The sequence below is a fragment of the Rhizobium sp. 01N424 genome (assembly GCF_056399485.1).
Genome location: NZ_JBFTRK010000001.1, coordinates 1 through 55,126, shown reverse-complemented (window position 1 = coordinate 55,126; position 55,126 = coordinate 1). Strand labels below are relative to the sequence as shown.

General features: G+C 61.1%; 61 protein-coding genes and 1 other RNA gene (1 of these 62 cut by a window edge). 28 read left to right on the top strand and 34 right to left on the bottom strand.

The genetic code is table 11. The features are described from left to right. Positions 1-1,065 carry the 3' portion of a dipeptidase gene (locus AC1DNK_RS00310; protein WP_477938742.1) on the top strand. It extends 321 nt beyond the left edge of the window, so the window shows 1,065 of its 1,386 coding nt (coding positions 322-1,386); the start codon falls outside the window, past its left edge; the stop codon is at positions 1,063-1,065. A gap of 464 nt (positions 1,066-1,529) precedes the next feature. After that, entirely contained in the window at positions 1,530-2,327 is a 798-nt protein-coding gene (locus AC1DNK_RS00305) for an SH3 domain-containing protein (protein WP_477938740.1), read from the top strand. 191 nt (positions 2,328-2,518) lie between these two features. Here the strand turns inward: AC1DNK_RS00305 and AC1DNK_RS00300 are convergent, their stop codons facing one another. After that, positions 2,519-2,698, bottom strand: a complete 180-nt coding sequence (locus AC1DNK_RS00300; protein ID WP_112385039.1) for a hypothetical protein — start codon at positions 2,696-2,698, stop codon at positions 2,519-2,521. Positions 2,699-2,938: 240 nt separating this feature from the next. Here AC1DNK_RS00300 and AC1DNK_RS00295 point away from each other — a divergent pair, with 240 nt between their 5' ends. From AC1DNK_RS00295 to dnaJ, 3 genes are all read left to right on the top strand, one after another. After that, the gene (locus AC1DNK_RS00295; protein WP_477938738.1) at positions 2,939-5,263 is read left to right on the top strand and encodes a transglycosylase domain-containing protein; all 2,325 of its coding nucleotides are present in this window, start codon (positions 2,939-2,941) and stop codon (positions 5,261-5,263) included. A 270-nt stretch (positions 5,264-5,533) separates the two neighbouring features. Then, on the top strand, positions 5,534-7,444 hold the full coding sequence (gene dnaK, locus AC1DNK_RS00290; RefSeq protein ID WP_477938737.1) for a molecular chaperone DnaK: 1,911 nt from the start codon (positions 5,534-5,536) through the stop codon (positions 7,442-7,444). A 78-nt stretch (positions 7,445-7,522) separates the two neighbouring features. Beyond that, positions 7,523-8,659 (top strand): molecular chaperone DnaJ, encoded by a 1,137-nt coding sequence (gene dnaJ / locus AC1DNK_RS00285; protein ID WP_112385036.1) that lies wholly within the window; start codon positions 7,523-7,525, stop codon positions 8,657-8,659. Positions 8,660-8,717: 58 nt separating this feature from the next. On the opposite strand, the gene AC1DNK_RS00280 is transcribed toward dnaJ, so the two are convergent. Further along, positions 8,718-9,638 (bottom strand): AraC family transcriptional regulator, encoded by a 921-nt coding sequence (locus AC1DNK_RS00280; RefSeq protein ID WP_477938736.1) that lies wholly within the window; start codon positions 9,636-9,638, stop codon positions 8,718-8,720. Between the two features lie 94 nt (positions 9,639-9,732). On the opposite strand from AC1DNK_RS00280, the gene AC1DNK_RS00275 reads away from it, so the two are divergent. Continuing rightward, positions 9,733-10,716, top strand: a complete 984-nt coding sequence (locus AC1DNK_RS00275) for an oxidoreductase (RefSeq protein ID WP_477938734.1) — start codon at positions 9,733-9,735, stop codon at positions 10,714-10,716. A gap of 197 nt (positions 10,717-10,913) precedes the next feature. Then, positions 10,914-11,120: a hypothetical protein gene (locus tag AC1DNK_RS00270; RefSeq protein WP_112385033.1), complete on the top strand. Its 207-nt coding sequence runs from the start codon at positions 10,914-10,916 to the stop codon at positions 11,118-11,120. A 78-nt stretch (positions 11,121-11,198) separates the two neighbouring features. Here AC1DNK_RS00270 and AC1DNK_RS00265 read toward each other — a convergent pair whose 3' ends face one another. Both AC1DNK_RS00265 and AC1DNK_RS00260 read right to left on the bottom strand, forming a co-directional pair. Then, a complete protein-coding gene (locus AC1DNK_RS00265; protein ID WP_112385032.1) occupies positions 11,199-11,552 on the bottom strand; it encodes a helix-turn-helix domain-containing protein in 354 nt (117 codons plus the stop codon). Between the two features lie 104 nt (positions 11,553-11,656). Further along, positions 11,657-12,700, bottom strand: coding sequence for a SagB/ThcOx family dehydrogenase (locus AC1DNK_RS00260; RefSeq protein WP_477938733.1), 1,044 nt, complete (start codon positions 12,698-12,700; stop codon positions 11,657-11,659). A gap of 397 nt (positions 12,701-13,097) precedes the next feature. Here AC1DNK_RS00260 and AC1DNK_RS00255 point away from each other — a divergent pair, with 397 nt between their 5' ends. Beyond that, entirely contained in the window at positions 13,098-13,316 is a 219-nt protein-coding gene (locus AC1DNK_RS00255) for a hypothetical protein (protein WP_112385030.1), read from the top strand. Here the strand turns inward: AC1DNK_RS00255 and AC1DNK_RS00250 are convergent. After that, on the bottom strand, positions 13,313-14,116 hold the full coding sequence (locus AC1DNK_RS00250) for a helix-turn-helix domain-containing protein (protein WP_112385029.1): 804 nt from the start codon (positions 14,114-14,116) through the stop codon (positions 13,313-13,315). The two genes, AC1DNK_RS00255 and AC1DNK_RS00250, sit on opposite strands and share 4 nt — an antisense overlap. 179 nt (positions 14,117-14,295) lie before the next feature. Between AC1DNK_RS00250 and AC1DNK_RS00245 the strand changes: the two genes are divergently transcribed. Both AC1DNK_RS00245 and AC1DNK_RS00240 read left to right on the top strand, forming a co-directional pair. Further along, positions 14,296-14,496 (top strand): hypothetical protein, encoded by a 201-nt coding sequence (locus AC1DNK_RS00245; protein WP_477938732.1) that lies wholly within the window; start codon positions 14,296-14,298, stop codon positions 14,494-14,496. 123 nt (positions 14,497-14,619) lie between these two features. Further along, positions 14,620-15,408, top strand: a complete 789-nt coding sequence (locus AC1DNK_RS00240; protein WP_477938730.1) for a YdcF family protein — start codon at positions 14,620-14,622, stop codon at positions 15,406-15,408. Positions 15,409-15,411: 3 nt separating this feature from the next. Here AC1DNK_RS00240 and AC1DNK_RS00235 read toward each other — a convergent pair whose 3' ends face one another. Continuing rightward, positions 15,412-15,882 (bottom strand): hypothetical protein, encoded by a 471-nt coding sequence (locus AC1DNK_RS00235; protein WP_112385026.1) that lies wholly within the window; start codon positions 15,880-15,882, stop codon positions 15,412-15,414. Positions 15,883-16,002: 120 nt separating this feature from the next. Here AC1DNK_RS00235 and AC1DNK_RS00230 point away from each other — a divergent pair, with 120 nt between their 5' ends. After that, positions 16,003-16,638: a trimeric intracellular cation channel family protein gene (locus AC1DNK_RS00230; protein WP_112514278.1), complete on the top strand. Its 636-nt coding sequence runs from the start codon at positions 16,003-16,005 to the stop codon at positions 16,636-16,638. Between the two features lie 2 nt (positions 16,639-16,640). Here AC1DNK_RS00230 and irrA read toward each other — a convergent pair whose 3' ends face one another. Continuing rightward, positions 16,641-17,060 carry an iron response transcriptional regulator IrrA gene (gene irrA / locus AC1DNK_RS00225; RefSeq protein WP_477938728.1) on the bottom strand — a complete coding sequence of 140 codons (420 nt, stop codon included), beginning with the start codon at positions 17,058-17,060 and terminating at the stop codon, positions 16,641-16,643. 299 nt (positions 17,061-17,359) lie between these two features. Here irrA and fabA point away from each other — a divergent pair, with 299 nt between their 5' ends. The 5 genes from fabA to AC1DNK_RS00200 all read left to right on the top strand — a co-directional run bounded on the left by fabA (position 17,360) and on the right by AC1DNK_RS00200 (position 20,645). After that, positions 17,360-17,866, top strand: coding sequence for a 3-hydroxyacyl-[acyl-carrier-protein] dehydratase FabA (fabA, locus tag AC1DNK_RS00220; protein WP_112385023.1), 507 nt, complete (start codon positions 17,360-17,362; stop codon positions 17,864-17,866). Positions 17,867-17,918: 52 nt separating this feature from the next. Further along, positions 17,919-19,142 (top strand): beta-ketoacyl-ACP synthase I, encoded by a 1,224-nt coding sequence (gene fabB / locus AC1DNK_RS00215; protein WP_112385022.1) that lies wholly within the window; start codon positions 17,919-17,921, stop codon positions 19,140-19,142. A 4-nt stretch (positions 19,143-19,146) separates the two neighbouring features. After that, entirely contained in the window at positions 19,147-19,953 is an 807-nt protein-coding gene (gene fabI, locus AC1DNK_RS00210) for an enoyl-ACP reductase FabI (RefSeq protein ID WP_112514281.1), read from the top strand. A 103-nt stretch (positions 19,954-20,056) separates the two neighbouring features. Further along, a complete protein-coding gene (locus AC1DNK_RS00205; RefSeq protein WP_477938727.1) occupies positions 20,057-20,239 on the top strand; it encodes a type II toxin-antitoxin system HicA family toxin in 183 nt (60 codons plus the stop codon). 10 nt (positions 20,240-20,249) lie between these two features. Then, a complete protein-coding gene (locus AC1DNK_RS00200; RefSeq protein WP_477938725.1) occupies positions 20,250-20,645 on the top strand; it encodes a type II toxin-antitoxin system HicB family antitoxin in 396 nt (131 codons plus the stop codon). 6 nt (positions 20,646-20,651) lie between these two features. Here AC1DNK_RS00200 and AC1DNK_RS00195 read toward each other — a convergent pair whose 3' ends face one another. The 9 genes from AC1DNK_RS00195 to rimP form a co-directional block, all read right to left on the bottom strand. Further along, positions 20,652-21,668 (bottom strand): class I SAM-dependent methyltransferase, encoded by a 1,017-nt coding sequence (locus AC1DNK_RS00195; protein WP_477938724.1) that lies wholly within the window; start codon positions 21,666-21,668, stop codon positions 20,652-20,654. Between the two features lie 75 nt (positions 21,669-21,743). After that, a complete protein-coding gene (gene pnp / locus AC1DNK_RS00190; RefSeq protein ID WP_112385019.1) occupies positions 21,744-23,882 on the bottom strand; it encodes a polyribonucleotide nucleotidyltransferase in 2,139 nt (712 codons plus the stop codon). A gap of 334 nt (positions 23,883-24,216) precedes the next feature. After that, complete coding sequence (rpsO, locus tag AC1DNK_RS00185) at positions 24,217-24,486, bottom strand: 30S ribosomal protein S15 (protein WP_026283114.1); 270 nt, start codon at positions 24,484-24,486, stop codon at positions 24,217-24,219. 169 nt (positions 24,487-24,655) lie between these two features. Further along, positions 24,656-25,588 (bottom strand): tRNA pseudouridine(55) synthase TruB, encoded by a 933-nt coding sequence (gene truB / locus AC1DNK_RS00180; RefSeq protein WP_477938723.1) that lies wholly within the window; start codon positions 25,586-25,588, stop codon positions 24,656-24,658. A gap of 12 nt (positions 25,589-25,600) precedes the next feature. Continuing rightward, positions 25,601-26,008 (bottom strand): 30S ribosome-binding factor RbfA, encoded by a 408-nt coding sequence (rbfA, locus tag AC1DNK_RS00175; protein ID WP_112385017.1) that lies wholly within the window; start codon positions 26,006-26,008, stop codon positions 25,601-25,603. A 74-nt stretch (positions 26,009-26,082) separates the two neighbouring features. Further along, complete coding sequence (gene infB, locus AC1DNK_RS00170) at positions 26,083-28,788, bottom strand: translation initiation factor IF-2 (protein WP_477938722.1); 2,706 nt, start codon at positions 28,786-28,788, stop codon at positions 26,083-26,085. A gap of 99 nt (positions 28,789-28,887) precedes the next feature. Next, positions 28,888-29,574: an RNA-binding protein gene (locus AC1DNK_RS00165; protein ID WP_477938721.1), complete on the bottom strand. Its 687-nt coding sequence runs from the start codon at positions 29,572-29,574 to the stop codon at positions 28,888-28,890. Further along, positions 29,574-31,178, bottom strand: a complete 1,605-nt coding sequence (gene nusA, locus AC1DNK_RS00160; RefSeq protein WP_112514285.1) for a transcription termination factor NusA — start codon at positions 31,176-31,178, stop codon at positions 29,574-29,576. The genes AC1DNK_RS00165 and nusA overlap by 1 nt, the downstream gene beginning before the upstream one ends. A gap of 60 nt (positions 31,179-31,238) precedes the next feature. Further along, positions 31,239-31,844, bottom strand: a complete 606-nt coding sequence (gene rimP / locus AC1DNK_RS00155) for a ribosome maturation factor RimP (RefSeq protein WP_112385013.1) — start codon at positions 31,842-31,844, stop codon at positions 31,239-31,241. Between the two features lie 249 nt (positions 31,845-32,093). On the opposite strand from rimP, the gene AC1DNK_RS00150 reads away from it, so the two are divergent. Both AC1DNK_RS00150 and AC1DNK_RS00145 read left to right on the top strand, forming a co-directional pair. Further along, positions 32,094-33,725, top strand: a complete 1,632-nt coding sequence (locus AC1DNK_RS00150) for an MFS transporter (RefSeq protein ID WP_477938719.1) — start codon at positions 32,094-32,096, stop codon at positions 33,723-33,725. A 10-nt stretch (positions 33,726-33,735) separates the two neighbouring features. Then, positions 33,736-34,185, top strand: coding sequence for an N-acetyltransferase family protein (locus tag AC1DNK_RS00145; RefSeq protein ID WP_477938717.1), 450 nt, complete (start codon positions 33,736-33,738; stop codon positions 34,183-34,185). 3 nt (positions 34,186-34,188) lie between these two features. On the opposite strand, the gene AC1DNK_RS00140 is transcribed toward AC1DNK_RS00145, so the two are convergent. Next, positions 34,189-35,403, bottom strand: coding sequence for a lytic murein transglycosylase (locus tag AC1DNK_RS00140; protein ID WP_477939822.1), 1,215 nt, complete (start codon positions 35,401-35,403; stop codon positions 34,189-34,191). Between the two features lie 51 nt (positions 35,404-35,454). After that, positions 35,455-36,060 (bottom strand): recombination mediator RecR, encoded by a 606-nt coding sequence (gene recR, locus AC1DNK_RS00135; protein WP_112385009.1) that lies wholly within the window; start codon positions 36,058-36,060, stop codon positions 35,455-35,457. A 57-nt stretch (positions 36,061-36,117) separates the two neighbouring features. On the opposite strand from recR, the gene AC1DNK_RS00130 reads away from it, so the two are divergent. Further along, a complete protein-coding gene (locus AC1DNK_RS00130) occupies positions 36,118-36,735 on the top strand; it encodes an MOSC domain-containing protein (RefSeq protein ID WP_477938715.1) in 618 nt (205 codons plus the stop codon). Positions 36,736-36,737: 2 nt separating this feature from the next. Here AC1DNK_RS00130 and AC1DNK_RS00125 read toward each other — a convergent pair whose 3' ends face one another. The 4 genes from AC1DNK_RS00125 to ffs form a co-directional block, all read right to left on the bottom strand. Next, on the bottom strand, positions 36,738-37,349 hold the full coding sequence (locus AC1DNK_RS00125; protein WP_477939820.1) for a LysE family translocator: 612 nt from the start codon (positions 37,347-37,349) through the stop codon (positions 36,738-36,740). A gap of 30 nt (positions 37,350-37,379) precedes the next feature. Further along, the gene (locus AC1DNK_RS00120; protein ID WP_477938713.1) at positions 37,380-37,703 is read right to left on the bottom strand and encodes a YbaB/EbfC family nucleoid-associated protein; all 324 of its coding nucleotides are present in this window, start codon (positions 37,701-37,703) and stop codon (positions 37,380-37,382) included. Positions 37,704-37,726: 23 nt separating this feature from the next. Next, complete coding sequence (locus AC1DNK_RS00115) at positions 37,727-39,598, bottom strand: DNA polymerase III subunit gamma/tau (RefSeq protein ID WP_477938711.1); 1,872 nt, start codon at positions 39,596-39,598, stop codon at positions 37,727-37,729. A 46-nt stretch (positions 39,599-39,644) separates the two neighbouring features. Next, positions 39,645-39,741: signal recognition particle sRNA small type (ffs, locus tag AC1DNK_RS00110), an RNA gene on the bottom strand. Between the two features lie 89 nt (positions 39,742-39,830). Here ffs and AC1DNK_RS00105 point away from each other — a divergent pair. The 5 genes from AC1DNK_RS00105 to AC1DNK_RS00085 all read left to right on the top strand — a co-directional run bounded on the left by AC1DNK_RS00105 (position 39,831) and on the right by AC1DNK_RS00085 (position 42,668). After that, on the top strand, positions 39,831-40,241 hold the full coding sequence (locus tag AC1DNK_RS00105) for an HIT domain-containing protein (RefSeq protein WP_310293664.1): 411 nt from the start codon (positions 39,831-39,833) through the stop codon (positions 40,239-40,241). Then, positions 40,238-41,197, top strand: a complete 960-nt coding sequence (gene nudC / locus AC1DNK_RS00100; protein ID WP_477938709.1) for an NAD(+) diphosphatase — start codon at positions 40,238-40,240, stop codon at positions 41,195-41,197. Before AC1DNK_RS00105 ends, nudC begins: the two co-directional genes overlap by 4 nt. Before the next feature lie 3 nt (positions 41,198-41,200). Continuing rightward, a complete protein-coding gene (locus AC1DNK_RS00095; RefSeq protein ID WP_112385002.1) occupies positions 41,201-41,896 on the top strand; it encodes a helix-turn-helix transcriptional regulator in 696 nt (231 codons plus the stop codon). 65 nt (positions 41,897-41,961) lie between these two features. Continuing rightward, positions 41,962-42,189 carry a hypothetical protein gene (locus AC1DNK_RS00090; protein WP_477938708.1) on the top strand — a complete coding sequence of 76 codons (228 nt, stop codon included), beginning with the start codon at positions 41,962-41,964 and terminating at the stop codon, positions 42,187-42,189. Between the two features lie 110 nt (positions 42,190-42,299). Beyond that, on the top strand, positions 42,300-42,668 hold the full coding sequence (locus AC1DNK_RS00085; RefSeq protein WP_112385000.1) for a VOC family protein: 369 nt from the start codon (positions 42,300-42,302) through the stop codon (positions 42,666-42,668). A gap of 35 nt (positions 42,669-42,703) precedes the next feature. Here AC1DNK_RS00085 and AC1DNK_RS00080 read toward each other — a convergent pair whose 3' ends face one another. Together AC1DNK_RS00080 and AC1DNK_RS00075 are read right to left on the bottom strand one after the other, a co-directional pair. Then, positions 42,704-43,564: a prephenate dehydratase gene (locus AC1DNK_RS00080; protein WP_477938707.1), complete on the bottom strand. Its 861-nt coding sequence runs from the start codon at positions 43,562-43,564 to the stop codon at positions 42,704-42,706. A 10-nt stretch (positions 43,565-43,574) separates the two neighbouring features. Beyond that, positions 43,575-44,330, bottom strand: a complete 756-nt coding sequence (locus AC1DNK_RS00075; protein ID WP_112514296.1) for a 3-deoxy-manno-octulosonate cytidylyltransferase — start codon at positions 44,328-44,330, stop codon at positions 43,575-43,577. A gap of 155 nt (positions 44,331-44,485) precedes the next feature. On the opposite strand from AC1DNK_RS00075, the gene AC1DNK_RS00070 reads away from it, so the two are divergent. Further along, positions 44,486-45,061: a c-type cytochrome gene (locus AC1DNK_RS00070; RefSeq protein ID WP_112384997.1), complete on the top strand. Its 576-nt coding sequence runs from the start codon at positions 44,486-44,488 to the stop codon at positions 45,059-45,061. A 75-nt stretch (positions 45,062-45,136) separates the two neighbouring features. On the opposite strand, the gene AC1DNK_RS00065 is transcribed toward AC1DNK_RS00070, so the two are convergent. Then, on the bottom strand, positions 45,137-46,084 hold the full coding sequence (locus AC1DNK_RS00065) for an AEC family transporter (protein ID WP_112385375.1): 948 nt from the start codon (positions 46,082-46,084) through the stop codon (positions 45,137-45,139). Here AC1DNK_RS00065 and AC1DNK_RS00060 point away from each other — a divergent pair. After that, positions 46,083-46,367 (top strand): hypothetical protein, encoded by a 285-nt coding sequence (locus AC1DNK_RS00060; protein WP_477938706.1) that lies wholly within the window; start codon positions 46,083-46,085, stop codon positions 46,365-46,367. The two genes, AC1DNK_RS00065 and AC1DNK_RS00060, sit on opposite strands and share 2 nt — an antisense overlap. A gap of 59 nt (positions 46,368-46,426) precedes the next feature. On the opposite strand, the gene AC1DNK_RS00055 is transcribed toward AC1DNK_RS00060, so the two are convergent. Both AC1DNK_RS00055 and AC1DNK_RS00050 read right to left on the bottom strand, forming a co-directional pair. Continuing rightward, positions 46,427-46,828 carry a DUF1398 family protein gene (locus AC1DNK_RS00055; protein WP_477938705.1) on the bottom strand — a complete coding sequence of 134 codons (402 nt, stop codon included), beginning with the start codon at positions 46,826-46,828 and terminating at the stop codon, positions 46,427-46,429. 36 nt (positions 46,829-46,864) lie between these two features. Beyond that, positions 46,865-47,326, bottom strand: coding sequence for a MarR family winged helix-turn-helix transcriptional regulator (locus AC1DNK_RS00050; RefSeq protein ID WP_477938703.1), 462 nt, complete (start codon positions 47,324-47,326; stop codon positions 46,865-46,867). Between the two features lie 169 nt (positions 47,327-47,495). Here AC1DNK_RS00050 and AC1DNK_RS00045 point away from each other — a divergent pair, with 169 nt between their 5' ends. Then, entirely contained in the window at positions 47,496-48,488 is a 993-nt protein-coding gene (locus tag AC1DNK_RS00045; protein WP_112384994.1) for an adenosine kinase, read from the top strand. Here AC1DNK_RS00045 and AC1DNK_RS00040 read toward each other — a convergent pair. Next, positions 48,481-49,020, bottom strand: coding sequence for an SH3 domain-containing protein (locus AC1DNK_RS00040; RefSeq protein ID WP_112514299.1), 540 nt, complete (start codon positions 49,018-49,020; stop codon positions 48,481-48,483). The genes AC1DNK_RS00045 and AC1DNK_RS00040 overlap by 8 nt on opposite strands. 188 nt (positions 49,021-49,208) lie before the next feature. Between AC1DNK_RS00040 and AC1DNK_RS00035 the strand changes: the two genes are divergently transcribed. Then, entirely contained in the window at positions 49,209-50,210 is a 1,002-nt protein-coding gene (locus AC1DNK_RS00035) for a 2-hydroxyacid dehydrogenase (protein ID WP_477938701.1), read from the top strand. On the opposite strand, the gene AC1DNK_RS00030 is transcribed toward AC1DNK_RS00035, so the two are convergent. From AC1DNK_RS00030 to AC1DNK_RS00005, 6 genes are all read right to left on the bottom strand, one after another. After that, positions 50,207-50,680 (bottom strand): GNAT family N-acetyltransferase, encoded by a 474-nt coding sequence (locus AC1DNK_RS00030; RefSeq protein ID WP_477938700.1) that lies wholly within the window; start codon positions 50,678-50,680, stop codon positions 50,207-50,209. The genes AC1DNK_RS00035 and AC1DNK_RS00030 overlap by 4 nt on opposite strands. Continuing rightward, on the bottom strand, positions 50,677-51,483 hold the full coding sequence (locus AC1DNK_RS00025) for a molybdopterin-synthase adenylyltransferase MoeB (protein ID WP_477938699.1): 807 nt from the start codon (positions 51,481-51,483) through the stop codon (positions 50,677-50,679). Before AC1DNK_RS00025 ends, AC1DNK_RS00030 begins: the two co-directional genes overlap by 4 nt. Next, a complete protein-coding gene (gene recF, locus AC1DNK_RS00020) occupies positions 51,480-52,604 on the bottom strand; it encodes a DNA replication/repair protein RecF (RefSeq protein WP_477938698.1) in 1,125 nt (374 codons plus the stop codon). The genes AC1DNK_RS00025 and recF overlap by 4 nt, the downstream gene beginning before the upstream one ends. A 30-nt stretch (positions 52,605-52,634) precedes the next feature. Then, complete coding sequence (locus AC1DNK_RS00015) at positions 52,635-53,417, bottom strand: hypothetical protein (RefSeq protein WP_477938697.1); 783 nt, start codon at positions 53,415-53,417, stop codon at positions 52,635-52,637. Between the two features lie 621 nt (positions 53,418-54,038). After that, entirely contained in the window at positions 54,039-54,599 is a 561-nt protein-coding gene (locus AC1DNK_RS00010) for a hypothetical protein (RefSeq protein ID WP_477938696.1), read from the bottom strand. Continuing rightward, positions 54,599-55,000: a Panacea domain-containing protein gene (locus AC1DNK_RS00005; protein WP_477939818.1), complete on the bottom strand. Its 402-nt coding sequence runs from the start codon at positions 54,998-55,000 to the stop codon at positions 54,599-54,601. The genes AC1DNK_RS00010 and AC1DNK_RS00005 overlap by 1 nt, the downstream gene beginning before the upstream one ends. Positions 55,001-55,126 lie beyond the last annotated feature (126 nt).

Below are 55,126 nucleotides of genomic sequence, written 5' to 3'. Positions count from 1 at the left end.
CCGGCGATCAAGGATGCCGGCAACGGCCGCAAGATCCTGACTGGCCGCGGTACCGCCGACGACAAGGGTCAGCTGATGACCTTCGTCGAGGCCTGCCGCGCCTATAAGGAAATCAACGGTGCGCTGCCCTGCCGCGTCACTATCCTGTTCGAAGGCGAAGAAGAGTCTGGTTCGCCGTCGCTGAAGCCGTTCCTGGAAGCCAATGCCGCCGAGCTGAAGGCCGACTATGCGCTGGTCTGCGACACCAGCATGTGGGACCACGAGACACCGGCGATCGCCGCTGCCCTGCGCGGCCTCGTCGGCGAGGAAGTCGTCATCACGGCTGCCGACCGCGACCTGCATTCGGGCCTGTTCGGCGGTGCTGCCGCCAACCCGATCCATATCCTGACGGAAGCGCTGGCGGGTCTGCATGACCAGACCGGCCGCATCACGCTCGAGAATTTCTACGAGGGCGTCGAGGAAACACCTGAGAACATCAAGTCGTCATGGGACAAGCTCGGACAGACGTCCGAGAGCTTCCTCGGTCAGGTCGGCCTTTCCGTACCATCAGGTGAAAAAGGCCGTTCGGTTCTGGAGCTTACCTGGGCGCGGCCGACGGCTGAGGTCAATGGCATCTGGGGCGGCTACACCGGCGAAGGCTTCAAGACCGTCATCGCTGCCAAGGCCTCGGCCAAGATCTCCTTCCGGCTTGTCGGCAAACAGGATCCGGCCGCCATTCGCGAGACGTTCCGCGCCTATATCCGCTCGAAGATCCCGGCCGACTGCTCGGTCGAGTTTCACCCGCACGGCGCCTCTCCGGCAATCCACCTGTCCTACGATTCGCCTGTCATCACCAAGGCGAAGAACGCGCTGTCCGACGAGTGGCCGAAGCCGGCTGTCGTCATCGGCATGGGCGGGTCGATCCCGATCGTCGGCGATTTCCAGAAGATGCTCGGGATGGAATCGCTGCTAGTCGGCTTCGGCCTTGCCGATGACCGCATCCACTCGCCGAACGAGAAGTACGAGCTTGCCTCCTACCACAAGGGCATCCGCTCTTGGGTGCGCATCCTGGAAGCACTGGCTTAAGACAGAAAAGGCGCGCAGCTCGAAAGAGCGCGCGCCATCCAGACAGACAAAAAGGCCGGCAAAAACCGGCCTTTCGTCATCTGCTTCACTTCGGTGCCAGTACATCCGTGGTCAAGGAGGAAGCAGATATTGCAGCCAGACTGATCCGGAAAGGTTAACAAACCATTAAGGCGTTTCACCCTCGCATCAGAACGCGTCAGGCATCTCGTGCCTTCGCCGCGTCCGGGCTGCGATCTCTTGAACTTTATATCGGTATCCGTACACCGCTTTTCAAGACACCGCGATTTTGCGCCGCCGTTCAAGCTGCATTCATCGGAAACACATTACAAGCCTTTGAAAGACAACGTGAATGCACGCCGCCTCATAAAAGCCGGCAAGCGCTCTAGCTTTGTCTGATGCCGGCCCCAAGCCGGCTGGAGAACATATAGGCGTCGGCTTTGCCGCGCCCAATAGGGAGTTGAAACGTGCGAAACACGCTTCTCAGGATCGCGGCAACGGGGCTGCTTCTGCTTGCCCCGGCAATCGCGCAAGCCGCCGAAGGCTATGCGACTGCCAACGTCAACATGCGGGCCGGGCCGAGCACCGGCTATCCGGCAGTCGTCGTCATCCCTGCTGGCGAATCCGTTGAAATTCATGGCTGCCTTGCCGATGTCCCGTGGTGCGACGTCGAGTTCTACGGCGGACGCGGCTGGGTCGCTGGACGCTATGTCCAGGCGCTCTATCAGAGCCGCCGCGTCTATGTGGGGCCGGAATATTACCGACCGCTCGGCATTCCGACCGTGGTCTTCAGCGTCGGCAACTATTGGGACCGGTACTATCGCAACCGCGATTTCTATCGCGATCGTGACCGTTGGCGCCGCGGCCCGGAATTCTACCGCCCGCCACCGCCCCGCGACTTTGACCGCCGCCCGGATTTCGACAGGCGCCCCGATTTCGATCGCCGTCCGGATTTTGACCGGCGCCCTGATTTCGACCGGAGGCCAGATTTCGATCGCCGCCCGGACTTTGATCGCGGCGGGGACCCGCGCCCGGATTTCAACCGCGGCCCCGACCGCAGACGGGATGACGGCGATCAGAACCGCCGCCCGCAATCCGACCGTCAACCGGACGCCCGCGAAAACAACAATGATGCCGCCCGCCAGCGTCTGCGCGACAATCTAAGGGGCATCATGCAGCACGGCGACGTCAATAACAATGACAACGACCGCCGCAGACCGCCGCGCGGGGCGTGCCAGCCTGACGATCCGAGCTGCAACAATTAATTCCAAGGGCGGCAGCGATGCCGCCCTTTCTGTTTGCCGAAGAGGCTGAACGAAAAAAGCCCGGCGCTCCGAAGGAGACACCGGGCCTGATTTCGATCGGCACGTATTGAGGGGGGACGGCCGACCTTAAGCGGAACGTGAGGGGCTGTCCCGCTGCAGAAGAAACAGCCGGGACGCCTAAAGGTTCCCAATTACCAGATGACGACACTCTTATGCGCCGCGACGAGATCCTGCATCGCTGCAAAAGGGCCGTGAAGCATCTTCAGCCGGCTCTCTTCCATCTTGGTGAGACGGTACTGCCGGGCAAAATCGTGGACGCTCCAGATTTCCCGCAGACGGGTTTCTTCAATTCTATTGAGATCGATGCTCATGACAAATGCCTATGCATTACGCTTATTGCTTTTTTCTTGGGCGCAACATGGCGGCATATATGTCAGTTTCATGACATTCGCAACGAATGGCAGCTATGCGCAAAAGCGAGAGCTCGAACCGCGTCAAATGGCTTCATCCAATAATGTTAACGCCCCCTTAAATCGCCGTATTTACAATTCAATCGGGTAGCTCCGCGTGACGAATGAAATGCGGGCGGCAAAGGGTACGACCGGTCCGGAATGGCAGGCAAAAGCAGATCACGCGACAGAATTGAACCGTCCTTCAGCGGCCGCGACCGCCGTGAGGACGACGAAGACGATTTTGCGCTCGATGACGAAGACCGTATCGACGGCCGCCGCGGCGCAAAACGCAGCTCCGCTCCATCCCCCAAACCATCGCGCAGCCGCGCGCCCGAACGTAAGCGTCGCGACAGGCGCGAGCCGCCTGAGCGTGAGGGCGGCGGGCTTTTCGCATTGCTGCGCCGGCTGATCTACTGGTGCATCGTGCTCGGCATCTGGGCCAGTATCGGCGTGGCCGGACTGGTCTTCTATTATGGCTCACGCATGCCGAGCGCCAGCACCTGGTCGATCCCGGACCGCCCGCCAAACGTCAAGATCACCTCGGTCGATGGCAGCGTGATTGCCAATCGTGGCGCGACCGGCGGCGAAGCGCTGCCGCTGGAGCAGATGTCGCCCTACATTCCGCAGGCGATCGTGGCGATTGAGGACCGGCGCTTCTATTCGCATTTCGGCGTCGACCCGATGGGCCTTGCCCGCGCCTTCGTGAACAATCTGACCGGACAGCCGATCCAGGGCGGCTCGACACTGACGCAGCAGCTTGCCAAGAACCTCTTCCTGTCGCCAGACCGGACGCTGGAACGCAAGGTGCAGGAAGTGCTGCTCTCCTTCTGGCTGGAGCAGAAATACACCAAGGACCAGATCCTTGCGATGTATCTGAACCGCGTCTATTTCGGCTCGAACGCCTATGGCGTCGAGGCCGCTGCCCGCCGTTACTTCAACAAGTCGGCCCGTGACGTCAACCTTGGTGAAGCGGCGCTGCTCGCCGGCCTGGTGAAGGCGCCGACGCGACTTTCTCCGGCACGCGATCCGGAAGCCGCCAATGCCCGCGCCCAGGTGGTGCTGCAGGCGATGCGCGACCAGGGCTATATTACCGACGACGAAGTCAAGACGGCGATGTCGCAGACCCCCGCCAAGGCCAAGAGCTACTGGTCGGGCGCCGGCCAGTATGTCGCCGACATGGTTATGGACGAGCTGCCCGGATTGATCGGCGGCGCGGTCAAGGAAGACGTGATCGTCGACACGACGATCGACAAGGGGCTGGAGAAGAAGGCAGACGAGGCGCTGAACGACATCCTGTCGAAGCAGGGTGTCAAGCTCGATGCCTCGCAGGCCGCCCTCGTTTCTATCGACGGCACCGGCGCAATTCGGGCGCTGGTCGGCGGCAAGGACTATGCCGAAAGCCAGTTCAACCGCGCGGTCAAGGCCAAGCGCCAGCCCGGCTCTTCCTTCAAGCCATTCGTTTATGCGGCGGCGCTCGAGAAGGGCCTGACACCAGCTTCCGTCTTCAACGACGCGCCGATCCGCATCGGCAACTGGACGCCCGAGAATTACGAGAAGAAATATAACGGCGAAGTGACTCTGGCGACGGCGCTCGCGAAGTCGCTAAACACCGTTGCAGCCCAGCTCGTGATGTATGATGGCCCCGACCAGGTGATCAAGCTGGCACACCGGCTGGGTGTCGAAACCGAACTTCAGTCCAATGCGTCGATAGCGCTCGGAACATCCGAAGTGACACTGGAAGAACTGACCGCATCCTATGCCGCCTTCATGAACGGCGGTTACAAGGCGACGCCGCATGTGATCCGCCGGGTGACGACGGCCGAAGGCAAGGTGCTCTACGAAAACACTTACGACAATCCGCCACGTGTGCTTTCCGAGGCCATCGCTGCCAATATGAACGCGATGATGATGGGCACGATCGAGTTCGGCACCGGTCGCAGCGCAAAAATTCCCGGCTGGCAGGCGGCCGGCAAGACGGGAACGACGCAGAATTCGCGCGATGCGCTGTTCGTCGGCTTTACCAGCAACCTGACGACGGGCGTCTGGTTCGGCAATGACGACGGCACGCCGATGAAGAAGGTGACGGGCGGCGGGCTCCCGGCCAAGGCCTGGCAGGAATTCATGATCGCGGCGCATAAGGGGCTGTCGCCGGCACCGCTGTTCGGCAGCGGCCAGTTCGTTGCCGACCCGAACGCGACCGCCAACCAGCCGATGGCGCAGGGCGAACCGCAGCCGATGCAGGAGCAGCCTTCGACGATCGGCGGCATCATTTCCGGTGTGTTCGGTGGCGGCTCGTCCGAGCAATATCCGCCGGCGCCCGTGCAGCAGCAACAAGCCTCTGGCGGCCCTCTTCCTCCCGGCGATATCGGGCCCGACGACGGCTATGACGGCGCGGTTCCGCCTGGCGATATCGGTCAAGGGCAGCCGGTGCATCAGGGCCAGCCGCGGCGCACAACGCTGCTTGATCTGATCATGGGACAGTAGAGGCAGAAAGGGACGACCTGCAACGCGCAGTTACGCTGCCGTGCAGCCGAAAACCTTTGTTTTCCGGCTACTGTAAAAATTGAAGACAACACGCTCGTTTTGCTGGATTTCGGGCTATTTCTCGCCTTGCAGTCCCGAAAACCGCTCCTTATATACGCCGCATCACCGCAATCACGATTGCGTTAGTTCGAAGACCCCCATCCCCCAAGGGGCTGTCAGGGAAATGCCTTAACCAAGGGTTCCGACAGCTTGCTTCAAGGAGTAAATGACATGGCAAAAGTAATCGGTATCGACCTCGGAACGACAAATTCCTGCGTCGCTGTCATGGACGGCAAGGACGCGAAGGTCATTGAAAATGCGGAAGGCGCGCGTACGACCCCTTCCATGGTGGCATTCTCCGATGATGGCGAACGCCTCGTCGGCCAGCCGGCAAAGCGCCAGGCCGTCACCAACCCTACGAACACCCTCTTCGCAGTGAAGCGCCTGATCGGCCGCCGCTACGACGATCCGACCGTCGAAAAGGACAAGGGTCTCGTTCCGTTCAATATCGCCAAGGGCGATAACGGCGACGCCTGGGTCGAAGCTCAGGGCAAGGGCTATTCGCCCGCACAGATTTCCGCGATGATCCTTCAGAAGATGAAGGAAACCGCCGAATCATACCTCGGTGAAAAGGTCGAAAAGGCCGTCATCACCGTTCCGGCCTACTTCAACGACGCCCAGCGCCAGGCAACCAAGGATGCCGGCCGCATCGCCGGTCTTGAAGTACTGCGCATCATCAACGAGCCGACGGCAGCAGCGCTCGCCTACGGTCTCGACAAGAAGGACGGTAAGACGATTGCCGTTTACGACTTGGGTGGCGGTACCTTCGATATCTCGGTTCTCGAAATCGGCGACGGCGTCTTCGAAGTGAAGTCGACCAACGGCGACACCTTCCTCGGTGGTGAAGACTTCGACATGCGTCTCGTCGAATATCTTGCCAATGAGTTCAAGAAGGATCAGGGCATCGACCTGAAGAACGACAAGCTTGCCCTGCAGCGCCTCAAGGAAGCTGCGGAAAAGGCGAAGATCGAACTGTCGTCCTCGCAGCAGACCGAAATCAACCTGCCGTTCATCACGGCAGACGCTTCCGGCCCGAAGCACCTGACGCTGAAGCTGACCCGCGCCAAGTTCGAAAGCCTGGTCGACGATCTCGTTCAGCGCACGATCGCACCGTGCAAGGCCGCCCTCAAGGATGCCGGCGTCACCCCTGCCGAGATCGATGAAGTCGTCCTCGTCGGCGGCATGAGCCGCATGCCGAAGGTGCAGGAAGTCGTCAAGCAGCTGTTCGGCAAGGAGCCGCACAAGGGCGTCAACCCGGATGAAGTCGTCGCACTCGGCGCTGCCATCCAGGCCGGCGTTCTGCAGGGCGACGTCAAGGACGTTCTGCTTCTCGACGTGACCCCGCTGTCTCTCGGCATCGAAACTCTCGGCGGCGTCTTCACCCGTCTGATCGAGCGTAACACCACGATCCCGACCAAGAAGAGCCAGACCTTCTCGACCGCTGACGACAACCAGCAGGCCGTCACCATCCGCGTTTCGCAGGGCGAGCGCGAAATGGCGCAGGACAACAAGCTGCTCGGTCAGTTCGACCTCGTTGGCCTGCCGCCGGCACCGCGTGGCGTTCCGCAGATCGAAGTCACCTTCGACATCGACGCGAACGGCATCGTGCAGGTTTCAGCCAAGGACAAGGGCACCGGCAAGGAACAGCAGATCCGCATCCAGGCCTCTGGTGGTCTCTCCGACGCCGACATCGAGAAGATGGTCAAGGACGCTGAAGCCAATGCCGAAGCCGACAAGAAGCGCCGCGAAGCCGTAGAAGCCAAGAACCAGGCCGAAAGCCTCGTTCACTCCAGCGAGAAGTCGCTGAAAGACTACGGTGACAAGGTTTCGGAAGCCGACCGCACCGCGATCTCCGACGCGATTGCCGCGCTGAAGTCTTCGATCGAAGCCACCGAGCCGGACGCCGAAGACATCAAGGCGAAGACCCAGACGCTCATGGAAGTTTCCATGAAGCTCGGCCAGGCGATTTACGAATCGCAGCAGGCTGAAGCGGGCACGGCTAATGCTTCCGCGGGTGATGACAACGTCGTCGATGCCGACTACGAAGAAGTCAAAGACGACGACCGCAAGAAGTCCGCGTAATTCGCGACAAAGCGGTTATGCTAAACACTGTGATCCGGCTGCCTGACGGCAGCCGGAAATCCATTTCCGGGGTTTAAATTGGCAAAAGCGGACTTTTACGAAACTCTGGGCGTCGCCAAAACGGCGGATGAGAAAGAGCTGAAAAGCGCCTTCCGCAAGCTGGCCATGAAGTATCATCCGGACAAGAACCCGGACGATAAGAGCGCCGAAGTCAAGTTCAAGGAAATCAACGAAGCCTACGAGACGCTCAAGGACCCGCAGAAACGCGCGGCCTACGATCGCTATGGCCATGCAGCCTTCGAACACGGCGGCATGGGGCCTGGCGGCGGCGGTGGCGGCTTTGCCGGCGGCGGCGGTTTTTCCGATATCTTCGAGGATATTTTCGGCGAGATGATGGGCGGCGGCCGCGGACGGCAACGCTCTTCGGGTGGCCGCGAGCGTGGCGCAGACCTTCGCTACAACATGGAAATCACGCTGGAAGAATCCTTCTCCGGCAAGACGGCGCAGATCCGCGTTCCAACGTCGATCACCTGCGATGTCTGTTCGGGTTCGGGCGCCAAGCCGGGTACGCAGCCGAAGACCTGCGGCACCTGCCAGGGTTCGGGCCGTGTGCGCGCGGCTCAAGGCTTCTTCTCGATCGAGCGCACCTGCCCGACCTGCCATGGCCGCGGCACGATCATTCCCGACCCATGCACCAAATGCCATGGCCAGGGCCGTGTGACGGAAGAGCGTTCGCTCTCGGTGAACATCCCGGCCGGGATCGAGGACGGCACCCGCATCCGCCTGCAGGGCGAAGGCGAGGCAGGCACGCGTGGCGGGCCTGCGGGCGACCTCTACATCTTCCTGTCGGTCAAGCCGCATGAGTTCTATCAGCGCGATGGAGCCGATCTCTATTGCGCCGTACCGATCTCGATGACGACGGCAGCACTTGGCGGCACTTTCGATGTGGCGACGCTCGACGGCACCAAGTCGCGCGTTACCGTTCCTGAAGGTACGCAGGCGGGTAAACAGTTCCGCTTGAAGGCCAAGGGCATGCCGGTGCTGCGCTCCAGCCAGACGGGTGATCTCTACATCCAGATCCAGATCGAGACGCCGCAGAAGCTCTCCAAGCGCCAGCGCGAGCTGCTGCAGGAATTCGAGCAGCTCTCCTCGAAGGAGAACAATCCTGAATCGACGGGCTTTTTTGCCCGGATGAAGGAATTTTTCGAGGGCTGAGCAAGCACTTCGCGAAGACAAAGAAAAGCCGGTGGTAGCTCCACCGGCTTTTTTCGTACTACGCAGGTTGTTTCGCCCTACCCTGATAGTGCTTCGGCGCGCAGCCCATGGCGCGCTTGAAAGCCGCGCTGAAGGCGCTTTCCGACTCATAGCCGACAGATAGTGCGATATCGGACAAGCGGTTGCGCTCCGGCGACAGCAGCGCGCGGGCCGCCAGCCGCATGCGCCAGCGGAGAAGATAATCGAGCGGCGGCCAGCCGACCAGGGCTTTGAAATGCAGAGCAAAGGCGGTTCTCGACATGCCGGCCTCTTTAGCCAGAACCTCCAGCGTCCAGCGCCTTGCCGGTTCGGCATGCACCGCCCGCAACGCCCTGCCGATCCGCGGATCGTTCAACCCCTTCAGCCAACCCGGCGCCACCTCACCCTCTGCCGCCATATGCAGACGCAACGCATTGACGAAGAGGATATGGCCGAGATGCTCTGACATCAGCAGACCGCCCGGCCGCAGCTCCGTCAGTTCCTTCGCCAATTGTTTCAGCGTCCAGCGCAGCACGGCGGCTTCATCAGCGGCTGCCGGAATATGCATCACTGCGGGAAGTGCGCCGGTCAGCAATATCTGATGACTGGCATCGAACATCAGGCGGCCACCGACCAGGAACGTATCGTCATGAGGGCCATGCCGGGCAACACGCATCTTCAGATCGACAAAGATCGTGCGGGCATCGATCCCCGCGAGCGAGAGATGGCTGCCCAGCCAATAGGGCTGCCCGGTCAGGAGGTAGCAATCGCCCTCCTCCAGCCGGAATGGCGCCGGTTCGCCGGAGACCCTTAGAAAACATCCGCCGCGGGCCACTGCGCCGAACTTGATGCCTTCATAGCTGCGCGGAAAGTCGAGCGCCCATTCACCGCCGGACATGACGCCATAGGTCTCGACGCTTTTTGGCTGCAACAGCGCAAGGATATCGGAAAGGGGATCCATCTCTGAACGATCCAGCAAGAAATCGGAACTTTCTTACATGGATCATCCCATTTCGGCAATTTATACCGGGCTGTGGTTCAAAAGGAGTTCGTCAATGACGACAGAGCAAAAGCCTATCCATTCTGGTTTCGGTAGCAAGACGACAGCGCGAGACGCCTTGGCCGGGATCGACCTCGGCGGCAAGATCGCCATCGTCACCGGCGGCTATTCCGGCATCGGTGTCGAGACGACGCGGGCACTCAGCGAAGCCGGTGCAACGGTCGTCGTCCCGGTCAGGTCGCTGTCCAAGGCCGAAGCCAACCTCGCCGGTATCGCAGGGGGCGAGCTTGCGCCGCTCGACCTGCTCGATCCGGCTTCGATCGACCGTTTCGCTGCTGGCTTCCTGGCGAGCGGCAGACCGCTGCATATGCTGATCAACAGCGCCGGCGTCATGGCCTCTCCGCTGACGCGCGACAGCCGTGGCTACGAGGTTCAGTTCTCCGCCAACCATCTTGGACATTTCCAGCTCACCGCGCGCCTCTGGCCGGCGCTCGCGAAGGCGAACGGCGCACGGGTCGTGGCGGTCTCCTCACGCGGGCACCGCTTTGCACCTGTCGATTTCACGGATCCGAACTTCGAGACCGGCGAATACGACAAGTGGAAAGCCTATGGGCAGTCGAAGACCGCCAACGCGCTCTTTGCCCTTGGCCTCGACAGGCGGGGCGAGGTGTCGGGCGTCCGTGCGTTCTCGCTTCACCCCGGCGCCATCATCACGGATCTCGTGCGCCATCTGACTGACGACGATTTCAAGGCTTTCGGCATAACCCGCCATGCCGACGGCGGGATGGACGTCAGCGAAGAGAGCCAGCGCAGTTTCAAGACTGTCGAAGAGGGTGCGGCCACCTCGGTATGGTGCGCAACCAGCCCGAAGCTCGCCGGTCTGGGCGGCGTCTATTGTGAGGACTGCGACATATCTCCACTGGTCGGGGAAGGCCACACGGGACCTGTCGGGGTCTGGCCGTGGGCCTGCGATGCCGAGGCAGCCGAAAGGCTCTGGACGCTCAGCGAGCAGCTGACAAGCTGCAGCTTTTCGGCGTAGAGGCACGCTCGCTACACGTCCTATAATCGGCCAAAGGCGTTCTATAGCGGCACGGATGCCATTTCCGTGCCGTTTTGGGACGGCATGAAACGCCCATATGTCGAGCATTAACGCAGGCCCCCAAACGGACTTGCAAGTTCTCTAAATCACTTCAATCTTCTGCACAGAATTGGGGAACGAACCAAAGGGCATTTCACATGACCGCAGCACTTTCCATGTCCGCTCCGGCGGATGATGTCGATGTCCTCGCCGGCGCGCTTTACTCGTGGTGCGCAGAGCGAAACATCAAGCTCCGCAGCCAGCAGGGACTGTCGATCGCCAGCATCGCGATCGATCTCTATCACGCCGGCCACCATACGCAGGACGAGCTGCTGACAGCGCTGCATGAATGCGAGCGGCACTAGAAAAAGAAAGCCCGCCGTGAGGCGGGCTAAAGTACCGGGAAACGGTGTGACCCATATCCGCCGGTCGATTGGGGCGGATTACGCCGCCGTCTCATTGCTCATCAAAGTCAGGATAGTCTTCACCGCTTCCTTGCCTGCCGGCGAGTGGAGCTTGTCGTAATGCAGCGCCAGCTGGTAGGCCTCCGGGCTCAGCTCGATCTTCTCGGGCTGGCTGGTTTCGGCACCTTCGAAAAGTGCTGAGATTTCGACCCCCAGAAACTGGGCGATCTGATGCAGCTTACTCGCGGAAACGCGGTTCGTGCCTTTCTCATATTTCTGAATCTGCTGGAAGGTCAGGCCGAGGGCCTCACCCAATTCCAGCTGTGAAACGCGGCGTCTGGCACGCAATTGTCTTACGTTGCGACCGACTAGGATATCGACTGGATCCGGCACGTGAGCGATCCCTCATTTAGAAACGATTTGCTCACCATAATATGCCGGGTATTTCAAATATCGCAACCCGCGAGTTGCAAAATTCAACCGACTTTTTTTGGTCTTTACGTTGCGTCAGGCCAACCCAGAGTAAGGGCATAGATCGGCGCATGGGCCGGATTGCTAATTTCGAGCAATTCGCAGATCGCGCTATGGCTGAGTGCTGCTGTCGGGCAGGCCGTCATGCCATGCGCGGTCGCCGCGAGCATGATGTTCTGGCCGATATGTCCCGCCTCGATCATCACCACCCTGTAGGCGTTCGCATCGCTGTATTTCCACATGGTCCGGTCCATATGCGCGACGAGAACGATCATGCAGGGCATGGTATCGGCCCATTCCTGGCCGCCGACCAGATCCGACAATGCGGGCGTCACGGCCGAGACGCGCGCCAGCGAATGCTCCAGCGCTGAATAGTGATAGATGCCGGGCTTGAGCCCTTCGACATTCCGGGCAAACACATAGGCTTCATAGGGATTGCGGGCGCCGCCTGACGGGGTCATGCCCAGCGGCAATTCGACGACGGCATTGCGCGCCTTGCCGGTAATGCCGAGACCGGCGAACAGCGCTTCGGAGAGCACACCGATGCCGACGGCCTGCGGCAGGCCCCGGCGCTGCGTCCGGCGGCGCGACATCAACTGCAGCAAAGTGTTGCCACCAAGCGCTGGCGGCAGCGCGATGACGTCGCTCTTGTCTGCGTTCAGGCTGTAGAGCGCGATCTCGCCCTCAGTGGCAAGCGTCGTGCGCTGCAGATCCTCCGCCTCGTTCAGCGACATGTATTCAGGGTCCTGAACGCAGAAATGCAGCAGCGCCGACGGCACACCCCATTTCCAGTTTTCGGAGAAGGCTTCTTCGCGCGCGTGGAGGGCGGAACCCTCCTCGATGAGCGCCGACATCTCAACCAGCGAGGCGAGGGTCTCGTCCAGTTCTTCGTCGCTATAACCAGGCGCCTGCTCGCGGATCGCAGCGCGATCGCTCCAGGAGGCGAGCGCGCGCAGAAACTCCAGGAGATCAGGGCTGCATTCGAACACAGCCTTGGTGAGAAAGTTGCAGGCGACGAAGGCGTCGCCATCGTTATGAAAAACGAGAGTGCGGGAAGAGCGATAGCGCATCGAATCAGATGCGCCTGCCGCGAGGCTCGCAGCAGGCGCTTATGAACTTAATCAATACGGAACATCATGCCGCGGCTGACAAACGTCGGCTTAGCCTTAACAGGCGTTACCTTGAGGTTCGGCTTCGTCTTGTTCTGCATGATCCATCTCCACGGTTGTATGAACGATCCCCTTGATCGCGGCCGGAGGATGAAACAGCAACCAGAAATATTCAATTAATGCGGAAATATTGTTTTGATACATCAAAGTGATGCATTGCTTCAATTGAAGTCAAAAACAGATAATTGCTGAATTAAATTCGTTATTTTTGTCTTTATACAGAATTATGTAGCCCAAAAAAGAGAACTATGACAATCATGATGTGAGAATAATTCGGTAGGACCGCCGGAGAAGCAGAATGGGCCTTAAAAAGACTGTACAGACCGAAGAAGAGCTGACTTTGGACGATGCCCTCGGTGGATACACCATCGACATGCTGAACACGCTGATCGCACAGAGCAGGAGCGCGAAGCAGCCGATGCTGACCTATCTCCTATCGATGGCATTGATCGAGGCGCACCGGGTCAGCGTTGAACCGGCTGCGGCGACCCACGATATGGGACTGTCGCTGAACTAGGTGAGGTCGCGCGTGACTGCGGAGATGAAGTCGGCGCGCTGCTGAACGATCATATCCCGGACGATCCGGGGCACGGCCTCATCGGTCGTGCGATAGACCTTGGCGAGCCGCAGTGCGGTTCGCAAGTTGATGCGGCTGTTGAGCGGCACCATGACCACGGCGCTGAATGATGGCCCGGCCGGAGTAAAGATCATCGAGTGGCCGCCGAGCAGCTTGTCGGAGAAGGGCAGCCAGCGCAAACGCATCAGCGTCGGCTCCTGCGTGCCGATCTGGTTTGCGGCAGCAAAGGACAGGCAGTTCAGCCGCTCGACGACGATGCCCTTGTGATCGCCGGTGAACCGTGACCAGTATTCGCCCTTCTTGACGGCCCGATTGGTCAGCCGGCGGAAGGTGGTGGCATTGCCCTGTTTGGCAATAACGACGACCGCGCAGAGCAGGCTGTCCGGCGTACTCGGTATCGTCATATAGGCATGGTAGAGGCCTGGGGCGATCCCGGCGGCCGGATCGGCAAAGAGCAGTGGCTCCAGCGCGTCACGCGCAGCAGAGAGCACGCGCGTGCCCGAAGGACGGCCGTGATCGAGATCGACGGCGATCGGCCGCTGATACATTTCCTCCTCGGTGACATCGAGGTACTGACAGATTTTCTTGACCGAAGCGCGTCCCGGCGCCCGGCGAGCCTGAAGGTAGGATTCGATCTGCGAGCGGCCAATTTCCATGCCGCGCGCGGCAGCGCTGATGCTGCCCGCCTTTGCGAGGCAGAGCCGCCGTAAATTTTCGGCAAAATTCTCAAGTGCAGACATGTCCGCAAAGGCTTTCAGGAGATGAGTCGCGCTCAAACTAGCCGCAAGCCAAGCGGAACACAAAGGGGGATAGGCCACAATTTAAGGGCTGATCCGATTGACAGACGGCTGCGTAACGATAGGTAATTTTCGCCGGAAACAAAAAGAGTTTGCCGCCCGATGGAGGCAAGATCGCCGCAATGAAATTCGACATTGAATTGCCTGACGCCTTGCCCAGCATCGCAGCCGATGAAACGCAGCGAAATCTTTCCTCGATACTTGATGGGCTCGCAGCGCTCCGCTTAAATATTAATCATCAGCCCGAAATTCTTTACTGGATTGAGCGCGCCGTCTTAGAGACAGAGAAACAGCTGCGGATGATCTCTCCTCCTTTCCACTAAATAATTGAATGGACATTGATTTTTCCGCTTACCGCGGTGACGCGACAGTCCCGCTAACGGCGGTCGTTTCCCTGGAAGCCGAATCGCATAGGATGTTGCCGAGTTCGATACCGGGAGCATTTCGTGTTTATCTTCTCCAAGCTTGTCTGGGTTTTCGGCCAGCCGCTGTCCGTTGCCTTCTTCCTCACCGTTCTCGGGCTCCTGGCCCTGTCGCTCCGACTGCGCAAAAGCGCGCTGCTGCTCTCCGGGCTCGGCGCCGTCGTGCTGTTCGTGACGCTTTATACGACGGCCGGCAATTATCTGCTGCAAGGCTTGGAAAACCGTTTCCCCAAACCCGCACAGGACCCGGACAATTTGCAATGCATGATCGTGCTTGGCGGTGCCTTCGAGAGCGAGGTCAACACCGCCCGCCACGGGATCGAATTCAGTGCCGCGGCAGACCGCTTTATAGAAGCGCTGAGACTGGCACAGAAATTCCCGCAGTCGCGCATCCTGATTTCGGGCGGAGATGGCTCGATTTCAGGCACCTACGAAGGCGATGCCGCCGCCTCAACGCGCTTTTTCCCGTTGTTCGGCGTACCGCGCGAGCGGCTGGTGGAGGAGACAGCTTCGCGCACGACCTTCGAGAACGCGATGAACACCAAGGATCTGCTTGCACAGAACGGACTTTCGAACTGCCTGCTGATCACCTCCGGATATCACATGCCACGGTCCGTCGGCATTTTCCGCAAGCTCGGCATCGACGTCACGCCTTGGCCCACCGATTTCCGGACGGACGGCGAGGTCCGCCCCGGCATCGACTTTACCCAGCCGAGCCTCAACGCCCAGAATACTTCGACCGCGGTGCGCGAATGGTTTGGCCTCGTGGGCTATTATCTGGCGGGGCGAACGTCGGAGCTCTATCCTCGATAACCGCTATTTCTTGGAGATGGTGACGAACTTGGTGCCGCGGACGCGGGCCGTGACGATGCAGGGGTCACCCTCAGTACGGTCGCAAAAGCGTGGATGCATCTTCATGGCCAGAACCATGTTGCCGAAGCGCTGGACGAAATCGTAGCCATAGATCTGCGCCGTCGCGATCATGAAGTAGCCGCCTTCGGCGACCTGGAGATAGAAATTGTAGGGGCAGCCGTCGTCGTTGCACTGCGGCCCCTTTTCGCCGTCGCAGGTCAGCTCGCCTTCATTGACGACCGCATCGATGAGGCCATCGTTGTTGATATCGAGGCGCTTGACGTAGCCCTCGCCGAATTCGGCTTTGGTGCACTGCTCGGTGAAGTGCTTCTTCTCGTAGATCTCCGGATCGGAGAGCAGCGACTGCTGGGCGAAGGCGGCGGCCGGGACCACGAGCAGCGCAACGAGATTGACGGCGATGAGAAGCGCTTTCACGGCTTTCCTCTTTCTGGCGGATAAGGGCACTGACAGTCGCGCATTCTGAACGCCCCGCCTTGCGCCGCCCTTGCCGCCGTGATTCAGTCTCGGCACGATCCGCCGGTCCAAGGACTTCTGATGTCGCTGCTCGTCTATCTCGATTATGCAGGCATTGCGCTATTTGCGGCAACTGGCGCGCTTGCCGCCTCACGCAAGCAGCTTGATCTCATCGGCTTCTTGTTCTTCGCGACCGTGACCGGCATCGGCGGCGGTACGGTGCGCGATATCGTGCTCGGCCGCGTTCCGGTGTTCTGGGTGCTGAACCCGGCCTATATCGTCATCTGCTGCGTCACCGGCGTGGTGGTGTTTTTCACCGCCCATCTGGTGGAATCGCGTTATCGGCTGCTGATCTGGCTGGATGCCATCGGGCTGTCTGCCTATTGCGTCATGGGCGCTGCGAAAGGATTGGCGGCGACAGGATCCCCAACCATCGCGATCGTGACGGGAACACTGACGGCGACCTTCGGCGGCGTACTGCGCGATCTGATGGCAAACGAGCCGTCGGTTCTGCTGCGTCCCGAGATCTACATCACTGCGGCGCTGATCGGTGCCGGCGTCTTTACCGGTGCGACGGAATTCGGCGTGCCGCTCTACGCGGCATCAGCGCTCGGCGCAGCGGCAGCCTTCGCAATCCGCGGCGGCGCACTGTGGTTCGGATGGACCTTCCCGACCTACAAGCACAGGCCCGGCCGGCATCCCGATGATGTGATGTGAGATCAGCGGCTCTTCGGGCGCAGGCGGATCACCACGTCAACATGGGCAATCTCCATGCCTTCAGGCGGCTCCGGCAGATTACCGATGGTCAGATTGCTGACCGGGATATCCAGAACGTCGTTTTCACCCTCAACAAAGAAATGATGGTGATCGGAGACGTTGGTATCGAAATAGGTCTTGGCGCTTTCAACCGCGAGAACGCGGATCATGCCGGCCTCGGTGAACTGGTGCAGCGTATTGTAGACGGTCGCCAGCGATACCGGCACACCGGCCATCACGGCTTCCTCGTGCAGTTCTTCGACGGTCAGGTGACGATCGCCTTTGGCGAACAGCAGATCACCGAGGGCAACGCGCTGGCGCGTCGGGCGAAGGCCGGCGCTGCGCAGTCTCGCTTCGATACCGATCGGGGCTTCAGCCGCCATGAAGGAAGAACTCCGTTTAATTCTAGCATCAACCAATCAAGTTTCCTAAGCCATATAACTTTTGCGCAAAAGCCTTTCAATAGTTTCAATGGGGACAATAGGGGCGGAAATGCCTTAAAATCCGGCCTTTGGCGCATTTAGCTCTGGTCGCGGCCTTGGCCTTCCTGTATGCGACCACCAAATAAGGCAGAACGCTGGTCCGGCGCGGAATGGGAGGCAGCCATGCTTATGCTTCATTTTCCGAAGAACTTGGACTAACACTCAATCCATCAGCACGTTGCGGGGGACCCAGACTTTTCATGACGACGAGACAATCCAGCTTCAACTATGAGGAAATCCTGTCCTGCGGCCGTGGCGAGCTGTTTGGCCCCGGCAATGCGCAGCTTCCCTTGCCGCCGATGCTGATGGTCCACCGCATTACCGATATCTCCGAAACCGGCGGAGCGTTCGACAAGGGTTACATTCGCGCCGAATATGACGTGCGCCCCGACGACTGGTATTTCCCCTGCCACTTCCAGGGTAACCCGATCATGCCGGGTTGCCTCGGCCTTGACGGCATGTGGCAGCTGACGGGCTTCTTCCTCGGCTGGCTCGGTGAGCCCGGCCGCGGCATGGCGCTCTCCACCGGCGAAGTAAAGTTCAAAGGCATGGTCCGTCCGGAAACCAAGCTTCTCGAATACGGCATCGACTTCAAGCGCGTCATGCGCGGCCGCCTCGTCCTCGGCACTGCCGATGGCTGGCTGAAAGCCGACGGCGAAGTGATCTACCAGGCGAGCGACCTGCGCGTCGGCCTGTCGAAAGCCTGAACCGCGGCAAGACCGCTCCAAATACAAAGACGTTTTAGAAGAGGTCATCGACATGAGACGGGTTGTTGTCACAGGTCTGGGTATCGTTTCTTCCATCGGGAATGACGCACAGGAAGTCACCGCGTCGCTGCGCGAAGCCAAGTCCGGCATTTCGTTTTCCAACGATTTTGCCGAGCATGGCTTCAAGTGCCAGGTTTGGGGTTCGCCCAAGATCGACGTGACTGAACTCGTCGATCGCCGCGCGGCGCGCTTCCTGTCGCAGGGCGGCATGTGGAACCACGTCGCCATGAAGCAGGCGATCGCCGATTCCGGCCTCGAAGACGCCGATATCGGTGGCAACGAGCGCACCGGCATCATCATGGGTTCGGGCGGCCCGTCCACCCGCACGCTCATCGAAGCGGCCGACATCACCATCAAGAACAACAGCCCGAAGCGCATCGGCCCGTTTGCCGTTCCGAAGGCGATGTCCTCGACGGCTTCGGCGACGCTCGCCACTTGGTTCAAGATCCACGGCGTCAACTACTCGATCTCCTCGGCCTGCTCGACCTCGGCACATTGCATCGGCAACGCGGCTGAAATGATCCAGTGGGGCAAGCAGGACATCATGTTCGCCGGCGGTCACGAAGACCTCGACTGGACGATGTCGAACCTCTTCGACGCCATGGGCGCGATGTCTTCCAAGTACAATGACACGCCGGATACCGCGTCGCGCGCCTATGACGTCAGCCGTGACGGCTTCGTTATCGCTGGTGGTGCCGGCGTCCTGGTTCTCGAAGAACTCGAGCATGCCAAGGCCCGCGGCGCCAAGATCTACGCCGAAATCGTCGGCTACGGCGCGACTTCCGACGGCTACGACATGGTCGCTCCGTCGGGCGAAGGCGCGATCCGCTGCATGCGCCAGGCACTGGCGACGGTGAAGGGCAGCGTCGATTACGTCAACACGCACGGCACTTCGACGCCGGTTGGCGACAGCAAGGAAATCGGCGCGATCCGCGAAGTCTTCGGCGACAAGATCCCGCATATCCAGTCGACCAAGTCGCTGACCGGTCACTCACTGGGTGCTGCCGGCGTTCAGGAATCGATTTACTCGCTGCTGATGATGCAGGCGGGCTTCATCGGCGAAAGCGCCCATATCAGGGAACTCGACCCCGAGTTCGACGGCGTGCCGATCGTTCGCAAGCGCATCGACGACGCCAAGATCGACATTGCCCTTTCCAACTCCTTCGGCTTCGGCGGCACCAACGCTACGCTCGTCTTCCAGCGCTACAACGGATAATACCATGACGGGAATCATGCAGGGTAAGCGCGGCCTCATCATGGGCGTCGCAAACAACCATTCGATTGCCTGGGGCATTTCGAAGGCGCTGGCGGCGCAGGGCGCCGAACTCGCCTTCACCTTCCAGGGTGAGGCGCTCGGCAAGCGGGTCAAGCCGCTCGCAGCCGAAGCCGGCTCGGATTTCGTGCTACCTTGCGATGTCGAGGACACGGCATCGGTCGATGCCGTGGTGGACTCTATCAAGGAGCGCTGGGGCAAGCTGGACTTCATCGTTCATGCCATCGGTTTCTCGGACAAGAACGAGCTGAAGGGCCTCTACGCCGACACCACGCGCGACAATTTCAGCCGCACGATGGTGATCTCCTGTTTCTCCTTCACGGAGATCGCCAAGCGCTGTGCGCCGCTGATGGCCGACGGCGGCTCGATGCTGACGCTGACCTATAACGGCTCCACCCGCGTCATCCCGAACTACAATGTCATGGGTGTCGCCAAGGCGGCTCTGGAAGCCTCCGTACGCTATCTGGCGGCCGATTACGGCCCGCGCGGCATCCGCGTCAACGCCATCTCCGCAGGCCCGATCCGCACGCTCGCCGGCGCCGGCATTTCCGACGCCCGCGCGATCCTGTCGTGGAACCAGCAGAATGCACCGCTGCGCAAGACCGTCAGCATCGACCATGTCGGCAATTCGGCACTCTACCTGCTGTCTGACATGTCGGCCGGCGTCACCGGCGAAATCCATTTCGTCGACGCGGGTTTCAACATCACCTCGATGCCGACGCTGGATGCGCTGCGGACGGCAGACGTCGAGTAAGATCAGATTTCAATCAGACCCTCAAGGGCGTGCGCATCATGATGCGCACGCCCTTGCTGTTTCCAGCACTGCGGCATATATTGCCTGCGGGATGGGAGCGCGCATGGAGCGAAACAGCAGAGAGATCATTGCGCGTCTCAAACGCGATGGGTTCGAGCTCGTTTCCGTAAAAGGATCGCATCACAAATTCCGGAAAGGCGACCGGACGATCATCGTGCCGCACCCGAAGAAAGACCTGCCGGCGGGCACGGCGTTGGCAATCGCAAAGCAAGCCGGATGGGCATGAGGATCAACGGATGAAATATTTCATCGCTCTTGTTCACAAGGACGAACACAGCGCTTTCGGGATCAGCTTCCCCGACTTGCCGTCTGTGTTTTCCGCCGCTGACAAGGAAAACGACCTGACCGCCAATGCGATCGAGGCATTGCGGCTTTGGGCCGAAGACGAGACACTTCCCGTCCCGTCGTCTTTCGACACCATTTCCAGCCGTGCGGATGTGCGAGAGCAGCTCGCGGCGGGCGCGTTCCTGACGCGTATTCCCTTCATCGAAGACGAGACCCGGATCGTGCGTGCCAACGTGACGTTCGAAAAGGGCATGCTCGACGCGATCGACGCCGCCGCCAAAGAGCGCGGGCTGACCCGCTCGGCCTTCCTTGCGAGCGCTGCCCGCAAGGAAATCGAAGCCGCCTGACGCGGCTTATTTCTTCGCCCAGAGAACCTTGAAGCGGGCGTTGCGGCAGGTTTCGCCGCTTTCCCGAAAATTGGCGGCCAGAACCGGCTCATAAGGCAGGCCGCGATTGGCGACGATGAGCAGGCGGCCGCCGCCGCGTAGCGCCGAAGCTGCGGTCTTGATCATCGCTTGGCCCAGCGAAGGCTCGGCTGCGTGGCCTTCATGGAAGGGCGGGTTCATGATGACGAGGTCGTACTTGTCCTTGACCGGTTCGCCCGCCAGATCGTGCCAGAAGAAGCGCGCCGGTGCGTTCGGGCAGTTCTCTGCCAGATTGTCCTTTGCGGCCTCCAGCGAAGCGTGGTTGGCCTCGTAGAGGTCGATGCGTGCGAGCTTCGGTGAATGCGCGACGAGTTCGGCGGAAAGATATCCCCAGCCGGCGCCGAAATCGGCGGCATCACCAGTGAAATCGGTCGGCAGGCGCGAGGCGAGCAGCTCGGAACCATCGTCGATCCGGTCATGTGAGAACATTCCCGGCGAAGCGATGAAGCGGCCGTCGACGCGAACCGGCGCCTTGGCGAATTTTGACACGGCTTCGCTGACATCGTCAGGACGGACGAACCAGAAGGCGACGCCGTGATATTTCGGCATGTGCTCGATATCGAAACCGAAGCCGTCCATGCGCTTGCGCAGCGGCTGGATGCCGTCTTCCTTGCCACCGGCGACGACGATCAGGCCGCCTGATTTCACGCGCGACAGGGCGGCGGCGATATTCGCCTCGTTCTCACCCTTGTGCTTGCTGCAGAGCACCAGGGCCGCATCATAGTCCTCGCCTTCGATCTCAGGCGTGGTTTCGATGCGCTGTGCCTGCAGCTGCCGGTATAGCGGACGGAAGCCCTGTACGGCGCTCAGCGAGGCGGCAAAGCCCTCCGGCAAGGCAAAGCCTGCCTCGGCGCCCAGGAACAGCACGCGCTGCCCCTCGCCCGGCGCATCGACAGTGCCGCTGGCAAAGGGGTGGAACAGGGTTTTCAGCGTTTCGCGGCTCATGGGCTCATCTCGTCTTCTAATACAAAAAGGGCGCGGAAACAGTCCCGCGCCCATGAAGTTCTGGAAAGGCGCAGCTTATTCGGCTGCTTCTTCCTTCTTCTTGTCGGCAGGGATTTCCTGGCCGGTTTCCTGATCGACGACCTTCATCGACAGGCGGACCTTGCCGCGCTCGTCGAAGCCGAGGAGCTTGACCCAGACCTTCTGGCCTTCCTTGACGACGTCCTGCGTCTTGGCAACGCGCTCGGAAGCGAGCTGCGAGATGTGGACGAGACCGTCACGGGCGCCGAAGAAGTTGACGAAAGCACCGAAGTCGGCGGTCTTGACGACCGTGCCTTCGTAGATGACGCCGATTTCCGGCTCGGCAACGATCGAGTGGATCCACTTGCGGGCCGCTTCGATTTCCTTGCCGGACGAAGAAGCGATCTTCACCGTGCCGTCGTCTTCGATGTTGATCTTGGCGCCGGTCTTTTCGACGATTTCGCGGATGACCTTGCCGCCGGAGCCGATGACTTCACGGATCTTGTCGACCGGGATGTTCATGACTTCGATGCGCGGTGCGAATTCGCCGAGCTGGCCGCGGCTCTCGGTGATGGCCTTGGCCATTTCGCCGAGAATGTGCGTGCGGCCACCCTGTGCCTGGCCGAGAGCGACCTTCATGATCTCTTCGGTGATACCGGCGATCTTGATGTCCATCTGCAGCGAGGTGATGCCGTCGGCGGTACCGGCGACCTTGAAGTCCATGTCGCCGAGATGATCTTCGTCACCGAGAATGTCGGAGAGAACGGCGAAGCGATCGCCTTCGAGGATCAGGCCCATGGCAATACCGGCAACCGGCTTAGCCAGCGGAACGCCGGCGTCCATCAGAGCGAGCGACGTGCCGCAAACGGTTGCCATCGAGGACGAGCCGTTGGACTCGGTGATCTCGGAGACGACGCGCAGCGTGTAGGGGAACTGCTCGGCAGACGGCAGCATCGGACGGATAGCGCGCCATGCGAGCTTGCCGTGACCGATTTCGCGCCGGCCCGGGGAGCCCATGCGACCGGTTTCGCCAACCGAGTAGGGAGGGAAGTTGTAATGGAGCAGGAAGCGCTCCTTGTACATGCCGGTCAGGCTGTCGACATACTGTTCGTCTTCGCCGGTGCCGAGTGTGGCAACAACGATCGCCTGCGTTTCACCACGGGTGAAGAGAGCCGAACCGTGGGTGCGCGGCAGCAGGCCGACTTCCGAGACGATCGCACGAACGGTCGATAGATCGCGACCATCAATACGGCTCTTGGTGTCGAGAATGTTCCAGCGAACGATCTTCGCCTGCAGATGCTTGAAGGTCGCGCCGATGACTTCGGCAGTGTACTTCGGCTCGACGCCTTCAGGGAAGAAGTGAGCCTTGACCTTTGCCTTGACTGCATCGACGGCTGCGTAGCGTTCAGCCTTCTGGGTGTTCTTGTAGGCGACGCGCAGTTCGGCTTCGAAATGCTTCAGCATTTCGGCTTCGAGCTCGGAATGATCTTCCGGCTGGAAATCGCGCGGTTCCTTGGCAGCAACTTCGGCGAGCTTGATGATCGCGTCGAGAACCGGCTGGAAGCCGCGGTGGCCGAACATGACGGCGCCGAGCATGACTTCTTCGTTGAGTTCCTTGGCTTCCGATTCAACCATCAGAACGGCATCGTGCGTACCGGCAACGACGAGATCGAGTACGGACTCTTCCATTTCATCGAGATGCGGGTTGAGGACGTATTCGCCGTTGATGTAGCCGACGCGTGCGCCGCCGACCGGGCCCATGAACGGAACGCCTGACAGCGTCAGGGCTGCCGAGGTGGCGACCATCGACAGGATGTCGGGGTTGTTTTCAAGGTCGTGCTGGATGACGGTGACGACGACCTGGGTGTCGTTCTTGTAGCCTTCCGGGAAGAGCGGGCGGATCGGCCGATCGATCAGGCGGGAAACGAGCGTTTCGTTTTCCGAGGGACGTCCTTCGCGCTTGAAGTAGCCGCCGGGGATCTTGCCGGCTGCGTAGGTCTTTTCCTGGTAGTTGACGGTGAGCGGGAAGAAATCCTGGCCCGGCTTCGGCGACTTGGCGGAAACAACGGTCGCGAGAACGACGGTTTCACCGTAGGTCGCGAGAACGGCGCCATCAGCCTGACGAGCGATCTTGCCGGTTTCGAGCTTCAGCGGGCGGCCTGCCCACTCGATTTCCACGCTATGGGTATCGAACATATGTCTTGTCCTTCAATGCGGGAACAGGCGCCACGACCCTTTCAAGGCACAGCGCGCGATCGACCGCAATTATGTGACACATCATGGGCAAGACAACGGGAGGCTTTACGGCGGCGGCTTTCGAGAAAGCCGGGCCAAGGTTCCGTACCTTGGCCGGAAAGCATCCGGCAATCCTGCCCCATGACAGGTCAACGGTTGTTCTGGCAAAACCGGCCCATCCGGGTCTGCCTCAGTTCCACCCCATGAAAACATCAAATGCGGTGGTCAATCTCTGGGGCTTTCCAACCCCTGATAAGCAACCGGCGAGCGCTCGAAGAGCGCCCGCCGGAAAACCTTAGCGACGGATACCCAGGCTGGTGATCAGCTTGGTGTAACGGCCTTCGTTCTTCTTCTTGAGGTAGTCGAGAAGCGAACGGCGGCTCGAAACCATCGTCAGCAGGCCACGGCGGGAATGGTTATCCTTCTTGTGGCCCTTGAAGTGTTCCGTGAGATTGTTGATCCGCTCGGTCAGGATCGCAACCTGGACTTCCGGAGAACCGGTGTCGCCTTCGAACGTTGCGTATTCCTTGATGAGGGCGGTCTTGCGCTCAGCAGTAATCGACATCGGATGTTCCTTTCGATGAGAGGAGATAAGGTCGCCAAAAGCCGGGATGTCGTCCAGCTTTGGCCGCGAAAGCATTCAGGCCTGCCTGATGCTGGCGCTGCCTATAGACCATTCAGACGGCAAAGGGAAGAGGCATGACCGGCAGGCCTACGGCGCGCCGGTCGCGTCGTCAGACGAAGACGCGCTTCGGGCGGAATTCGCCCTCGCCGATCTCGCCGATGGCGATCAGCTTGCCGCGCGCCGTCGCATAGGCTTCGCTCTCGGTGATCGGGGCGTCACGGCCGCGCACGAGGATCGGGTTGCCCATCTTCAGACGGTGCGCCTGATCGTCGTTGACGGCCAGATGCGGCAGGGAAGACAGCGCTTCGCTGGTGTCGATGAGCAGCGCGTCGAGAGCTGCCAGCCGCTCGTCCTGATCCTCGATCGCTTCAAGGGCGACGAGTTCGGAAAGCGGGATCATGCTGTCTTCGGGGAACGGCGCGACGAATGTCCGGCGCAGGCCGGATACGTGGCCGTAGCAGCCAAGATCGCGGCCGAAATCGCGGGCCAAGGCGCGAACATATGTACCCTTTCCGCATTCGACTTCGAAATGCGCCGTGTTGGCATCCGGGCAGGAGAGCAGCGTCAGGCGGAAGATCTCGACCTCGCGCGACGGAATCTCGACGGCTTCGCCCTCGCGGGCCAGATCATAGGCGCGCTCGCCGGCGATCTTGATTGCCGAGAACTGCGGCGGCACTTGGCTGATGACGCCGGTATAATTCGGCAGAAGCGCCAGGATATCGCCCTCGGCCGGACGCTTGTCCGAACTCTGCGTGACTTCGCCCTCGAGATCGTCGGTGGCGCGTTCTTCGCCCCAGGTGACCGAGAATTCGTAGATCTTGCGGCCATCCATGACGTAGGGGACCGTCTTCGTCGCATCGCCGAGCGCGATCGGCAGCATGCCCGAGGCCAAGGGGTCGAGCGTGCCAGCGTGGCCGCATTTCTGCGCCTTGAACAGCCACTTGATCTTGGAAACGGCTTCCGTCGAGCCGAAATCCACCGGCTTGTCGAGGATCAGCCAGCCGGAAACCGGGCGGCCCTTGGGTTTGCGTGGTTTGGACATTCTTTTCTTCTGTTATTCGCCGTCTTTGCCGTCATCGAGATCGCGCACGACCTCGGGCGAACGCAGGAGCTCATCGATCTTCTTGTAATTGTCGAAGCTCGTGTCGTCGCGGAAGCGGACTTCAGGCATGTATTTCATCTGGCGCAGCTGTGCGCCGAGGCGGCCACGGATGTATTTCGCATTCTTGTTCAGCGCTGCGATGACCGTGTCGTGATCGGCGACGCCAAGCGGCGTGACGAAAGCGGTCGCGATCTTCAGATCGGGCGACATACGCACTTCGGAGATCGAGATCACGGTCTTTTCGATCACGTCGTCACGCACTTCGCCGCGCTGCAGAACCTGTGTGATCGCTGCACGCACCTGTTCGCCGACGCGCAGCATGCGCTGCGAAGGTGCGGAGGTTGTCGGTCTTGTTGCCATTTTTCTTTGCCTCAAAAGGTTCGGGCGCCGGCCTCAGATGATCCGGCGCCCGTCCAAGATACAGATCCGCGCGATCAGAGCGAGCGGGTGATATGCTCGACGCGGAAGCATTCGATGACATCGCCTGCGCGGATGTCTTCGTAGTTCTCGAAGGCCATACCGCATTCCTGACCGACCGGCACTTCGGAGACTTCGTCCTTGAAGCGCTTGAGCGTCTTGAGCTTGCCTTCGTGGATGACGACGTTGTCGCGGATGAGGCGCACGCCTGCACCACGCTCGACCTTGCCTTCGGTGACGCGGCAACCCGCGACCTTGCCTGTTTTGGTGATGTTGAACACTTCGAGGATCTCGGCATTGCCGAGGAAGGTCTCGCGGCGCTCCGGCGACAGCAGGCCCGACATCGCTGCCTTCACGTCATCCACGAGATCGTAGATGATGTTGTAGTAGCGGATCTCGATGCCGCCACGCTCGGCAGCGGTACGTGCCTGTGCATTGGCGCGAACGTTGAAGCCGATGATCGCCGCGTCGGAGGATTCAGCAAGCGCGATATCCGACTCGGTGATGGCACCAGCACCCGAATGAACGATGCGAGCGCGCACTTCGTCGGTACCCAGCTTGTCGAGAGCACCGATGATGGCTTCGATGGAACCCTGAACGTCACCCTTGATGACAAGCGGGAATTCCTTGTAGCCGGTATTCTGCAGCTTGCTCATCATCTGTTCGAGCGAACCGCGCTGGCCGGACTGGCGGGCAGCTGCCTTGTCGCGCGCCAGACGCTGGCGGTACTCGGAAATTTCGCGAGCACGAGCTTCGTTCTCGACGACGGCAAACTTGTCGCCGGCAGCAGGCGTGCCGGAAAGACCGAGCACTTCGACCGGGGTCGCCGGACCGGCTTCCTTGACATGGTCGCCCTTGTCGGTGACGAGCGCGCGGACGCGGCCCCACTGATCGCCAGCAACGATGATCTGGCCTGGCTTCAGCGTGCCCTTCTGGACGAGAACGGTCGCGACCGCACCACGGCCACGATCGAGCTGAGCTTCGATGACGGTGCCTTCAGCGGTCCGGGTCGGATCGGCCTTGAGGTCGAGAATTTCGGCCTGCAGCAGGACGGCTTCGAGCAGCTTGTCGAGGTTCGTCTTGTTCTTGGCCGAAACTTCGACGTCGAGAACTTCACCGCCCAGCGATTCCACGAAGACTTCGTGCTGCAGAAGCTGCTGGCGGACCTTGTCCGGCTTGGCCTCGTGCTTGTCGATCTTGTTGATCGCCACGATGATCGGAACACCGGCCGCCTTGGCGTGATTGATGGATTCGATCGTCTGCGGCATGACGCTGTCGTCGGCCGCAACCACCAGGATCGCGATGTCCGTTGCCTGCGCACCACGAGCACGCATGGCCGTGAAGGCGGCGTGGCCGGGCGTGTCGATGAAGGTGATCTTCTGGCCGTTCTGTTCGACCTGATAGGCACCGATATGCTGGGTGATGCCACCGGCTTCACCCGACACGACGTTCGCCTGACGGATGGCGTCGAGCAGCGAGGTCTTGCCGTGGTCGACGTGACCCATGATGGTGACGACAGGCGGACGCGAAACCATTTCACCAGCATCGTCGGCCTTGTCGAAGATACCTTCTTCAACGTCGGATTCCGAAACGCGCTTGACGGTGTGGCCGAATTCGCCGGCGATCAGTTCAGCCAGGTCGGCGTCGATGACGTCGCCCGGCTTCATCATCTGGCCTTCCTTCATCAGGTACTTGATAACGTCGACGGCGCGTTCAGACATACGCTGCGACAGTTCCTGAATGGTGATGGTCTCAGGCAGAATGACCTCGCGCATAACCTTTTCGCGGGTTTCCTGCATCTGGCTGCGGCGGAACTTTTCCTGACGGCGGCGCATGGCAGCCATAGAGCGGCCGCGCGCACCTTCGTCGTCGACGCCCGCGGTACCGATCGTCAGCTTGCCGCGACGGCGGTCTTCCTCGCCCTTCGGACGGGTGGTGACCGGCTTTGCCGGCTCCGGACGCACGACGCGGCCACGAACCGGGCCACCGCGTGCAGCACCGCCGCGATCGTCTTCTTCGCCTTCGCGGCGTCCACGGGCCGCTGCCGGAGCAGCCGATCCGGGACGCGCAGCGCCCGGTGCCGGGGCGGCATCGGGGCGGCGGGCAGCCGGTGCGGACGGCTGAGCCGAACGGGCCTGAACGGGCGCTGCAGCCGGTGCCGGAGCAGGGGCTTCAACAACCGGAGGCGCCGGCGGACGGGCAGCTTCTTCGGCGGCGCGGCGCGCAGCCTCTTCGGCTTCCGCAGCCTGACGGGCAGCTTCTTCTACAGCGCGGCGCTTGTCTTCCTCGACGCGGCGGGCCGCATCTTCGGCTTCGCGAACCTGCGCCATGGCAAGAGCGCGGCGGCGCGCATCCATTTCTTCCGGCGACAGATGGTTCAGCACCACCGGACGCGGACGGTCCTGCTGACGCGGAGAATGCTGCGACGGCTGAGAGTTGCCACCTTGCTGCTGGATACGCGGCGCCGGTGTCTGCTGCTGCGGACGCGCCTGGACTGGTGCTGGTGCAGGCTCGGCAGCGCGCGGCGCCACCGGAGCGGGTGCGACCGGACGTTCGTCTTCGGGGCGCATCGGACGCCGCTTACGGGTCTCGACGACGACCGCTTTTGTGCGACCGCGACCCATATCCTGGCGCACGGTGCCCTGGCTTATCCCCGACGGTTTCAGGGTCAGCGTCTTCTTGCCCGTTGCACCAAGTGTCTTGTCGTCATTGCTATCGGTCATTCGTTCCCGTTCCTTCGGACAGGGAGCGATGACGTCATCAGTCCCTGTCAATCAAATACAGTCGATCAATGATGGGCCGGCATCTGCCGGTCGCCCGTATCATTGTTTTTGCCGGCCCGCGCTGTCCGGTGCCCGGGACTGACCGCTGTTACGGTACTGCTCAAGCATCTTTGCGCGCTTCACTACACCCTCACCCGCCTGCCCTGCAAGCACTGCGGCATGGATAAAAGCATTCTCGCCCATCACCCCTTCCATTTCGCTCTCCGAGAAGAGACGGAAGGAAGGTATTTCTTCCTCGGTTTCCATTCCGAGGTGCCAGGCCTTGCGAGCCTGGTCTATTTTTCGCACGCCATCGTCGGCCGCACCGGTCGAATGGAACACCGCAAGGGCTGCTCCGCTTCTGACCGCAGCATCCACTTTCGCGGAGCCGGTGACGAACTGGCCGGCCTTGCGGGCCATGTTCATCATCTGCATCAGCTGCTTGGCGATCAGCCGGTCCACGGTCTCGCCGAGATCAGCTGCAGCCTTCACATCCGCCTTCAAGGCGCGGGCGAAGGTCTTCTTCGCCACCGCCTTGTCGACCAGCGTACGGTCGATCTTTACCCAGCATCCCCGTCCCGGAAGCTCGCGCTTCAGATCGGCGATGACGGTCCCATCGGGAGCGGCGACAAAGCGGATCAGCTCATCCGGCGATCCGCTTTCGCGCGTCACGATGCACATGCGGCCGTTCACGTCATAACCTGCAAGATCATCATCCTCAGGAGATGTGTCCGGCTGCGCGGTCATTACGCTTCCTGCTCGGCAGCATCGGCCTCAACAGGCTCCGCATCCTTCGCAAGGTCGTCCTCGGTGATCCAGCCAACCGCGAGGCGGGCCTGAACAACCATCTGTTCTGCTTCGACGCGGGAGATGTCGAACTTCGAGAACAGACCCTCGAACTTCTTCGTCTCGCCGTTCTTGCGCTCGCTCCAGCCGACGAGATCGTCTGCTGCGCAGCCTGCAAAGTCTTCCATCGTCTTGATGCCGTCTTCGCCGAGCGCGACCATCATCTGTGCGGTCATGCCTTCGATCTGGCGAAGATCGTCGGAGACGCCGAGCGACTTGCGCTTCTCGTCCATCTCGGCTTCGAGCTTTTCGAGGAATTCGCGGGCGCGGGTCTGGATTTCCTGCGCCGTGTCTTCGTCGAAGCCGTCGATCGAGGCGATTTCGTCGAGATCTACGTAAGCCAGCTCTTCAACGGCAGCAAAGCCTTCGGACGCCAGAACCTGGCCGACCATTTCATCGACGTCGAGCGAGTCCATGAACAGGTTGGTGCGCTCGTTGAATTCTTTCTGACGGCGCTCCGACTCTTCGGCTTCCGTCATGATGTCGATATCCCAGCCGGTCAGCTGCGATGCGAGGCGAACGTTCTGACCACGGCGGCCGATGGCGAGCGACAGCTGCTCATCAGGAACCACGACTTCGATGCGCTCTGCATCTTCGTCAAGAACGACCTTGGCGACTTCAGCCGGCTGCAGGGCGTTGACGACGAAGGTCGCCGGATCCTGCGACCACGGAATAATGTCGATCTTTTCGCCCTGAAGCTCACCGACGACGGCCTGAACGCGTGAACCGCGCATACCGACGCAGGCACCGACCGGGTCGATCGACGAGTCGTTCGAGATGACGGCGATCTTGGCGCGCGAACCCGGGTCACGGGCAACCGAGCGAACCTGGATGATACCGTCGTAAATTTCCGGCACTTCCATGGTGAAGAGCTTCACCATGAACTGCGGATGGGTACGCGACAGGAAAATCTGCGGGCCGCGCTGTTCGCGACGCACATCATAGACATAGGCGCGGACGCGATCGCCGTAGCGAACGTTTTCGCGCGGGATCATTTCGTCGCGGCGGATAATGCCTTCGCCACGGCCAAGATCGACGATGACGTTGCCGTATTCGACGCGCTTGACGGTACCGTTGACGATTTCGCCGGTACGATCCTTGAACTCGTCGAACTGGCGATCACGCTCGGCTTCGCGAACCTTCTGGACGATGACCTGCTTGGCAGACTGCGCAGCGATACGGCCGAAGTCCATCGGCGGCAGCGGATCGGCAATGAAATCGCCAAGGGCTGCATCGGGGTTGCGGTCGCGGGCCAGTTCCAGCGGGATCTGCGTGGAATAGTCTTCGGCCTTCTCGACGACTTCGAGCAGACGCTGAAGGCGGATTTCGCCGGTCTTCGGATTGATGTCGGCGCGGATGTTCGATTCCGAGCCGTAACGGGAGCGTGCAGCTTTCTGGATCGCATCGGCCATTGCGGCCAGCACGATTTCGCGGTCGATGACTTTTTCGCGCGCCACTGCATCTGCGATCTGCAGAAGTTCGAGGCGGTTCGCACTGACTGCCATTGTTTTATCTCTCCGTCTCGGCTTGCCGGGTTCCCGTCCCTGGAGCCTGTAGTTGATCGGTTATTCCTGGTCTTCCGCTTCGTTCTGGTTCGCGGCTTCCGACTTCGCTGCCTTGTCGGCGCGAAGCGCATCGCGGATCAGATCGTCGGTCAGGATAAGCTTGGCTTCGGCCAGAGCCGCGAAGGGGATTTCCACCTTCTGCTCTTCGCCATAGGCAACCTGGTCACGCTCAAGCGTGAAACCATCTGCATTCGATTCCAGAATCTTGCCACGGAACCGCTTGCGGTTGCCGATCATGATCGACGTATCGCACTTCAAAAGGTGTCCCTGCCAGCGGACGAAATCCGACTTGCGCACCAGCGGACGGTCGATACCGGCCGAAGACACTTCGAGATGATACTCCCGATCGATCGGATCTTCCACATCCAGAACCGGGGAAACAGCCGTCGAGACCGCTTCGCAGTCCTGAACGGACATGGTTCCGTCATTGCGCTCGGCCATGATCTGCAGCGTCGCGCCGTTCTGATTGAGCATCCGGACGCGGATCAGGCGGAAGCCCATACCGACAAGCACTGGTTCGATGATGTCGGCAAGGCGCTGGTCAAGCCCGGTCTCGGTAATCAGCCGTGGCTCAAGTTCGTTTTCTGCGGTTGTCTGATCCGACAAGCGGCGCGCTCCTAGCAAATTTCAAGCATTTTGGATGATCGCGCTAATAAAAAAGAGCGGGTCCTTGCGGCCCACTCTTCATCGTACGATCAAGAATTTGAGTGGCATATAGGCCCGTTTTTCTGAAATTGCAAGCTCCGGCGCCAAATGCGCCAAGGCTGCAATCCTTCGCTGGCCTCAGGCACGCTTCGCCATATATTGGGCGGGAACAGAACAAGACAAGCCGGAGCAAATCCGGGCGGAGGGAACGTGCCGTCGAATTCTTCCACGCTGGCGCCGCTGAAACACGAAACATACCGCCGGATCTGGTTTGCGAGTCTGGCGTCGAACTTCGGCGGGCTGATCCAGGCCGTCGGCGCCGCATGGATGATGACGACGATCACCGCCTCGGAAGACATGGTGGCGCTGGTGCAGACCTCGACGGCGCTGCCGATCATGCTCTTCTCGCTGATCTCGGGCGCGCTCGCCGACAATTTCGACAGGCGCCGGGTGATGCTGACGGCGCAGGTCCTGATGCTCGTTGTCTCGGCGATCCTGACGGTCTTCGCCCTGCTCGGCTGGATCACGCCCTGGCTGCTCCTGATCTTTACCTTCCTGATCGGCTGCGGCACGGCGCTCAACAATCCCTCCTGGCAGGCGTCGGTCGGCGACATGGTGCCGCGCGCCGATCTGCCTGCCGCCGTGACGCTGAACAGCATGGGTTTCAACATGACCCGCAGCGTCGGCCCTGCGATCGGCGGGGTCATCGTGGCGGCAGCCGGTGCAGCGGCCGCCTTTGCGGTCAACGCCGTCAGCTATCTGGCGCTGATCCACGCACTGATGCGCTGGAAGCCCGCTCTTCCCACCTCGACGCTGCCGCGTGAAAGTCTCGGCAGCGCGATCTTTGCCGGCCTGCGCTACATCTCGATGTCGCCAAACCTTGAGAAGGTTCTGGTGCGCGGCTTCACGTTTGGTGTCGGCGCCAGCTCGGTGCTCGCGCTGCTTCCGATCGTCGCGATCGACCTCGTCTCGGGCGGACCACTGACCTACGGCTTCATGCTCGGTTCCTTCGGCATCGGCGCGATCGGCGGCGGGGCGCTCAACGCCCGGCTTCGCGATGCGCTGAGCAGCGAGATCATCATCCGCTATGCCTTTGCCGGCTTTGCGGTGAGCATGGCGATCACCGCGGCCAGCCCCTTTGCGGTGCTGACCTGCGCCGGGCTGCTGGTATCGGGCGCCTGTTGGGTGCTGGCACTGTCGCTGTTCAATACGATCGTCCAACTATCGACACCGCGCTGGGTCGTCGGGCGGGCGCTCTCGCTTTATCAGACGGTAACCTTCGGCGGGATTGCCGGCGGCAGCTGGTTCTGGGGGATCGTGGCAGACCGCTTTGGCGTCTCGAATGCGCTCTATGGTTCTGCAGCGGTAATGGTCATCGGCGTGCTGATCGGCTTCCGCTTCTCGATGCCGGCCTTTGCCTCGCTCAATCTCGATCCGCTCAACCGCTTTGTCGAACCGGCGCTCGGGCTCGATATCACGCCGCGCAGCGGGCCGATCGTCATCCAGGTCGATTATCAGATCAGCGACGAGGACCTGCCGGAATTCCTGAAGCTGATGGGCGAACGGCGGCGCATCCGCATTCGCGACGGCGCCCGGGCCTGGGCGCTGATGCGCGATCTCGAGAACCCCGGCATATGGACGGAGACCTATCACACCCCGACCTGGGTCGAATATATCCGCCACAACCAGCGGCGTACGCAGGCCGATGCGGAAAATACAGACCTGCTGCGCAACCTGCATCGCGGCGCCGACCTGCCGCATGTGCATCGGATGATCGAACGCCAGGCGATCCCACCCTCCGACGACGTCTTTCACAAGGCGCCGATCGATATTCATCACTAGGAAGCTCAACATGTTCAGGCGAGCCAGGGAAAGCGATCTCCCAGCGATCATTGCCATGCTCGCCGATGATGCGTTGGGACGCAGCCGCGAGTTGGTCTCCGATCCCGTTGACGAGCGCTACAGGGCAGCCTTTGCGGCCATCGTTGCCGACGAGAACCAGCTTCTTGCCGTCGCGGTCAACGCCGACGACCAGCCGGTTGGCTGCCTGCAGCTGACATTCATTCCTGGGCTTTCGCGCAGCGGCATGTGGCGCGGACAGATCGAGAGCGTGCGGATCACCGAAACGGAGCGCGGCACCGGACTTGGCACACGCTTCATCAAATGGGCGATCGGCGTTTGCCGGGACCGTGGCTGCAAGCTCGTGCAGCTGACATCGGACAAGTCGCGGGCCGATTCCATGCGTTTCTATGAAAAGCTTGGCTTCACGGCGAGCCACGAGGGCATGAAGCTTACTCTCTGAAGCCTATTTCAGTTTGCCCTTCATCGACGCTTCCGGATAGCAAGTCGGCTTTTCGCCGTTCTTGACCTGCCATTGGCCGATCGAGCGGCGGGTCTTGTAGCCCGGCAAGCCGTCGGAACCGCCGACGTCATAGCCCTGACGCTCCAGCGCCTTCTGCATGGCAGCGACATCCGAGCGCAGCATCTTGCCGACATCGCCCCAGGCGCCCTGGAAACCGCCAGCCCCATAGGCAATCCGATCAGCGAGGTTGCCGATATAGAGGCCATAGAGATCGGAATTGTTATATTCCTTGATGACGTAGAAATTCGGCGTGACGAGGAATTCCGGGCCGTCGCGGCCGGCCGGAACCAGCATCATCCCATCGGCCTTCATCTCGGATGAGGGAAAGCCTTTGCCCGAGATCCTGCTGATGCCGAGTGACGCCCATTGCGACAGCGGCTTGGCGAGATCCGGCCCCTCCTGGGCACAGGAAACGGCGGCGGGGATGGTGACCTCGAAGCCCCAGTCGCGGTCGCGCTGCCAGCCCTTCTTGACCAGATAGTTGGCGATGGATGCCAGCGTATCCGGCACCGAGGTCCAGATGTTGCGGTGGCCGTCGCCATCGAAATCGACGGCATATTTCAGGTAGCTTGTCGGCATGAATTGCGGCTGGCCCAGCGCGCCTGCCCAGGAGCCCTTGAAATCGGCCGGCGCCACATCGCCGCCATCGATGATGTGGAGTGCCGCAATCAGTTCGGTGCGGAACATCTCCTTGCGCGTCGACATGAACGCTTTCGTTGCCAGCACCTGGATCGCCGAGTTCGGGATCTTCGCGGCGCCAAAACCGGTCTCGCGGCCCCAGATGGCCAGCACGATCGAACCCGGCACGCCATAGGTCTTCTCGATCCGCTTCAGCGTCGAGGCATATTGCGAGGCAAACCCGCGGCCTGTCATGGCGAGTTTGCTGAGACGCTCCTCGTTGAAATAGGGCGCAGGCGAGGAGAACTCGGCCTGTGTCTGCTTGCGTTCCTTCGGCGGCGGAAAGCCTGGAGGTGCCAGATCCGGAAGATCCCAATTCAGCTCGACGCCGGCGAAAGCGGCCTGAAATGTCTTGGCAGAAATGCCGTTCTTTTCGGCTTCCGGGCGCAGTTCGGTCTGCACCCATTTCTCGAACTGCGCCTCGACGGCAGCCTTCGAAGGCGCGGCGGAGGCGGGAAGATGAAACGATGCGGCAAGCATCCCCGTCAAGATCGAAAGGCGGATGATCGTCTTCACCTCAGGCACTCCCCCTCAAATGACCGTTCGCGCCCGAAGCGCGGCCGCCAATGTACCCTCGTCGAGATAATCGAGCTCGCCGCCGACAGGCACGCCATGCGCCAGACGGGTGATCTTGACGTCCAATCCGGTGAGCTGATCCGTTATATAGTGTGCTGTGGTCTGCCCCTCGACGGTCGCGTTGACCGCGATGATCAGTTCGCGCACGCCGCCTTCGCCAAGCCGCTCGATCAGCCCGCGGATATTCAGATCATCCGGGCCGACGCCATCCAGCGGCGACAGCGTGCCGCCGAGAACGTGGTAGGCGGCATTCATCGCGCCGGCGCGCTCCAGTGCCCAGAGATCCGACACGTCCTCTACGACGATGATGACCGACTGGTCGCGGCGATCATCGGTGCAGACGGTGCAGGGATCCGAGGTATCGACATTGCCGCAGCGCGAGCAGATCTTCACCTTGTCATAGGCATCGCCCATGGCATGGGAGAGAGGACCGAGAAGCTGGTCCTTCTTCTTGATCAGATGCAGTGCCGCGCGGCGCGCCGACCGGGGGCCGAGACCCGGCACTTTCGCCAGAAGCTGAATGAGTTTTTCGATTTCGGGGCCGGTGACTCGCTTTGCCATGCGCCGTTCTTAGCCCATATGTCGTCAAAACGGAATCGCGGAAGGATTGCCGCCGCCATGAAAATCAGTGCGATCTGTACCGGCAGCGCCGAACGGCTGCCGGGCAAGAAATACAAGACCGGAATCTTCAAGCAGCCGGTCAACGGCGCCGTGATGATCGATGCGGAAGGGCTGGTCGGCGACGCGATCTGCAATCGCACCTATCATGGTGGTGCGGATCAGGCTGTTTATGTCGAGGGATCGCGGACGCTCGACTGGTGGAGCGGCGAACTCGGTAAACCGGTCACGCCGGGTACCTTCGGCGAAAACCTCGTCATCGAGGGGCTCGACAATCGCGATATTGCCGTGGGCGACAGGTTCATCGCAGGCGATCTTGTTCTGGAAGTAACGTCCGCCCGTATTCCCTGCGCGACCTTCGCCACGAAGATGGAAGACCCACGCTTTGTCAAGCGCTACACCAAGGCCGGACGGCCAGGCATCTATTGCCGGGTTCTTGCCGGCGCGATCGTCGAGGCGGGAATGCCGGTGACCTATCAGCCGTTTTCAGGCGCCAGGGTGACCATGCCTGAAATGATGGAGACGTTCGGGAAAAAGCTCTCGCCCGAAGACCGGGAGCGGTATCTCGCAGCACCCATTCACTACAAGCTGCGGGCTCTGCTCGAGGCGCAGGCCTGATATCAGCGCGTGGCGATCGCCATCGCGGCACCGGCCATCGTTGCGGCACTCGCACGATTGGCAATCCGCACGGCGCGAGGGCTCTTCAGGAAGCCGCGGGCTTTTGCGGCCAGGAACATCCAGCTGAAATCGACGACCGCCAGCACCACGATCAGTGTTACGACGAGCTCCGCCCAGCCGCCGAAGGAAACGGCGCGGATGTCGATGATCGACGGCAGAAGGGCGATGTAGAACATCATGATCTTCGGATTGCCGAGCGCGATCGCCAGACCCGTCAGAAACATCCGGCTTGGCGAGCGGGCCTGTGGCAGCTCTTCTTCCTCGACATCAGGTCTTGCGAACCACATTTTCCAGGCGAGGTAGAGGAGATAGAGAATGCCGAGCCATTTGATGACGACGAAGGCGTGATAGAAGGTTTCGGCGATGGCCGAGAGGCCGGCGATGGCGCAGGTCAGCCAGATCGCATCACCCGCCCACATGCCGAAGAGGAAGGGCAGCACGTCGCGCGCGCCCTTCGAGATGACGCGGGCGACGAGGGCCGCAACGCTCGGGCCGGGCGTGCCGGCGGCGATGAAGAGAGCGCCGGCAAATACCAACAGGGCCGTCAGCGTCATCATAAAGGCTTCCTTCCAGGCTTGGCCTGATCAGAACGGCATCTTGAAGCCGGGCGGGATCGGCAGGCCGGCGGTCAGCGCCTTGGTCTTTTCAGCCGTGACGGCCTCGGCCTTGTCCTTGGCATCCTTGTGGGCGGCAACGATCAGGTCTTCGAGGATCTCGACATCGTCTTCCTTGAACAGCGACGGATCGATCTTCAGGCTCTGCATTTCGCCCTTGCCGTTCAGGACAACGGTGACCAGTCCGCCACCGGACTTGCCTTCGGCCCTGAGCTCGGCGATCTCCGCCTGCATCTGCTCCATCTTGGCCTGCATTTCCTTGACTTTGCCCATCATTCCCATGAGGTCGCGCATCGTCTTTATCCTTCTCTGAAAGTCTAAAATTCTATGTCGTCGCCCGGCAGGATGTCGCCATCTTCGGATTCGGCGACGGCGGGCGGCTTGATATCGCCCTCTTCCTCCGGCTCCGGCGCCCGGACGCGGACGTCGATAATCCTGGCGCCCGGAAATTGCGCGAGGATCGCCGCCACATCCGGGTCCTGGCGGGCATCGCTGACCTGCTGCTCCTTGGCCTTGGCCTCGGCTTCGACCATGGTCGGATCGCCGGGCTCTCGGCTCAGACTAACGATCCAATGGATCCCCGTCCATTCCTTGAGCTTGACCGCCAGTTCGTTCAGCAGCGTCGACGGCGCGCCATCCGACAGACTGACATCAAGACGGCCGGGATCGATCCTGACGGGACGCACGAAAGTACGCACCAGCGCCTTGACCTTGGCATCGCGCTTTTCGCCGGCCAGATTGACGATATCGGCAATCGAATTCACGGCGACCAGAGGCTTCGGCGCTTCGGCGGGCTTGGTCTCGAGACGCCCGGCCTGCATCGGCTGCGGATCAGGGTTCGGAACGGCGCGCAGCATCGCGGTCGGGCCATTCGGCTGCGGGCGCGGCGCAGTTTCCGGTGCGCGCGCCATGGCGGCCGACTGATAGGAGACAGTCGCGCCACCACCATTGCCCGACGGGCCTGGCGACGTGCGGCCGGAGCCGCCGCCGTTCTCCGAAAATTCGGCAAGCCTGCGGGCCGCATCTTCGGGTGCCGGCAGATGCGCGGCATGGGCAAGGCGGATCAGCACCATTTCGGCCGCACCCGCCGTGCGCGATGATGCCTCGGCTTCCGGAATGCCCTTCAGCAGCATCTGCCAGATGCGCGACAGCGTGGTCACCGCCACGCCCTGGGCGAATTCCGCAGCCTTGGTGCGCTCGACCTCGCTCAGAGACGGATCGTTGGCGGCATCAGGCACGTATTTCAAGCGGGTGACGAGATGGGTGAAGTCGGCAAGGTCGGTCAGCACAACCACGGGATTGGCACCCGCCTCGTACTGTGCCTGAAACTCGTTGAGCGCCGAGGCGACATCGCCCTTCACCACATGCTGGAAAAGATCGACGATGCGGGCGCGATCGGCGAGACCGAGCATGCTGCGGACCGCTTCCGCCTGAACGGCACCGCCGCCATGGGCAATCGCCTGGTCGAGCAGCGAGAGGCCGTCACGCGCCGAACCTTCGGCAGCGCGGGCGATCATGGCGAGCGCGTCCGGCTCAGCCTCGATGCCTTCCTTCGACGCAATCGTCGTGAACAAGCCGACGAGATCGGAAGCGCTGATGCGGCGCAGATCGAAGCGCTGGCAGCGCGACAGGACGGTGATCGGAACCTTGCGGATTTCTGTGGTCGCGAAGATGAACTTCACATGCTCCGGCGGCTCCTCGAGCGTCTTCAGCAGCCCGTTGAAGGCTGCCGTAGAGAGCATGTGCACTTCGTCGATGATATAGACCTTGTAGCGCGCCGAAACCGGGCGGTAGCGCACCTGCTCGATGATCTCTCTGATATCGTCGATGCCGGTATGCGAGGCGGCGTCCATCTCGATCACATCGACATGGCGGCCTTCCATGATTGCCTGGCAGTGCTCGCCGGGCACGCGCAGATCGATCGTCGGCTTGTCGATCTCTGATGTCTTGTAGTTCAGGGCTCGCGCCAGAATGCGCGCGGTAGTCGTCTTGCCGACGCCGCGAACGCCGGTCAGCATGTAGGCCTGGGCGATGCGGCCGGTCTCGAAGGCGTTGGTCAGGGTGCGGACCATCGGCTCCTGGCCGACCATCAGGTCCGTGAAATCCTTGGGGCGGTATTTGCGTGCCAGCACCCGGTATCCGGTACCCGTCGAGGCGGCATCTTGTGATTGTCGCTCGGTGTCGCTCATCGCCCTGCTTGGCGCCCGGAATCCCGGGCAAAGGATGGAGAGAAGGGTGGGAGGCTGGCACGATGACCCGTGCCGGGCTCGTTAGGGCTGCTTCCTTCCGGACCTGACCCGGTTGGCGAGTGGCTCGTCCACCACCAACCTCCCGGATGCACATATCGGCAATATCGTCATCAAAAGCAAGCCAAGCTCAAAAAAAACTGCTAATCATTGGAAAACAATGGAGGAATGCCCGTTGACGGATTTCGCGCTCGACCCCCGGCTCGAAAAAGACAGCATCAGCGTCATGCAGACCGGCCTTTGCGATCTCAGATTATCGAAGGACGCACGCTGGCCCTGGCTGATCCTGATTCCGCGCCGCGCCGGGATCACCGAGATTTTCGAATTGACGCCGCTCGATCAGGTGATGCTGACATTCGAGACCGAGGTGGTGGCCAGCGCGCTCAAGAAGCTGACCGGGGCGACAAAAATCAATGTCGGGGCTCTTGGCAATATCGTCCGCCAGCTTCATGTTCATGTCATCGCCCGCTTCGAAGGCGATGCCAATTGGCCGGGTCCGATCTGGGGTTTCGGCACGGCCGAGCCTTATGAGGACGGGAAGCGGGAGCAGTTCATAGCGACATTGCGGGAAGCCCTTTCATCATGAGTTCTTCAATTTTCGATACGGACGTTCCGCATCCGGAGCCGAGCAACCTTACCGCCTTCGCCGCCAACGACCTGAACCGCGATTCCGAACATCGCGACGAGAAATCGGTCGAGACGGCGCTGGCGAAGGAAGGCACGCATATCTTTGCCTTTGCCAAGGACAAGCTGGTCCTGAAGCATGATGGCCAGGTGCTGGACCCACTCTTTGCCCGCTACGAATTGCAGGAACTGCAGCCGCATTGGGACGAGACGATCCTGCTCGGCTACCGCAAATCCGGCGAGCCGCGGCTGGCCGTGCCGGTCGGCGTGCCGGAAGAGCAACTCGAAAGCCACTACAAGCCGGCCGACGGACGCACGCTCTATCGCGATCAGCTTGTCGACGAGGTCCTACTCGGCGAATTTGCCCAGGCCGCAAGCCTGATCCGCTGGAACGGCGACAACAAGTTCTGCGGCCGCTGCGGCGGCAGTATGGAGCAGAAGATCGGCGGCTACAAACGCGTCTGCACCGCCTGCGAACACATGATCTTTCCGCGCACCGACCCCGTCGTCATCATGCTGACGATCGACGAGAAGCGCGATCTCTGCCTGCTTGGCCGCGGACCGCATTTCGCGCCCGGCATGTATTCCTGTCTCGCCGGCTTCGTGGAGCCCGGTGAAACCATCGAGAACGCGGTGCGTCGCGAAACGCTTGAGGAATCGGGCATCAGGACCGGGCGCGTCCGCTATCACGCCTCCCAGCCGTGGCCGATGCCGCATACGCTGATGATCGGCTGCTATGCCGAGGCGAAATCCAGCGAGATCACCCGCGACGAAGCCGAGCTCGAGGATTGCCGCTGGTTTACCCGCGAGGAAACAGTCGAGATGCTGGAGCGCCCCGGCGCCAACGGCCAGGCCTCTCCGCCGAAAGGCGCCATCGCCCACCGCCTGATGCGCGACTGGGTGGAGTGGAAGCGATAGGCCATGCCGGTCTCGCGCTCGGAACGGCTGCTTGCTCTTCTTCAGGTGCTTCGCCGGCACCGCCGTCCCGTCAGCGGCATCATTCTCGCAGAGCAGACCGGCGTCAGCCTGCGCACGCTCTACCGTGACATTGCCAGCCTGCAGAGCCAGGGCGCGATGATTGAGGGCGAAGCCGGCGTCGGCTATGTGCTGAAGCCTGGCTTCATGCTGCCGCCGATGATGTTTTCCGAAGAGGAGCTTGAGGCGCTAGTGCTGGGTTCACGCTGGGTGAACCGCTCGGCGGAACCGCGGCTAGCGGGCGCTGCTGCCGATGCGCTGGCGAAGATAGCCGCCGTGCTGCCTGCCGAGATGCGCGAGACGATCGAATCGGCCACGCTGCTTGTCGGCCCCAAGCGGGCCAACGAGGACAAGGCGGACGTCGCCCTGATCCGCAAGGCGATCCGCACCGAACGCATTCTCGAATTGCACTATAGCGACGAACAGGGACGCATCTCGCTCCGGCGCGTCTGGCCGTTTGCCCTTGGCTATTTCGAACATATCCGGATGGTGATGGCCTGGTGCGAGCTGCGCCGCGGCTTCCGGCATTTCCGCACGGACCGGATCATCGACATGACGCAGCACGAAGAGCGCTATCCCCGCCGCCGAACCGCGCTGATGAAAGAGTGGCGCGAGGCGGAACACGTGCCTGTCGAACGCTGAAAGGCTACTGCCAGAATCTGACAGTAGGCCGCGCTATTATCGGTACCAATCCAGAAGGAGGACCGATGATGACGAGCGTGAAACTCAGCACCGCAAATTACGGCGACTGCCTTGTCGAGACGTCTTCTGCACATGCGGGATATCCGCAGTCCCTGATGCTGCGCATGATGCAAAAAGCATCGCGCAACATGGCGAGGAGTGATGCTCCTCGCCTCGACCCGCGGTCGATGCCGGCAAGCATGCGGCGCGACCTCGGCCTTTCCGGCAGGACCTCGCGAGAGGGCGAGGCATAGCCGGCAGCATACAGCCCAGCGCACCCCGACAGCAGACATTTCATACCGCCGCTGCAACGCACCGCGGCACGCCTTTTCATTGCAGCCATCTCAACCAAGAGGATAAGACCATGACCAGCCCGAATTCCATCATTCTCTACGTCAAGGACCCGGCCGAAAGCGAACGCTTCTACAAGGACATCCTCGGCCGCGACGCGGCGTTCTCCTCGCCCAACTTCGTCGCCTTTCCGCTCGATGGCGGTTTCACGCTCGGCCTCTGGCGCCGCAGCAATGTTGAGCCGCAGCCGTCGGCGATCGGCAATCGCGGCGAAATCGCCTTCATGGTGCCGGGAGACCGTGCGGTGGCCAAGCAATATGAGGACTGGCGCAAGCGCGGCCTGCCGATCGCCCAGGAGCTCGTCGATCTCGATTTCGGACCGACCTTCGTGGTGCTCGACCCGGATGGCCACCGTCTCCGGGTTTGCGAACCGGACAAGTGACAATGAAAAGGGCGCCCGAGGCGCCCTTTTCTTGACTATTTGTGCAGCAGGCCGCGCATCGGATGGCCCTTGTAGACCCCGAGGATGCGGACCTTCTCGGAGAAGAACCTGAGCTCCTCGAGCGCCTGGCGGACATTGCTGTCGTTGGCGTGGCCTTCGATATCGGCATAGAACTGCGTGGCGATGAACTTGCCGCCGATCTGGTAGCTTTCCAGCTTCGTCATGTTGATGTTGTTGGTCGCGAAACCACCGAGCGCCTTGTAAAGGGCGGCTGGAATATTGCGGACATTGAAGACGAAGGTCGTGACGATCTTCTCTTCTTCATTCGAACGGCTCGCCCATTTCTCGTCGCGCGACAGCACGACGAAGCGGGTGACGTTGCTTTCGGTGTCCTCGACATTTTCGGCAACGATCTCGAGACCGTAGAGATCGGCGGCTAGGCGCGGCGCAAGCGCAGCCATCGTCCGGTCACCGGTTTCCTGAACCATCTTGGCGGCACCGGCCGTATCGCCGGCGATGACAGGCTTCCAGCCATTGGCGCGAACGATCTTGCGGCATTGGCCGAGCGCGTGGATGTGGCTGTGCACAGTGCGGATCTCATCCTTCGAGACGCCCGGCAACACCATCAGCTGAAAGCGGATCGGCATGAAATATTCGCCGACGATATGCAGCCTGGAATCCGGCAGCAGATGATGGATATCGGCAACGCGCCCTGCAATCGTGTTCTCGATCGGGATCATGGCGAGATCTGCTTCGCCGCTTTCGAGCGCGGTGAAGGCGTCCTCGAAGGTCTGGCAGGGAAGCGGCTCCATGGTCGGGAACATGTCGCGGCAGGCCATATCGGAATTGGCGCCGAATTCGCCCTGGAATGAAATCCGGTTTGTCTTGTTGTTCATGGCTATGTCCTCAAGCCTGTCTTGCCGCGAGAATCCGGCGGGCCTTTTCGAGATCGGCGGGCGTGTCGACACCGAGCGGTACGGTTTCGACGATTTCGGCATCGATGCGCATTCCCGCTTCCAGCGCCCGCAGCTGCTCCAGCGATTCGCGCAGCTCCAGCACCGACGGGCCGAGCGTCACGAAGCGCTCCAGCGCCGGCCGGCGGTAGGCGTAAAGGCCAATGTGATGATAGAGCGGACCCTTGCCATAGGGCGCGGTGGCGCGGGTGAAATAGAGGCCGCGCAGGCGTGTCTCGGAAAGCGGCGAACCGACGACCTTGACGATATGCGGGGCGGTCTTGTCTTCCTCGTTGTCGATCTCGATCGTCAGCGTGGCGATATCGACCGCTTCATCGTCGAGCGGGCGCAGAGAAGCGCGGATGGTTTCTGGCTCGATGGTCGGCAGATCGCCCTGAACGTTGACGATGATCTTGGCCCTGCCTTCAGGATCGATCTTGGTCATCGCCTCGTGAATGCGGTCCGAACCCGACTGGTGGTGACCGCCGGTCATGATCACCTCGAAGCCGGCCTCGGCGACGGCGTCGAAGACGCGCTGATCATCGACCGCGACGACGACGCGACCGATGGCGGCTTCCCGAGCACGCATGGCGACCTGAACGATCATCGGCAACCCGCAGATATCGGCCAGCGGCTTGCCCGGAAGCCGGGTCGAAGCCATGCGTGCCGGGATCAGAACGAGGACGTCATCTAAATTTGAACCAGTCATCTGTCGGGCCTTCTATTCCGGGCGGAAAAGTGTCAAAAAGTCTCACGTACAGGACCATTTAGACAGTTGCAACGAACAGCCAAAAGACATAGGTTCCGCGCGATTTCAAGATGGTACCTTTTTAGGGTCTGCCGACTGCACGGGGAGCATTGCAGATGAATTCTTACGTCAATACGGCCGTTGGTGCACTGCTCGGAACGATTTTCGTGCTGATGTCGGTGTCCATCGCGTCCGAAGGAATCTTCCATTCCGAAGCGCCGGAAAAGGAAGGCTTCACGATCGTCGCCGAGGAAACACCGGCTGCCGGTGGGGGCGAGGCCGCTGCTGCCGCCATGGTTCCGATCGGAAAGCTGCTGCCGACGGCCGACGCCAAGGCTGGCGAAACCATCTTCAAGAAGTGTCAGGCCTGTCATGACGCGACCAAGGGGGGGCCGAACAAAGTCGGTCCGAACCTCTATGGTCTCGTCGATCGCCCGATCGCTTCGCATGAAGGCTTCGCCTATTCGTCGGCTATGAAGGATTTCTCCAAGGGCGGTGCTGAAAAGTGGACCTTCGACCACCTGAACCACTTCCTGATGGCACCGAAGAAGCAGATTCCGGGTACGGCGATGGGCTTTGCCGGTCTGCCGAAGGAACAGGATCGCGCCAACGTGCTGCTTTATCTGCACACCCTGGCCGACACGCCCGCTCCGCTGCCGGATCCGAACGCTCCGGATACGATCACGCAGTAAGTTGATCGCGACATCGGAAATGAGATTGAAGCCCGGCCGCAAGCCGGGCTTTTTCTTTGGCTGCGACTTCGCGAATTACGGCCCGAGCAGATAGGCCCAGAGCGACACGGAAATGGCGCCAAGCGCCGTCGTCATGGTGATTGTCGATGCCGCCAGACTGTGGCCGACGCCGAAGCGATTGGCGATCAGCCAGGCGTTGACGCCTGTCGGCACCGCGGCGATCAGAACAAGCGCTGCTGTCCAGTCCTCGGCGAGGCCGACGATGTGGCTTGCAATCCAGACGCAGAAGGGCAGCAGAAGCAACTTGCAGGCAGAAGTGACGCTGGCGATGCCGAGATTTCCGGAAACCCCATATTTTTGCAGGGCCATGCCGAGCGAGATCAGCGCGACAGGTCCGGCAACACCGGCGATCTGATCGACGATATTCTCGACCGGGGCCGGCATGGTCAGCCCGAGCAAGTGCATCGTGGCGCCGGCCGCAAGACCGATCACCAGCGGGTTGCGAATGAGATTGAGACCGATCTGCTTCAGCAGCCTCAGAATGCTGCGATCGGCGGCGCCGGAAATCTTGTGTTCGGCGCGCTCCATGAGGATCGTCCCGACGACCATCATGACAGGCAGATGCACGGCGATCAGGATCGAGAGCGGAACGAGGCCCTTGTCCCCCACCGTTCGCTGCACCAGCGGCAGGCCGACGAAGATGGTGTTGGCGAAAGCCGAGGAGACGCCTGCAAGTACGCCGATGCGCGCATCGCGTCCGAAGAGCCGTGTTGCAGCGATGTGACCGACCGTCCAGGTGACGGCGACGCCGGAGAAATAGGCGATCCAGAGCCGGAACGGCGAAGCGCCATGGAAATCGGCCTCCGCAATCGTCCGGAACAGCAGCATCGGCACGGCGATCTTGAAGACGAAATCGCTCAGCGCATCACCGGTATCGGCGGTCATCAACCCCGCTTTCACAATGAGCCAGCCGATCAGGATCATGATGAAGATGGGAAGAACGTCGAAAACGATTGCTGTCATGCGGGGAGAACTGCCTTGGCGCGGGAGCCAAAGGTCTAACAGTAAACGGCGCGCATTGACAAACCTGTTGGCGCAAACAAACGAAGCGGCAGAAACAAAAAAAGCGGGCAAGGCCCGCTTTTCCGCATCCGGTCTTGCCGGACATCCGGTGTGCGATGCTGCCAGTTCATCCGTGGTCAGCGCCGCTCCGGAACAGTCGAAGGGCATCATCCCTTCTCACCCGGCCACATCCTTGGATGCTCATGCCGGTCTGCTTGAAAAATGTTTTAGAAGTTCACGGTGACAGCCGCATGACGAATTGGCGGCATTTTTGCGAATATTATCAACTGATCTTGGCGCCGGTCATTGCGGGAAATGCTCGACATGTGTTTCTGCCGTCCGGCCGAAATAGAGAACGCGGCGTCCCAGGAATGAAACGATATAGCCGGCACATCCCATTGCCTTCACGTTCTTGCAGAAGGCACCATAGGAATAGTCCGCGGGGTTCGCCTGCGCCCATCGGACCTGCGCGGCAATTCCGGTTTGATCAAACTCGGCAGTCACGCCGCCCTCCGACACGCGGTTTTCAAGAGTGACGCTTGTTCCATCGGCGAGGAAATACGACGTCGTATTCTGACGGTAATCGACGGTGTAACCCTCGAAGCCGGCCGCCAGAAGCGTCCTGATAATCTCAGGAAAATCCATCGCCTTGTCATAGGCAGCGCTCAGGCACGTTTGGGCAATAGCAGTCTGTTGCGCGTCCATAGCGCCCTCCTCGATAGTATTGGTTGATGCACGCGTCTACTCTGTCGCGACGTTCCGAAGACTGCGTTTCGCGACGATCTTTCTCAAAAGACGTTCCATCTCCGCGCGCTCTTCCGGGCTCAGTGCCCCGAAGAACTGGATGTCATTTGCATCCGCCAGTTTTGACAGCCGTTCGACGAGCGGTCGCGCCGCGGCCGCGAGAGACAATGTCTGGCCGCGCCGGTCGTCTGGATCGGCACCGCGCTCGACGAGTGCTTTTGCCGTCAGGCGATCGGCAAGCTTGGAAATTGCCCCCTTCGTCATCCCCATCCGCGCCGCAAGCTTGGAGGGCGCAACGGGGCTTGCTCCGTAAAGCATGCGAAGAAACACCCATTCGGCAACCGTAACACCCTCACGCTCGAGCTTTCGCGCGAACTCCAGGGATACGGCATTCGAGACGACACGCAGCCAATAGCCGAGATGCGAATCGAGATCGGAGATATGATTTTTGCCAGCCATTGAACCATCTTTGTTGACTAGGAAACTAATTTGAATTGGTTTCCTAGTCAACATTATTTCGCAGAAGTGCCACCGGTTTTTGCCTGGAGGAGCTGTTTTTTCTTCCCATCAGCGGAAATTCCGCTAAGACCAAATCCCGGCTATCACTTAATCCGGGACCTCCCATTTCATGACCAAATTCGATGTTCTGACTGTCGGCAACGCCATCGTCGATATCATCGCGCGTTGCGACGACCAGTTCCTCATTGACAACGCGATCACCAAGGCAGCGATGAATCTGATCGACGCCGAGCGTGCCGAGCTGCTCTATTCCCGCATGGGACCGGCTCTGGAAGCATCGGGCGGCAGCGCCGGCAACACGGCCGCTGGCGTCGCCAGCCTTGGCGCTAAGGCCGCCTATTTCGGCAAGGTCGCCGACGACCAGCTTGGCGAGATCTTCGCGCATGATATCCGCGCCCAGGGCGTTCACTATCAGACACAGCCGAAGGGCACCTTTCCGCCGACCGCCCGCTCGATGATCTTCGTTACCGATGACGGCGAGCGCTCGATGAACACCTATCTCGGCGCCTGCGTCGAGCTCGGCCCTGAAGACGTCGAAGCCGACGTCGTCGCCGATGCAAAGGTTACCTATTTCGAAGGCTATCTCTGGGATCCGCCGCGCGCCAAGGAGGCGATCCGCGAATGCGCCCGCATCGCCCATGAGAATGGCCGGGAAGTGTCGATGACGCTCTCCGACAGCTTCTGCGTCGGCCGCTATCGCGCCGAATTCCTCGACCTGATGCGTTCCGGTACCGTCGACATCGTCTTCGCCAACAAGCAGGAAGCGCTGTCGCTGTACGAGACCGAGGATTTCGAGGAAGCGCTGAACAAGATTGCCAAGGACTGCAAGATCGCCGCGGTGACGATGAGCGAAGACGGCGCAGTGATCCTGAAGGGCAGCGAGCGCTGGTATGTCGATGCGATCAGCATCAACGAGGTGGTCGATACGACGGGCGCCGGCGATCTCTTCGCCTCAGGCTTCCTCTACGGCTACACCCAGGGCCGCACGCTTGAGGATTGCGGCAAGCTCGGCTGCCTGGCCGCCGGCATCGTCATCCAGCAGATCGGACCACGGCCGATGAAGTCGCTTGCCGAGGCCGCCCGCGAGGCGAAGCTCATTTAAAGGCTTCGCCGGGATAGGCACCCCAGATTTCCGGCTGCGCCACCCATCCTTCGGCGCCGTCGGCATCGGCATGGCACCAGTCGCCATTGCATTCGCCGATATGGATCATCACGCCAGGCTCAAGCTTGGCGACGATGGTCGCGGACGACTGCGGCTCGCGGCGCATATTGACGAAGACCGATTTTCCCTTGCCCTTCATCCACGGCGCAGCCAGCGCCGAACGCTGGCCCGACAGCAGCGACTGGTTGACCCAGCCCTCGGTGCCGTCGGCATCGCGGATGCGGCGCCAGTTGTCATATTCCTGGATAATCTCCACCGGCAGGCCGGCCTTTAGATACATCCAGGACGCGGCATAATCGGTGCCGGGGCCGATGCGCAGATTGACGCGCTTCGACTTCAGCGTCACGAAGCGCGGCAGCGGCAGGCCGCTCGGGCCCTTGGCCGCTTGCGCATACGCAGATTCGACGGCGCTTGCCGACAGCATCAGACCAACCGCAATAGCAAGGCAGGACTTCAGAGTGATTCCACGCATGGAGGTTTCCGTTCGCTCGAATTCGTAAGCGGGGCTCTACCCGCTCGCTGTCCGGGGCTTCGACATTCGCCGACCACTGCCCGCGAGTTTTGTTTGTCTTCGCGTGCGGGTCTGGTAGAAATTGCCCGAACGTTAAAATTATCCCCCGTCTTGGTTAAAGACATCTGAACAAGGCATGGCCGGCCGCGATGACATCGAAGAAAAAACCGAAGGTCTACATCACCCGGAAGCTGCCTGACGCGGTAGAGACCCGCATGCGCGAGCTCTTCGACGCCGAACTCAACATCGACGATTCGCCGCGTTCCGCGGCCGAGCTCGCCGAGGCGGTGAAGAGCGCCGACGTTCTAGTTCCTACGGTGACCGACCGTATCGACGCCGCGCTGATCGAGCAGGCCGGACCGCAGCTAAAGCTGATTTCCAGTTTTTCGAACGGCACCGATCACATCGATGTCGAGGCCGCGGCCCGCAAGGGCATTACCGTGACGAACACGCCAAACGTGCTGACCGAAGACACCGCCGACATGACGATGGCGCTGATCCTCGCGGTGCCGCGGCGCCTTGGCGAAGGTGCGCGCATCCTGACCGACAAGCCAGGGGAATGGGCAGGGTGGTCGCCGACCTGGATGCTCGGACGCCGCATTCACGGCAAGCGGATCGGCATTGTCGGCATGGGCCGGATCGGCACTGCCGTTGCCCGCCGCGCCAAGGCGTTCGGCCTGTCGATCCACTATCACAACCGCAAGCGCGTCAACCCGGCGACCGAGGACGAGTTGGAGGCAACCTATTGGGAAAGCCTCGACCAGATGCTGGCTCGCGTCGACATCGTCTCGGTCAACTGCCCGTCGACACCGGCGACGTTCCACCTGCTCTCTGCCCGGCGGCTCGCCCTGCTGCAGCCAACGGCCTATCTGGTGAACACCGCGCGCGGCGACGTCGTTGATGAAGCGGCGCTGATCAAGTGCCTGCGCGAAGGCCGGATCGCCGGCGCCGGTCTCGACGTGTTCGAAAACGAGCCCGCGGTCAATCCGAAGCTGATCAAGCTCGCCAACGAGGGCAAGGTCGTGCTGCTGCCGCATATGAGCTCGGCGACGATCGAGGGCCGTATCGACATGGGCGACAAGGTGATCATCAATATCCGCGCCTTCATCGACGGCCACCGGCCGCCGAACCGCGTTTTGCCCGGCCGCTAAGCCAGGGCCTTGCGCATCTCGACATAGGTCACCCGGTCGTATCCCGGGTGGGATTTTTCGGCGGTCCTGGCAAAGCCCCAGGCGCCGAAGATCGCATGGTTGCCGGTAAGCTCGATCCGCGTGTCGAGCCGGATGACATTCAATTCCCGCTCCTTCGCGACCGCCTCGGCAATCGCGAACAGCTGCCTGCCGATGCCTTTGCCCTGATAATCGGGCGCGATCGCCAGCTTGCCGAGATAGAGGCTGTCTTCTTCGGGGCGCAGGAACATGCATCCGGTGAGCCTGTCGCCATCCAGCGCGACGTAGCCGATTTCGGCTGCGGCCTTCGCCTGCAACGCTTCGGGCGTCAGCGAAAGGCCGGAGGACGGCGGATCGATGCGGCCGTTCATATAGGCAAAGGATGAGAGGATGAGGTCGAGCAGTTCGGCCCAGCGGCCGAAGTCTTGATCCAGCCTGATGATATCGGTCATGTCTTCCGCCGCTTGTATCGTATGGTATCGAAACGCGTCGTCAGCGCGTCATAGAGCAGCAGCCGCCCGATGAGCGGCTCGCCACTGCGGGTGATGAGCTTGATCGCTTCCATGGCCATCAGCGTGCCGATGACGCCGGTCAGCGCACCGACGATGCCGGTTTCGGCGCAGGCGGGGATCAGTCCGTCCGGAGGAATTTCGGGAAAGAGATCCCGGTAAGCCGGATTGAGGGTACCATCCGCGGCAGCCTCATAGGGTTTCAGAACCGTCAGCGATCCATCGAACCGGCCGACGGCACCGGTCACCAGCGGCACCCTCGCCTGCTCGGCGGCATCGGCTGCGGCGTAGCGCGTCTCGAAATTGTCGGATCCGTCGATGAGCAGATCGAAGCCCGAGAGATGACGGCGGGCCGATTCGGAGGAGAAGCGCTCCTCGAAGCGGATGATGTTCACATGCGGATTGAGCCGGGCGATCGCAAAGGCAGCGCTCTCCGTCTTCAACTCGCCGATGGTGCCGGAATCGTGGATGACCTGCCGCTGCAGATTGGAAAGCGAAACACGGTCGTCATCAGCAATGCCAAGCGTGCCCACACCTGCAGCCGCCAGATATTGCAGAACCGGGGCGCCGAGGCCACCGGCTCCAATCACCAGTATCCGGGCGGCCTTGAGCTTTTGCTGGCCTGCCCCGCCGATTTCCGGCAGTAGGATATGACGCTGATATCGCGCGATTTCTTCGGGACTGAGCGGTTCCATGGCGGGAATGCTATCATGGCCCGAACCGAAGAGGAAAGCACCGTCCGTCATTCCCCGACATGTCCGTCGGAGACCGTCAGGAATTGCGCCCGCTCGCCGAGGGCGGAGAACATCGAGCGGTCTGTGCCGGTCATGAAGGCCTGCCCGCCGAGCGAATCGATAAGATCGAAGAGGGCCGCGCGGCGCCCTTCATCGAGATGCGCGGCGATCTCGTCGAGCAGCAGCACCGGGGCATGCCCCGTCAGATTGGCGACGAGTTTCGCATGGGCGAGGATCAGGCCGACCAGCAGCGCTTTCTGCTCGCCTGTGGAGCAGCGCTCCGCCTCCATCTGCTTCTCGCGGTGGCGGACAAGGAGATCGGCGCGGTGCGGCCCATCCAGCGTGCGCCCGGCGGCGGCATCGCGATAGCGGCTGTCCGCCAGCATCGCCGCATAATCGTCCTCGAGATCGACGGCGGGACGCGCGAATTGTCCGTCCATGAAGCCCGAGAGCGCAAGTGCGGCTGAAGGGAAAGGCGAGGTCTCCCGCGTCTCTTCGATCAGCCGGGTCAGCAGACCGAGCATCTCCTGGCGGGCAAGCGCCATGGCGATGCCAAGGCTTGCCATCTGCTGTTCGATGCCGGAGAGCCAGGACGGATCGAACCTGCCTTCGTCGAGCAGCTTGTTGCGGCTGCGCATGGCGCGCTCGAAATCGCTGGCGCGGCGCCCATGGGCGGGATCGAGCGAGAGCACGAGGCGGTCGAGAAAGCGGCGGCGATCGGAGGAGCCACCGGTGAACAGGCCATCCATGGATGGCGTCAGCCACAGTACGCGCAGATGATCGGTGAGCTCATCGGCCGTCTTCGCCGTCGTGCCGTTGATCCGCAACTTGCGCGCCGTATTCTCGTCCGTCGTGTCGGCCCCGGTGCCGATCTCCACGCCACCTTCCATCCCCTCGAGTTCGGCGAAGATCGAGAAGCCGGCAGAGGCGCCGACACGGGTGATATCGGTATAGGCGGCACGGCGGAGACCCCGCCCCGGCGACAGGAACGAAACCGCCTCCATCAGATTGGTTTTTCCCGCGCCATTGTCGCCTGTCAGCACGACATGGCGGCCGTCCATATCAAGCGACACTGCCGCATAATTGCGGAAGTCCGTCAGCTTGAGGCGGGAGAGAAAGACCTTGTGAGGCATCGTTTGTCCGGATTCGTGTTCCGGGCAGAGCTAAGCCGAACCGGCAGGCATGGCAAGGCTAAGGCACAAACGAATGGTGCAGGCCGCGATCTGCCCCATATGCTCTGCTTGCAGCACAATCCCGGGAATGACGAAGCCCGGCCTTTCAGCCGGGCTCGTTGTCACCAATCGTATGCCCGGGCGCTCAGTGGCCTCCGGACTTGCCGCCGCCAGATCTGTGGCTGTCATCGCGGCCTTTCTGGTGGCCGCCATCTCCGTGGCTTCCGGAATGATCATTGCCGGATTTGTCATCGCCACGGTGGTTATCGCCGGGTCTGTTGCCACCGGAACGGTTGTCTCCAGGCTTGTCACCGGAGTGGCCGTTCCCGGGCTTTCCACTACCATGGTTGCCGCCGCCGGAATGGCCACCACCGTGCTTGCCGCCACCAGACTTATTGCCGCCAGGCTGTCCACCACCGGAGTGGTCGCCACCAGGCCTGCCGCCGCCGGAATTGTGGTCGCCGGGTTTACCACCGTCAGATTTGTGGCCGCCAGACTTGCCGCCGTCCTTTCTGTCACCATGGCCGCCCCAGGACTTACCCGGATCACGGCCATGCTTTCCATCACCGGAATGGCCGCTGTCCTTGTTCCCGTTACCAGCATGCCCACCATGATGGTGATCGCCTTTGCCGGATCCCTGACCACCACCGCCAGAACCATGACCGCCGTTACCTGGACCATGACCACCGTTGCCGGGGTCGTGACCACCGTCACCAGGACCATGGCCACCGTCGCCGGGTCCAGTTCCACCGTCGCCGGGTCCAGTTCCGCCACTACCCGGGTCACCACCACTACCCGGACTGCCACCGGAACCGGCGCTCGATGCCGATACCTGGGGAGCGCCGCCGGTTCCTCCGGCATCATCGTTAGAGCCTTGGTAGTTATCCGCTGGAATCGCGGCCGTCGGGCGGCAGAGGCGGGCTTCAAGGGTTCCCGGCTTAACGAGACGACAGTCGATGCGGAGAGGAAGAGGCGCGGAGAATGCGAGACTGCTGGAGGCCATGAGATAGGCGATGGCCACGCCGTATTTCGCTGCTGTTCTTAACATGGGGCAACTCCCTAGTTAACAAAATGCTAACGAAATAGATTTTATATTAGCTATGCATTGCTCCCAGCTATGAACGTTGCCATCGCCATTACATCTTAATCCATAGCCAACTTCCTATTCATAAGGTCTAGCTTAAAGGGACTAGCACTTTTGAAGGATTGGATAAGAGACACTACGCCCCCTTGCTCAGCGGGCGCCGAATCCATTTTTCTATCGCAAATCAGTGTCTTGACGGCATGCTCCACGCAGACGAGCATGATCTGTCCGCGATGATCACGTCAAAAGGGCAATGAAGCTGCGTGCTAGGCTGTGTGGCTCGGATACGCGCGACGAATTTAGCCGCGATATCAGTCCACCGGATAAATTTGGTGCTCAGCATCCCACCAGACTACGTTGAACACGTGGCCCGTCCTAAACCCCCAGATCCGCTGCTTTCCGCCAGTACGGAATCTGAAGAGCTCATCCTCTTCCCTGCCTATCTCGATCCAGCGCGACTGAGCCTCGGGGCAGATACTATCGAATGAGTGCGAATGATGTTTCTTGTGACGCTCATAACCGCCTGTGGTCCGAGCCAGAATTTCCCGCCAGAGTAGTCCGCTCATCTCAATCATTGTGGCTCGGATTGTGCACGTGTTATCTGGGCCAAAGGCCTTGTCACACCAGTTGCGCTGCTGCCCCCAAGTCCAAGCCCCGTCCCTGTCTGAGTGATCAATGATCCGGTATTCCATGCGCATTTGCATGATGCTGCCGGGGTCTTGCTCTGAGCGGGGTGCCTTGAAGTCAGAGGGCGAGAAAGCGGTACGCGGCGATGGATCGGCTTCCACCTTCTCCACCAACCTTGCCGCTTTGGCCTGTTGCCGGACCTGCTTCTCTATCTGTCTATCAATGCGGGCTTGCTTGCGGTCCATCAGTTCGCTGAGTTGCTTGCCTGTAGCCCAGAGTAATATTCATGCATATCCGCAAGAGTGATCTCCTCCTCGGATGGCGCACCGTCTGCCACACCCGCCCGCGCTCTTGCCTTGCGCCAAGGTTCTTCGAGGTGAGTGAGATCACTCAGCCACTGAGCTGACTTCTCATTGTAGAAGTTGAGGACAGCCTCGATCGTTCCCCTGGCCTTTTCATCAAGGTCAAGATCGCCTATTTTGAACATGTTCGCTTGGACGATGAATTGCTGGCGGTGATATCCGTACAGCGTCCTGCAGACGGGACCATTCGCCCATGCCTGGATTTTCTCTTCAAACAACGGTCTTTCGTCCCAAACCAGTGACCAGGCTTGAGCATAGTAAGAGCTGGCTCGGGAAATCTGCACAGCGGGGATAAGTGGAATTTCTACCTGACTTCGGCTTAGATGCCAGGAACAGGAGATACCATGACGAGACGACCGCGCCGGAACCATAGCCCGGCTTTCAAGGCAAAAGTGGCGCTCGCCGCCATT

Bases quoted from the DNA above. Each gene is read 5' to 3' on its own strand.
- AC1DNK_RS00200 (WP_477938725.1), top strand. From the start codon at position 20,250: ATGAAATATTTCATCGCTCTTGTTCACAAGGACGAACACAGCGCTTTC.
- AC1DNK_RS00295 (WP_477938738.1), top strand. From the start codon at position 2,939: ATGGCAGGCAAAAGCAGATCACGCGACAGAATTGAACCGTCCTTCAGC.
- irrA (WP_477938728.1), bottom strand. From the start codon at position 17,060: ATGGCGGCTGAAGCCCCGATCGGTATCGAAGCGAGACTGCGCAGCGCC.
- AC1DNK_RS00125 (WP_477939820.1), bottom strand. From the start codon at position 37,349: ATGACGCTGACGGCCCTGTTGGTATTTGCCGGCGCTCTCTTCATCGCC.
- AC1DNK_RS00205 (WP_477938727.1), top strand. From the start codon at position 20,057: ATGGAGCGAAACAGCAGAGAGATCATTGCGCGTCTCAAACGCGATGGG.
- AC1DNK_RS00090 (WP_477938708.1), top strand. From the start codon at position 41,962: ATGATGACGAGCGTGAAACTCAGCACCGCAAATTACGGCGACTGCCTT.
- nusA (WP_112514285.1), bottom strand. From the start codon at position 31,178: ATGGCAGTCAGTGCGAACCGCCTCGAACTTCTGCAGATCGCAGATGCA.
- AC1DNK_RS00060 (WP_477938706.1), top strand. From the start codon at position 46,083: ATGCGGGGAGAACTGCCTTGGCGCGGGAGCCAAAGGTCTAACAGTAAA.
- AC1DNK_RS00230 (WP_112514278.1), top strand. From the start codon at position 16,003: ATGTCGCTGCTCGTCTATCTCGATTATGCAGGCATTGCGCTATTTGCG.
- AC1DNK_RS00275 (WP_477938734.1), top strand. From the start codon at position 9,733: ATGACGACAGAGCAAAAGCCTATCCATTCTGGTTTCGGTAGCAAGACG.
- AC1DNK_RS00080 (WP_477938707.1), bottom strand. From the start codon at position 43,564: ATGAACAACAAGACAAACCGGATTTCATTCCAGGGCGAATTCGGCGCC.
- AC1DNK_RS00120 (WP_477938713.1), bottom strand. From the start codon at position 37,703: ATGCGCGACCTCATGGGAATGATGGGCAAAGTCAAGGAAATGCAGGCC.
- recR (WP_112385009.1), bottom strand. From the start codon at position 36,060: ATGGCAAAGCGAGTCACCGGCCCCGAAATCGAAAAACTCATTCAGCTT.
- AC1DNK_RS00165 (WP_477938721.1), bottom strand. From the start codon at position 29,574: ATGACCGCGCAGCCGGACACATCTCCTGAGGATGATGATCTTGCAGGT.
- fabA (WP_112385023.1), top strand. From the start codon at position 17,360: ATGACGACGAGACAATCCAGCTTCAACTATGAGGAAATCCTGTCCTGC.
- AC1DNK_RS00245 (WP_477938732.1), top strand. From the start codon at position 14,296: ATGAAATTCGACATTGAATTGCCTGACGCCTTGCCCAGCATCGCAGCC.
- rpsO (WP_026283114.1), bottom strand. From the start codon at position 24,486: ATGTCGATTACTGCTGAGCGCAAGACCGCCCTCATCAAGGAATACGCA.
- AC1DNK_RS00030 (WP_477938700.1), bottom strand. From the start codon at position 50,680: ATGACCGATATCATCAGGCTGGATCAAGACTTCGGCCGCTGGGCCGAA.
- AC1DNK_RS00145 (WP_477938717.1), top strand. From the start codon at position 33,736: ATGTTCAGGCGAGCCAGGGAAAGCGATCTCCCAGCGATCATTGCCATG.
- rbfA (WP_112385017.1), bottom strand. From the start codon at position 26,008: ATGGCAACAAGACCGACAACCTCCGCACCTTCGCAGCGCATGCTGCGC.
- AC1DNK_RS00095 (WP_112385002.1), top strand. From the start codon at position 41,201: ATGCCGGTCTCGCGCTCGGAACGGCTGCTTGCTCTTCTTCAGGTGCTT.
- AC1DNK_RS00280 (WP_477938736.1), bottom strand. From the start codon at position 9,638: ATGGATCCCCTTTCCGATATCCTTGCGCTGTTGCAGCCAAAAAGCGTC.
- AC1DNK_RS00075 (WP_112514296.1), bottom strand. From the start codon at position 44,330: ATGACTGGTTCAAATTTAGATGACGTCCTCGTTCTGATCCCGGCACGC.
- pnp (WP_112385019.1), bottom strand. From the start codon at position 23,882: ATGTTCGATACCCATAGCGTGGAAATCGAGTGGGCAGGCCGCCCGCTG.
- AC1DNK_RS00270 (WP_112385033.1), top strand. From the start codon at position 10,914: ATGACCGCAGCACTTTCCATGTCCGCTCCGGCGGATGATGTCGATGTC.
- AC1DNK_RS00025 (WP_477938699.1), bottom strand. From the start codon at position 51,483: ATGACGGACGGTGCTTTCCTCTTCGGTTCGGGCCATGATAGCATTCCC.
- AC1DNK_RS00130 (WP_477938715.1), top strand. From the start codon at position 36,118: ATGAAAATCAGTGCGATCTGTACCGGCAGCGCCGAACGGCTGCCGGGC.
- AC1DNK_RS00195 (WP_477938724.1), bottom strand. From the start codon at position 21,668: ATGAGCCGCGAAACGCTGAAAACCCTGTTCCACCCCTTTGCCAGCGGC.
- AC1DNK_RS00300 (WP_112385039.1), bottom strand. From the start codon at position 2,698: ATGAGCATCGATCTCAATAGAATTGAAGAAACCCGTCTGCGGGAAATC.
- AC1DNK_RS00070 (WP_112384997.1), top strand. From the start codon at position 44,486: ATGAATTCTTACGTCAATACGGCCGTTGGTGCACTGCTCGGAACGATT.
- AC1DNK_RS00065 (WP_112385375.1), bottom strand. From the start codon at position 46,084: ATGACAGCAATCGTTTTCGACGTTCTTCCCATCTTCATCATGATCCTG.
- AC1DNK_RS00035 (WP_477938701.1), top strand. From the start codon at position 49,209: ATGACATCGAAGAAAAAACCGAAGGTCTACATCACCCGGAAGCTGCCT.
- fabB (WP_112385022.1), top strand. From the start codon at position 17,919: ATGAGACGGGTTGTTGTCACAGGTCTGGGTATCGTTTCTTCCATCGGG.
- dnaK (WP_477938737.1), top strand. From the start codon at position 5,534: ATGGCAAAAGTAATCGGTATCGACCTCGGAACGACAAATTCCTGCGTC.
- AC1DNK_RS00055 (WP_477938705.1), bottom strand. From the start codon at position 46,828: ATGGACGCGCAACAGACTGCTATTGCCCAAACGTGCCTGAGCGCTGCC.
- AC1DNK_RS00255 (WP_112385030.1), top strand. From the start codon at position 13,098: ATGGGCCTTAAAAAGACTGTACAGACCGAAGAAGAGCTGACTTTGGAC.
- AC1DNK_RS00085 (WP_112385000.1), top strand. From the start codon at position 42,300: ATGACCAGCCCGAATTCCATCATTCTCTACGTCAAGGACCCGGCCGAA.
- AC1DNK_RS00045 (WP_112384994.1), top strand. From the start codon at position 47,496: ATGACCAAATTCGATGTTCTGACTGTCGGCAACGCCATCGTCGATATC.
- infB (WP_477938722.1), bottom strand. From the start codon at position 28,788: ATGACCGATAGCAATGACGACAAGACACTTGGTGCAACGGGCAAGAAG.
- fabI (WP_112514281.1), top strand. From the start codon at position 19,147: ATGACGGGAATCATGCAGGGTAAGCGCGGCCTCATCATGGGCGTCGCA.
- AC1DNK_RS00250 (WP_112385029.1), bottom strand. From the start codon at position 14,116: ATGTCTGCACTTGAGAATTTTGCCGAAAATTTACGGCGGCTCTGCCTC.
- AC1DNK_RS00050 (WP_477938703.1), bottom strand. From the start codon at position 47,326: ATGGCTGGCAAAAATCATATCTCCGATCTCGATTCGCATCTCGGCTAT.
- nudC (WP_477938709.1), top strand. From the start codon at position 40,238: ATGAGTTCTTCAATTTTCGATACGGACGTTCCGCATCCGGAGCCGAGC.
- AC1DNK_RS00010 (WP_477938696.1), bottom strand. From the start codon at position 54,599: ATGGACCGCAAGCAAGCCCGCATTGATAGACAGATAGAGAAGCAGGTC.
- AC1DNK_RS00140 (WP_477939822.1), bottom strand. From the start codon at position 35,403: ATGCTTGCCGCATCGTTTCATCTTCCCGCCTCCGCCGCGCCTTCGAAG.
- AC1DNK_RS00115 (WP_477938711.1), bottom strand. From the start codon at position 39,598: ATGAGCGACACCGAGCGACAATCACAAGATGCCGCCTCGACGGGTACC.
- truB (WP_477938723.1), bottom strand. From the start codon at position 25,588: ATGTCCAAACCACGCAAACCCAAGGGCCGCCCGGTTTCCGGCTGGCTG.
- AC1DNK_RS00040 (WP_112514299.1), bottom strand. From the start codon at position 49,020: ATGCGTGGAATCACTCTGAAGTCCTGCCTTGCTATTGCGGTTGGTCTG.
- recF (WP_477938698.1), bottom strand. From the start codon at position 52,604: ATGCCTCACAAGGTCTTTCTCTCCCGCCTCAAGCTGACGGACTTCCGC.
- AC1DNK_RS00260 (WP_477938733.1), bottom strand. From the start codon at position 12,700: ATGCGCTATCGCTCTTCCCGCACTCTCGTTTTTCATAACGATGGCGAC.